Annotated in this window: 50 protein-coding genes (2 of these 50 cut by a window edge); 15 read left to right on the forward strand and 35 right to left on the reverse strand. The window is 53.6% G+C overall.

All coding sequences use genetic code 11. The annotated features are described in order from the left end of the window. Positions 1-397: the 3' portion of an AMP nucleosidase gene (locus ACFPMF_RS07850; RefSeq protein ID WP_379842852.1), read on the forward strand. Its footprint begins 374 nt before the window's first position; 397 of the gene's 771 nt are visible here — the last part of the coding sequence; its start codon lies beyond the left edge, outside the window; the stop codon is at positions 395-397. A 69-nt stretch (positions 398-466) separates the two neighbouring features. Here the strand turns inward: ACFPMF_RS07850 and ACFPMF_RS07855 are convergent, their stop codons facing one another. After that, the gene (locus tag ACFPMF_RS07855) at positions 467-1,810 is read right to left on the reverse strand and encodes a tetratricopeptide repeat protein (RefSeq protein ID WP_379842853.1); all 1,344 of its coding nucleotides are present in this window, start codon (positions 1,808-1,810) and stop codon (positions 467-469) included. A gap of 409 nt (positions 1,811-2,219) precedes the next feature. Between ACFPMF_RS07855 and ACFPMF_RS07860 the strand changes: the two genes are divergently transcribed. After that, the gene (locus tag ACFPMF_RS07860) at positions 2,220-2,642 is read left to right on the forward strand and encodes an Hsp20/alpha crystallin family protein (protein WP_379842854.1); all 423 of its coding nucleotides are present in this window, start codon (positions 2,220-2,222) and stop codon (positions 2,640-2,642) included. Positions 2,643-2,764: 122 nt separating this feature from the next. Here ACFPMF_RS07860 and ACFPMF_RS07865 read toward each other — a convergent pair whose 3' ends face one another. Next, entirely contained in the window at positions 2,765-3,412 is a 648-nt protein-coding gene (locus ACFPMF_RS07865) for a phosphoribosylanthranilate isomerase (RefSeq protein ID WP_379842855.1), read from the reverse strand. Between the two features lie 111 nt (positions 3,413-3,523). Between ACFPMF_RS07865 and ACFPMF_RS07870 the strand changes: the two genes are divergently transcribed. Beyond that, the gene (locus ACFPMF_RS07870) at positions 3,524-4,768 is read left to right on the forward strand and encodes an MFS transporter (RefSeq protein ID WP_379842856.1); all 1,245 of its coding nucleotides are present in this window, start codon (positions 3,524-3,526) and stop codon (positions 4,766-4,768) included. Positions 4,769-4,861: 93 nt separating this feature from the next. Then, a complete protein-coding gene (locus tag ACFPMF_RS07875) occupies positions 4,862-5,722 on the forward strand; it encodes an SMP-30/gluconolactonase/LRE family protein (RefSeq protein ID WP_379842857.1) in 861 nt (286 codons plus the stop codon). 70 nt (positions 5,723-5,792) lie between these two features. Here the strand turns inward: ACFPMF_RS07875 and argH are convergent, their stop codons facing one another. From argH to ACFPMF_RS07925, 10 genes are all read right to left on the reverse strand, one after another. Further along, on the reverse strand, positions 5,793-7,145 hold the full coding sequence (argH, locus tag ACFPMF_RS07880) for an argininosuccinate lyase (RefSeq protein ID WP_379842858.1): 1,353 nt from the start codon (positions 7,143-7,145) through the stop codon (positions 5,793-5,795). Between the two features lie 134 nt (positions 7,146-7,279). Continuing rightward, the gene (locus ACFPMF_RS07885; protein ID WP_379842859.1) at positions 7,280-7,756 is read right to left on the reverse strand and encodes a Dps family protein; all 477 of its coding nucleotides are present in this window, start codon (positions 7,754-7,756) and stop codon (positions 7,280-7,282) included. Positions 7,757-7,847: 91 nt separating this feature from the next. Continuing rightward, the gene (locus tag ACFPMF_RS07890) at positions 7,848-9,077 is read right to left on the reverse strand and encodes an MFS transporter (RefSeq protein WP_379842860.1); all 1,230 of its coding nucleotides are present in this window, start codon (positions 9,075-9,077) and stop codon (positions 7,848-7,850) included. 56 nt (positions 9,078-9,133) lie between these two features. Beyond that, entirely contained in the window at positions 9,134-9,778 is a 645-nt protein-coding gene (locus tag ACFPMF_RS07895; RefSeq protein WP_379842861.1) for a 3-keto-disaccharide hydrolase, read from the reverse strand. A 112-nt stretch (positions 9,779-9,890) separates the two neighbouring features. Next, positions 9,891-10,469 carry a PD-(D/E)XK nuclease family protein gene (locus ACFPMF_RS07900; protein WP_379842862.1) on the reverse strand — a complete coding sequence of 193 codons (579 nt, stop codon included), beginning with the start codon at positions 10,467-10,469 and terminating at the stop codon, positions 9,891-9,893. An 8-nt stretch (positions 10,470-10,477) separates the two neighbouring features. After that, positions 10,478-10,921: a DMT family transporter gene (locus tag ACFPMF_RS07905; RefSeq protein ID WP_379842863.1), complete on the reverse strand. Its 444-nt coding sequence runs from the start codon at positions 10,919-10,921 to the stop codon at positions 10,478-10,480. Between the two features lie 106 nt (positions 10,922-11,027). Then, entirely contained in the window at positions 11,028-12,005 is a 978-nt protein-coding gene (locus tag ACFPMF_RS07910; protein ID WP_379842864.1) for a type I phosphomannose isomerase catalytic subunit, read from the reverse strand. Between the two features lie 3 nt (positions 12,006-12,008). After that, a complete protein-coding gene (locus tag ACFPMF_RS07915; protein ID WP_379842865.1) occupies positions 12,009-13,091 on the reverse strand; it encodes a M20 family metallo-hydrolase in 1,083 nt (360 codons plus the stop codon). A 57-nt stretch (positions 13,092-13,148) separates the two neighbouring features. Beyond that, positions 13,149-14,033 (reverse strand): trypsin-like peptidase domain-containing protein, encoded by an 885-nt coding sequence (locus ACFPMF_RS07920; RefSeq protein WP_379842868.1) that lies wholly within the window; start codon positions 14,031-14,033, stop codon positions 13,149-13,151. A gap of 321 nt (positions 14,034-14,354) precedes the next feature. Further along, positions 14,355-15,068 carry a LytR/AlgR family response regulator transcription factor gene (locus ACFPMF_RS07925; RefSeq protein ID WP_379842870.1) on the reverse strand — a complete coding sequence of 238 codons (714 nt, stop codon included), beginning with the start codon at positions 15,066-15,068 and terminating at the stop codon, positions 14,355-14,357. Between the two features lie 499 nt (positions 15,069-15,567). On the opposite strand from ACFPMF_RS07925, the gene ACFPMF_RS07930 reads away from it, so the two are divergent. Continuing rightward, on the forward strand, positions 15,568-16,119 hold the full coding sequence (locus ACFPMF_RS07930; protein ID WP_379842873.1) for an RNA polymerase sigma factor: 552 nt from the start codon (positions 15,568-15,570) through the stop codon (positions 16,117-16,119). Positions 16,120-16,131: 12 nt separating this feature from the next. Here ACFPMF_RS07930 and ACFPMF_RS07935 read toward each other — a convergent pair whose 3' ends face one another. After that, entirely contained in the window at positions 16,132-17,547 is a 1,416-nt protein-coding gene (locus ACFPMF_RS07935; protein ID WP_379842875.1) for an RtcB family protein, read from the reverse strand. Positions 17,548-17,560: 13 nt separating this feature from the next. After that, entirely contained in the window at positions 17,561-19,042 is a 1,482-nt protein-coding gene (locus tag ACFPMF_RS07940; RefSeq protein WP_379842878.1) for a gluconokinase, read from the reverse strand. A 158-nt stretch (positions 19,043-19,200) separates the two neighbouring features. Here ACFPMF_RS07940 and ACFPMF_RS07945 point away from each other — a divergent pair, with 158 nt between their 5' ends. Further along, on the forward strand, positions 19,201-20,727 hold the full coding sequence (locus ACFPMF_RS07945; protein ID WP_379842880.1) for an FG-GAP repeat domain-containing protein: 1,527 nt from the start codon (positions 19,201-19,203) through the stop codon (positions 20,725-20,727). 88 nt (positions 20,728-20,815) lie between these two features. On the opposite strand, the gene ACFPMF_RS07950 is transcribed toward ACFPMF_RS07945, so the two are convergent. Continuing rightward, positions 20,816-21,358, reverse strand: coding sequence for an REP-associated tyrosine transposase (locus ACFPMF_RS07950; RefSeq protein ID WP_379842883.1), 543 nt, complete (start codon positions 21,356-21,358; stop codon positions 20,816-20,818). Positions 21,359-21,544: 186 nt separating this feature from the next. Beyond that, positions 21,545-22,096 carry a hypothetical protein gene (locus ACFPMF_RS07955; RefSeq protein WP_379842885.1) on the reverse strand — a complete coding sequence of 184 codons (552 nt, stop codon included), beginning with the start codon at positions 22,094-22,096 and terminating at the stop codon, positions 21,545-21,547. Positions 22,097-22,416: 320 nt separating this feature from the next. Here ACFPMF_RS07955 and ACFPMF_RS07960 point away from each other — a divergent pair, with 320 nt between their 5' ends. Continuing rightward, complete coding sequence (locus ACFPMF_RS07960) at positions 22,417-24,420, forward strand: FAD-dependent oxidoreductase (protein ID WP_379842887.1); 2,004 nt, start codon at positions 22,417-22,419, stop codon at positions 24,418-24,420. 137 nt (positions 24,421-24,557) lie between these two features. Here ACFPMF_RS07960 and ACFPMF_RS07965 read toward each other — a convergent pair whose 3' ends face one another. Continuing rightward, positions 24,558-25,436: a c-type cytochrome gene (locus tag ACFPMF_RS07965; protein ID WP_379842890.1), complete on the reverse strand. Its 879-nt coding sequence runs from the start codon at positions 25,434-25,436 to the stop codon at positions 24,558-24,560. A gap of 222 nt (positions 25,437-25,658) precedes the next feature. Here ACFPMF_RS07965 and ACFPMF_RS07970 point away from each other — a divergent pair, with 222 nt between their 5' ends. Both ACFPMF_RS07970 and ACFPMF_RS07975 read left to right on the forward strand, forming a co-directional pair. Further along, positions 25,659-26,432 carry an SDR family oxidoreductase gene (locus ACFPMF_RS07970; RefSeq protein ID WP_379842892.1) on the forward strand — a complete coding sequence of 258 codons (774 nt, stop codon included), beginning with the start codon at positions 25,659-25,661 and terminating at the stop codon, positions 26,430-26,432. Positions 26,433-26,610: 178 nt separating this feature from the next. After that, a complete protein-coding gene (locus tag ACFPMF_RS07975) occupies positions 26,611-27,111 on the forward strand; it encodes a hypothetical protein (RefSeq protein WP_379842895.1) in 501 nt (166 codons plus the stop codon). Positions 27,112-27,313: 202 nt separating this feature from the next. Here the strand turns inward: ACFPMF_RS07975 and ACFPMF_RS07980 are convergent, their stop codons facing one another. The 14 genes from ACFPMF_RS07980 to ACFPMF_RS08045 form a co-directional block, all read right to left on the reverse strand. After that, complete coding sequence (locus ACFPMF_RS07980; protein ID WP_379842897.1) at positions 27,314-27,661, reverse strand: hypothetical protein; 348 nt, start codon at positions 27,659-27,661, stop codon at positions 27,314-27,316. Positions 27,662-27,740: 79 nt separating this feature from the next. Further along, on the reverse strand, positions 27,741-28,613 hold the full coding sequence (locus ACFPMF_RS07985) for a hypothetical protein (protein WP_379842899.1): 873 nt from the start codon (positions 28,611-28,613) through the stop codon (positions 27,741-27,743). Continuing rightward, complete coding sequence (locus tag ACFPMF_RS07990; RefSeq protein WP_379842901.1) at positions 28,610-29,164, reverse strand: GNAT family N-acetyltransferase; 555 nt, start codon at positions 29,162-29,164, stop codon at positions 28,610-28,612. The genes ACFPMF_RS07985 and ACFPMF_RS07990 overlap by 4 nt, the downstream gene beginning before the upstream one ends. Positions 29,165-29,367: 203 nt before the next feature. Further along, positions 29,368-31,254, reverse strand: coding sequence for an alpha/beta hydrolase-fold protein (locus ACFPMF_RS07995; protein ID WP_379844549.1), 1,887 nt, complete (start codon positions 31,252-31,254; stop codon positions 29,368-29,370). Between the two features lie 89 nt (positions 31,255-31,343). Further along, a complete protein-coding gene (locus ACFPMF_RS08000) occupies positions 31,344-32,456 on the reverse strand; it encodes an alpha/beta hydrolase-fold protein (RefSeq protein WP_379842904.1) in 1,113 nt (370 codons plus the stop codon). A 58-nt stretch (positions 32,457-32,514) separates the two neighbouring features. Beyond that, on the reverse strand, positions 32,515-33,630 hold the full coding sequence (locus tag ACFPMF_RS08005) for an alpha/beta hydrolase-fold protein (RefSeq protein ID WP_379842907.1): 1,116 nt from the start codon (positions 33,628-33,630) through the stop codon (positions 32,515-32,517). Positions 33,631-33,664: 34 nt separating this feature from the next. Next, on the reverse strand, positions 33,665-34,744 hold the full coding sequence (locus ACFPMF_RS08010; protein WP_379842910.1) for an alpha/beta hydrolase: 1,080 nt from the start codon (positions 34,742-34,744) through the stop codon (positions 33,665-33,667). Between the two features lie 15 nt (positions 34,745-34,759). Further along, the gene (locus ACFPMF_RS08015) at positions 34,760-35,920 is read right to left on the reverse strand and encodes an alpha/beta hydrolase-fold protein (protein WP_379842912.1); all 1,161 of its coding nucleotides are present in this window, start codon (positions 35,918-35,920) and stop codon (positions 34,760-34,762) included. A gap of 52 nt (positions 35,921-35,972) precedes the next feature. Continuing rightward, positions 35,973-36,830, reverse strand: coding sequence for a sialate O-acetylesterase (locus ACFPMF_RS08020; protein WP_379842915.1), 858 nt, complete (start codon positions 36,828-36,830; stop codon positions 35,973-35,975). Positions 36,831-36,858: 28 nt separating this feature from the next. After that, the gene (locus tag ACFPMF_RS08025) at positions 36,859-38,454 is read right to left on the reverse strand and encodes a glycoside hydrolase family 43 protein (protein ID WP_379842918.1); all 1,596 of its coding nucleotides are present in this window, start codon (positions 38,452-38,454) and stop codon (positions 36,859-36,861) included. An 18-nt stretch (positions 38,455-38,472) separates the two neighbouring features. After that, positions 38,473-40,155 carry a glycoside hydrolase family 43 protein gene (locus tag ACFPMF_RS08030; RefSeq protein WP_379842920.1) on the reverse strand — a complete coding sequence of 561 codons (1,683 nt, stop codon included), beginning with the start codon at positions 40,153-40,155 and terminating at the stop codon, positions 38,473-38,475. Between the two features lie 30 nt (positions 40,156-40,185). Beyond that, complete coding sequence (locus ACFPMF_RS08035; protein WP_379842923.1) at positions 40,186-42,669, reverse strand: glycoside hydrolase family 95 protein; 2,484 nt, start codon at positions 42,667-42,669, stop codon at positions 40,186-40,188. A gap of 358 nt (positions 42,670-43,027) precedes the next feature. After that, positions 43,028-44,359, reverse strand: coding sequence for a xylose isomerase (gene xylA, locus ACFPMF_RS08040; RefSeq protein WP_379842925.1), 1,332 nt, complete (start codon positions 44,357-44,359; stop codon positions 43,028-43,030). Positions 44,360-44,633: 274 nt separating this feature from the next. Further along, positions 44,634-45,320: an NUDIX hydrolase gene (locus ACFPMF_RS08045; RefSeq protein WP_379842928.1), complete on the reverse strand. Its 687-nt coding sequence runs from the start codon at positions 45,318-45,320 to the stop codon at positions 44,634-44,636. Between the two features lie 58 nt (positions 45,321-45,378). On the opposite strand from ACFPMF_RS08045, the gene ACFPMF_RS08050 reads away from it, so the two are divergent. The 4 genes from ACFPMF_RS08050 to ACFPMF_RS08065 all read left to right on the forward strand — a co-directional run bounded on the left by ACFPMF_RS08050 (position 45,379) and on the right by ACFPMF_RS08065 (position 47,996). Beyond that, positions 45,379-45,615 (forward strand): hypothetical protein, encoded by a 237-nt coding sequence (locus ACFPMF_RS08050; RefSeq protein ID WP_379842930.1) that lies wholly within the window; start codon positions 45,379-45,381, stop codon positions 45,613-45,615. A 102-nt stretch (positions 45,616-45,717) separates the two neighbouring features. Beyond that, entirely contained in the window at positions 45,718-46,371 is a 654-nt protein-coding gene (locus tag ACFPMF_RS08055) for a 3-keto-disaccharide hydrolase (RefSeq protein WP_379844551.1), read from the forward strand. A 96-nt stretch (positions 46,372-46,467) separates the two neighbouring features. Next, on the forward strand, positions 46,468-47,349 hold the full coding sequence (locus tag ACFPMF_RS08060) for a hydroxypyruvate isomerase family protein (RefSeq protein WP_379842932.1): 882 nt from the start codon (positions 46,468-46,470) through the stop codon (positions 47,347-47,349). Between the two features lie 245 nt (positions 47,350-47,594). Continuing rightward, positions 47,595-47,996, forward strand: coding sequence for a T9SS type A sorting domain-containing protein (locus ACFPMF_RS08065; protein WP_379842934.1), 402 nt, complete (start codon positions 47,595-47,597; stop codon positions 47,994-47,996). 157 nt (positions 47,997-48,153) lie between these two features. Here ACFPMF_RS08065 and ACFPMF_RS08070 read toward each other — a convergent pair whose 3' ends face one another. Together ACFPMF_RS08070 and ACFPMF_RS08075 are read right to left on the reverse strand one after the other, a co-directional pair. Then, the gene (locus ACFPMF_RS08070; protein WP_379842937.1) at positions 48,154-49,026 is read right to left on the reverse strand and encodes a sugar phosphate isomerase/epimerase family protein; all 873 of its coding nucleotides are present in this window, start codon (positions 49,024-49,026) and stop codon (positions 48,154-48,156) included. Between the two features lie 202 nt (positions 49,027-49,228). Further along, complete coding sequence (locus tag ACFPMF_RS08075; protein WP_379842939.1) at positions 49,229-49,609, reverse strand: hypothetical protein; 381 nt, start codon at positions 49,607-49,609, stop codon at positions 49,229-49,231. 121 nt (positions 49,610-49,730) lie between these two features. Between ACFPMF_RS08075 and ACFPMF_RS08080 the strand changes: the two genes are divergently transcribed. Next, complete coding sequence (locus tag ACFPMF_RS08080; RefSeq protein ID WP_379842941.1) at positions 49,731-50,639, forward strand: LysR family transcriptional regulator; 909 nt, start codon at positions 49,731-49,733, stop codon at positions 50,637-50,639. A 53-nt stretch (positions 50,640-50,692) separates the two neighbouring features. Next, a complete protein-coding gene (locus ACFPMF_RS08085) occupies positions 50,693-52,069 on the forward strand; it encodes an APC family permease (RefSeq protein WP_379842944.1) in 1,377 nt (458 codons plus the stop codon). Between the two features lie 445 nt (positions 52,070-52,514). Here the strand turns inward: ACFPMF_RS08085 and ACFPMF_RS08090 are convergent, their stop codons facing one another. Both ACFPMF_RS08090 and ACFPMF_RS08095 read right to left on the reverse strand, forming a co-directional pair. Beyond that, positions 52,515-56,564 carry an AAA domain-containing protein gene (locus ACFPMF_RS08090; protein ID WP_379842946.1) on the reverse strand — a complete coding sequence of 1,350 codons (4,050 nt, stop codon included), beginning with the start codon at positions 56,562-56,564 and terminating at the stop codon, positions 52,515-52,517. Positions 56,565-56,672: 108 nt separating this feature from the next. Then, a protein-coding gene (locus ACFPMF_RS08095; protein WP_379842949.1) for a TerC/Alx family metal homeostasis membrane protein crosses the window boundary here: on the reverse strand, positions 56,673-57,671 show its 3' portion. The gene runs 75 nt beyond the window's last position; the window shows 999 of its 1,074 coding nt (coding positions 76-1,074); its start codon lies off the right edge, out of view — the gene reads right to left on this strand; its stop codon occupies positions 56,673-56,675.

A 57,671-nucleotide genomic window follows, 5' to 3' on the forward strand; every position in this document is an offset into this window, starting at 1 on the left:
CGAAATCCCGGCCCTGCCCTCGTTCCGGCTGCAACGGGCGGTTTCGTCCATGATCAAAAAGCACGAGATGGATTACTGGACCGGTACGGTTTATACGACCAACCGGCGCATTTGGGAGCACGACGAAGTCTTTAAGGAGTACCTGCGGGAAATCCGGGCGATGGCTATTGACATGGAAACCGCCACCATTTTTACCGTCGGTTTTGCCAACGCCATTCCGCACGGTGCGCTATTGCTGGTTTCGGATAACCCGATGGTACCGGAAGGCGTCAAAACCGAAGAAAGCGATAAGCGCGTTACGGGCCTGTTCGTCGAAAAACACCTCCAGATTGGCATCGACTCACTGCGCGAACTGGCCACCTCCGGCGAATCCGTCAAACACCTGCGGTTTGAATGAAGAGTTAAGAGTGGGCTCTGCCAGTTGACGGGTAACGGCGAAGCCAACTCATAACTCTTCACTCTTCACTCAATTACAGTAGTCGCTGATCGCTTTGTAGGACGGGGTGTAGCCAAGTTCGCCGGATTTGCTGAGGTCGAGGCAGCCGCCGTTTTCGTCACCGAGGCTGTGGCGGATCAGGCCGCGAACATAGTATACTTCGGCATACTTCGGATCGAGTTGCAGCGCACTGTTGCAGTCCAGAATGGCTCCTTTCTGGTCGCCCTGCTGCGATCGAAGCAGACCGCGCGTAAAGTAGGCTTCGGAATACGTCGGGTTCAGTTCGATGGCTTTGTTCAGATCGGCCGTAGCTCCCTTGATGTCATTGACTTTGCTCTTGCTGATGGCCCGGTTGAAAAAGGCTTCCGAGCGGTCGTTCGAGAGGGGAGCAATCACATTTCGTTGCTGGACGGCATTGCGCAAACCGTCGAGAACGTTTCGGGTAATCTTTCCATTATAAACTACCTTGGTTTCGGTAAGGTTGTCGTTGTTGATCTCAATGGCGGTAGTATAGTCCAGAATGGCTCCGCGCTGATCTCCGATTTTTCCCCGGCTGAAGCCTCGCCCGTAAAATGCCCGGTAATGGCTGGCTTCCAGGGCGATAGCGCGGTCGTAATCGCTCATCGACCCTTTGTAATCTTCCAGTTTACTCTTGGCAAATCCCCGGTTATAAAACGATTCGCCGTCTTCGGGGGCCAGTTCAAGGGCTTTATTCAGATCGTCGATGGCTTTCTGGTATTGGGCCAGCTGGACCAGCGACGCGCCCCGGCCCGCATACGCCTGGGCCCGTTTGGGATTCAGTTCGATCACTTTGGCGAAATCGGCCAGGCTCCCCGCAAAATCGTCTAGTTTCTGTTTGGTGATGCCCCGGGCATACAGCGCCTGAATGTGGTTGGGATCGATTTCAATCGTCTTGGAAAAATCCTGCAACGCACCCCGGTATTGTTCCAGTCTGCTCCGACTGACACCCCGGAAATAATACGCCTGGGCGTCGTCAGGAGCCAGCTCAATCGCCCGGCTGAAGTCCATCAGGGCGGCCCGGTGGTCGTCCTGTTTGCTTTTGCTGACGCCCCGGCTCAGGTACGCGAGTGCGTCTTTTGCGTTCAGTTCAATGGCCCGGTCATAATCCAGAATGGCCCCCCGGTGATCCTTCAAATTGGCTTTGGCCAACCCCCGGTTGTAATAACTAGGGGCATTTTCAGGATTGGCTCCAATGGCCATACTAAAAGCCTGCAACGCACCCATAAAATCCCCCGATTTGCTTTTGGTGATACCCGCTTCAAAAAAACTGGCCGCGGTTTGTTGCGCCCACAAACCGGTTGTACTCAAAAGGACGCATAAGAGGAAGGAAAGAGGACGGTAATAAGTAAACATAAGTAAAATTACGGTTGAAAGGAAGGCATTGGAAATGCTAAAAATAAGCCTTGATTGCCTATGCTTCAACTTCTGGTTACATTAAATTTTTTTTGTTATGCCCTGATCGATAGGATAGTTATCATTTTTCTTTTCGATTAACAGGTTTTTATAGATGTACAACCAATTAAAATTCTGATAATCAGATGGTTGTAAGGAATAGGGTATTTATTACTACTAAAGGCGCTATCGGTGATATGTCGCTGTCTGACAAAACAAAATTATTGTAGTGACAAAATGTCTTATTAATTCAGATTATTTTGATTTTTTGTGACAAAATGGCCGCATTGGAAGGGTTTTTGGGTTTGGTACATAAGTTGACTAAAAGGGAGTGTAACCAAGAAATTAAAAACATAATCAACATACAGCCATGAGAACTTTAGTCCAATACAACCAATTACCGTCTTTCTTTGATCACCTGGTATCGCGCGAATTCAACCGCCACTTCAACGCTCCGGCCAAAACCGCTCTGCCTGCGGTTAACATCAAAGAAGACGAAACCGCCTATCATCTTGAACTGGCAGCACCGGGTCTGAAGAAAGAAAATTTTGAGATTAGCTTGAATAACAGCCAATTGACAATCTCGGCCAAGCTGGAACAAGCCAGTGAAGAAAAAACGGAAAACTTTACCCGGAAAGAGTTTAGCTTCAATTCCTTCGAGCGGAGCTTCCGGTTACCGAAGAACATCAATAGTGAACAAATTCAGGCCGCCTATACCGACGGTATCCTGAAAGTGGATCTGCCGAAAGTTGAAAAACCGGTGGTTGAACCCAAACAAATTGCCGTAGCGTAAGATTAGTCACGCGTAGAAAGAAACCCCGGCCCGATTGGGCCGGGGTTTTTGTTTGCCAGTGCGTTAGTCTGTTAAATAGCCCGCGTTATGATCAAGTTGACGCCATTGGGTCCCGACGCTGACTAAGTTTCGCGGGTGTTGGACAGAAACGCTTCGAGCTTTTTGGGGTCCAGTTGGCCGTCGGTTCGAACCCCGCTGCAAACATCCAGGCCGAACGGCTGTACGGTTTCAATGGCTTCCCGAACGTTTTCCGGTTTTAGTCCCCCGGCCAGAAAAACCGGTACCCGGCTCTGTTCCACAATCCGCCGGCTGAGCGCCCAGTCGTGTCGTCGGCCGGTGCCGCCCAGTTCCTTCACCGCCAGTTTCGGATTGCCCGAATCGAGCAGCAATGCGTCCACTTCTTCCGCCGACGCCAGCGCTTCGTCGATGCTCAGTTCGTCCAGAACATGAATGACCTGCACCAGTTTGATGCCCGGCAAGGCCGTCCGTAGAAGCCGGTAACTCCCTTCCGGCAAGGCATCGACCAACTGGAGGGTATTGGTATACGCCCGACGGTGGTGCTCGATGATGGCTTCGGCGGTGGGTTCGCTCGTCAGCAGAAACGTGGCGACCGGGGGCGGAACGGTTTGCGCAATGGTGCGGATGAGTTCGTCGCCAATGACGCCCGGGCCGCTGGGCATTTTCCCGACTAAACCCAGTGCCGATGCGCCGGCTTCGACCGCCAGGCGGGCTTCTTCGACGCTGCTGATGCAGCAGATTTTAACGTGCATACCGAATCTATTCGACTAGTTGGATGGTTATTACTACAATTGACGGAACAAAGAAACCACGGCTGGCCTTACTATTCAGCAGAATCATGGTTGAACAGTTAATTTTGTAGTATGAATTCACCGACGGACCCCTACGCTTCACTTCGCTACCCCGAATTTCGGTTTTTTGCTGCCAATAGTTTTCTGATTACGGCCACGCTTCTGATTCAGGAGGTGATTCTGGGCTATGAATTGTACAAAATGACCCACGATCCGCTGGCGCTCGGCCTCGTCGGGCTGGCCGAAGCCCTGCCGTTTATTGCCTTGTCGCTGTTTGGCGGTCACCTGGCCGACCGGCGCGAGAAACGCTCCATTCTGCAAATCAGCCTGTCGGTGATCATTCTGGGATCAGTCATTCTTTACTTTGTTTTTCAACCCTCGGTGGTCGCGCACTTGTCCCAAACCGCCCAACTGGCCGTCATTTACGGTGTGCTGGTGCTGATCGGAACCGCCAAAGGGTTTTATTCACCCACCAGTTCATCGCTGAAACCGTTTCTGGTGCCCCGCGAACTCTACGCCAATTCCTCCACCTGGAGCGGCTCGTTCTGGCAGGCCGGGGCCATTGCCGGGCCGGGAATTGCCGGTTTTCTGTACGTTTGGCTGGGGCTCGATAATTCGTTGCTGGTCGTGATCGGGTTGCTGCTGGTGTGTCTGGTGCTGGTTTCGATGATCAGCAAAAAACCGGTCGTGAAAATGGAGGGGCACCAGGACAGCCTGTGGAACAGTCTGAAGGAGGGCATCCGGTTTGTTTTTAGAACCAAAATCATTCTGTATTCCATTTCGCTGGATTTGTTCTCCGTCCTGTTTGGGGGCGTGGTGGCCATGCTGCCCATTTTCGCCGAGGATATTCTGAAAGTGGGCGCCGAAGGGCTGGGCGTGCTGCGGGCAGCTCCAGCCGTCGGGGCCATCGGCACCATGCTGCTGCTGACCCGGTTTCCACCCACGCACAATGCCTGGCGGAATATGCTCATTGCGGTGCTCGGTTTTGGCATTTTTACCTTGGTGTTCGCGTTCTCGACCTCGTTCTGGCTGTCGGTAGTGGCACTGTTTGTGACCGGCGCGTTCGATAGCGTGAGTGTGGTGATCCGGAACACGGTTTTGCAGATTTTTCCGCCCGACCACATGCGGGGTCGGGTGGCAGCCGTCAACGGGATTTTCGTCAGTTCGTCGAACGAGATTGGCGCGTTTGAATCGGGCGTGGCGGCCCGGGCGCTGGGCGTGGTGCCGTCGGTGGCGCTGGGGGGCGTCGTGACGTTGTTGGTGGTACTCTACGTCTATTACAATTCCAAGGAACTCTTTGCGGTCCGGTTAAGCTAAGACGATTCGGTAACAAACCGGGGTATGGGTTGGAATAACGACCGGCATATCGTTAACTTACAGCCTGTAATCACAAACCATCCGCTCTTGAACATGCGTCTACTACACCTTCTGCTGGGCAGCAGCCTGTTGCTAACCGTTGCGCTATCGTCGTTTGAGTCCCCGAAAAAAGAAAAGAAACTGGTTAAAGTCTGGGAAACCGACTCCACCCTGAAAACGCCGGAATCGGTCCTGTATGATCCCAAAGGCAAGGTGCTGTACGTGGCCAATATTGTCGGGAAAGGCGACTCGCTGGACGGTGATGGTTTTATTTCGAAAGTATCGCTGGATGGCAAAATCGAAAACCTGAAATGGACCACCGGTTTGAACGCGCCCAAAGGCATGGGTATTCACAAAAACCGGCTGTATGTTACGGACGTTTACCGGCTGGTGGCCATCAATCTGTCGAACGGGCAGGCCGAAAAAACCTGGGATGCCGACGACAAAAAGGCCTTTCTGAACGATGTCACCATCGATAAAGCGGGGACGGTTTACGTTTCCGATAACCGGAACAATAAAATTTACCGCCTGAAAGACGACCAGTGGGAAACCTGGGTCGATGGGGGGGATATCAATAATCCGAACGGTTTACTGGCCGTGGGTACCAAAAAACTGATGGTGGGCAGCACCAAAATCGGGGCGTTGCAGGAAATGGACGTCGAAACCAAAAAGCTTACCAAGCTGGCCGATGGTATGGCCAATACCGACGGCATTGTGGCGGTGGGAAAGGATTTCATTGTTTCCGACTGGAACGGGCGGCTTTTCTACATCACGCCCGACGGCCAGAAACAGCAACTGATCGATACCCGGCCCGAAAAAGTCAATGCCGCCGATATCGACTACGTTCCCGGCAAAAAGCTGGTCGTTGTTCCGACGTTTTTCAGGAATAAACTCGTGGCGTATCGGGTGGAGTAAGCGTTAAGAAAAAAGGGGCAAAAAGGCCCCTTTATTATTTTTGTACGCGTATAGCCTTCCGGCGGGAACGTCAGGGCTGCAATAGCCGTTCCACGGCCTGCTGTACCCGGGCGACGCCAAAACCCTGAAAAACCGTATCCATGTAAGCCACAATCTGGTCGTTGCCCAGATTGCCGATGCTGCCTTCGTGGGTATGGTGCAAGTCGCGCGGGGCGGTGTAGGTGCCGCCTTCCACCTCGGTTTTCACGATTCGGTACGCTTCCCGGAAGGGGACGCCCTGCAACACCAGTTCATTGACCCGTTCGACGCTGAACAACAGATCGTATTTCGGATCGGCGAGCAGGTTAGGTTTCACCTGCACGTTTTCCAGCATGAAATCCGTGATCTGCAGACAGTCCAGGATTTCGTCAAAGGCGGGCATCAGAATTTCTTTGAGCAACTGCATGTCGCGGTGGTAACCCGACGGCAAGTTGCTCATCACCAGCGTTACTTCCATCGGCAGGGCTTTCAGGCGGTTGGTTTTAGCCCGCAGCAGTTCGGCTACGTCCGGATTTTTCTTGTGTGGCATGATGCTCGACCCCGTCGTCAGGGCGTCGGGCAGGGTCAGAAAACCGAAATTCTGGCTGTTGTAGAGGCAGATGTCCATTGCCATGCGCGAGAGCGTGGCGGCCACGGCGGCCAGGGCGGTCAGGGCGGTTTGTTCGGTTTTTCCGCGACTCATCTGCGCGTACACTACGTTGACGTGCAGGCCTTCAAAACCAAGTAACTCGGTGGTTAGCGTCCGGTTCAGCGGGAACGACGAACCGTAGCCCGCTCCCGAACCCAGGGGGTTGCGGTTGGCCAGGCGGTAGGCGGCTTGCAGCGTCAGCATATCGTCGGCCAGGGCTTCGGCATAGGCCCCAAACCACAGTCCGAACGACGATGGCATGGCAATCTGCAAGTGTGTATAACCAGGCAACAAATCGTTCCTGTGTTGCTCCGACCGGGCAATCAGCCGGTCGAACACCTGCCGGGCCGCTTCGGCCACCTGCCAGAGCCGGTCGCGGGTAAAGAGCTTCAGGTCGACCAGTACCTGGTCGTTCCGCGACCGACCGCTGTGAATCTTCTTGCCAATATCGCCCAGTTTCCGGGTCAGCAGCAGTTCGACCTGCGAATGAACATCTTCGACGCCATCTTCAATCGCAAACTGCCCTTCCTGAATTTGCCGGTAAATCGTTAATAACTCTGCACACAGCACGCTGAGCTCGTCATTCGTTAAAAGTCCGATGGTTTCGAGCATAGTCGCGTGGGCGAGGTTGCCGAGGACGTCGAACGGAGCGAGGTATACATCCATCTCGCGGTCGCGCCCGACCGTAAACCGTTCAATTTTGGCGGCTGCGGCCGAGGAGTTAGGGTCGGTATTGTCTTTTTGCCAGAGTTTCAAGAGTGTAGCGAATTCAGTGAATGCCGCAAAATTAAGCGGTATTTGGAAGATTTGGTAAAAAACAAAAACCGCCGAGCCCTTCCTGCGACAGAATGACTTGACGGATCGATGCGGAAAAGCGCCCTGGCGGAAACTTAGCGGTTCAGAAAGGCCGAATACATCCAGACCAGTTTTTCCTGCTCCCGGATGTAATCGCTCATCAGGGCGTTGGTGCCTTCGTCGTCGATTTCGGCCGAGAGCGCCAGCAAATGCCGTTCTTTCTGCAGCAGAATTTTGAAAGCCTCCAGGATTTCCCCGATGGCTTTCCGCCCGTCGGAAACTTCTTTGCTTTCGGCAATGCTGGATACTTTGGCGTAGTCCGAATAGTTGTGGGCGGGCGTGTGGCCCAACGTCAGAATCCGCTCGGCAATTTCGTCGATTTTCAGCAGGGAACTGGTATACAGCTCTTCAAATTTCAGGTGCAACTCGAAGAATTTGTCCCCTTTGATGTTCCAGTGGTACCCGCGCGTATTCTGGTAAAACACGGAATAGTTGGCCAGCAATTCGTTCAGCAAGGTAGCCAGTTCTTCACTTTTTTCGGTATTGAGTCCAATGCGGTTCAGTGTTTCCATATTGTGTGTGTTGGATAAATCATTTTTGTGGAGTGGGACAAACCTGCATTTCTGAGTAGAAAATCACCCCATTTATTAACACACGATTCACTCAGACGGTTTCCGAAATAACCGGTTTTACGCGCCCTGAAATCCACCAAAAACCGCCCGCCGACGTCAGGCACAACCCCAGCACCAGCACCCACAGCAGCGGGAAGCCGCCCCAGGCAACCACCTGCGAACCCAGGGCCGGGCCTGTGATCTGAGCCACCGCGTACGCCATCGAATACAGGGCCAGGTATTGCCCCCGGTTGTGGGAATTCGCCCGTTCGACCGTAAACGACTGCATGAACGGCATCGCCAGCATTTCGCCCAGTGTGTTGAAAAACACGCAGACTACCGCCAGTATGGGGGAAAAACCCAGATTGAGCAATACATACGAAAAACCGACCAGCGCCACACCCGAGGCAATGATCCGGGGTTTCAGGTGGGCATATCGTTTTTCAAGGTTGTAGATCAGCGGCATTTCGGTGAAGGCAATCATTAGCCCGTTCATGGTCATCAGCAGGCCAATCCGGGACTCGTTGAGTTGCAGAAATTGCTTGAGGTAAAGAGGAAATAGGCTGAACAACTGCCAGAAACCGATGGCAAACAAGGTCGTGGCCACGGTAAACAACAGGAACAGCGTGTCGCGGTAGGGCGACCCGGTTTTGGCATTGACGCCCTCCACTTCGGGCAGGGATGTGGTCGATTGCCCGGGAAGGGGCAAGTAAGCGCGTAAAACAAGGGCCGCCACAATGCAGGTGATCCCATCGACCCAGAACAGGAGCCGGTAGTCGATGGCGGCCAGGTAACCGCCCAAACCGCCCCCGAGCGACCAGCCGAGGTTGATAGCCAGCCGGTTGAGCGAATAGGCCCGGGTCCGGTTTTCGGGCGTGCTGTAGTAGGCCACCGCCGACGAAACCGCCGGGCGGAAGGCGTCGCCCAGCAGTGTGTAGACGAACACCACGGCACACATGGCGTAAAGCTGTTCCGCCACCTGGAGAAAAATCAGGAAAAAACCGGCAGTCAGCAGGCTGAGAAACTGGATCGGATAAAACCCGAACCGATCCGACAATTTACCACCCAGAAACGTCCCGGCCAGAGCCCCGGCCCCGTATACCGCCATTACCAGGCCTGCTTCCGTAACGCTGTAGTGCAGGTGCTGGGTCAGGTACAAGGTCAGGTAGGGCAGCACCATCGTACCGCTTCGGTTGATGAGCATGACCGCTCCCAACAGCCAGACCGGGGCCGGCAGGCCCCGGTAGGCATCCCGATACTGACGGAAAAAGCGGCTGATCATGCCGCAAAGGTTGTGGGTTGGCGGGGAATAAAAAAGCAGGATTTAGCGTAAGGACGTTATTTTCGCTTCAGTTCCTGCAGGCGAATATTGCGCCAGCGGACTTCCATCGGGCGCTCTACTTTGGTGCCGTGTACCTGCAGCGCGATGAATCCCTGCGTGGCCAGCGTGTCGGTATAATCCGTGGTTTTGACACCGTTCAGGTAGATTTTGACGGTTTTGCCAACGGCTTCGATCCGGTATTTATTCCAGTCAAACTTCTTGAAGGCCTGCCGGCCTTCGGGGTTGTTTTTCAGGTCGACCAGCCAGCCGCGCCGGGCTTCGTCGTATAAACCGCCACTCCAGGCCCGGGCCGCCGGGTCGATTTCGGCCTGGTAGCCGTGCACCCGTCCGTTCTTGAAATCCGGGCGGCTTTCGCTGCGGAACTGAATGCCGGAATTCATGCCGGTATCGACTTTGACCTCCAACTCCAGAATGAAGTCGTCGTAGTTTTTATCGGTACACAGAAACGTGTTCTGGGAGTTGGGTTTTGAAATGCCCACGATCTCGCCGTTTTCGATGCGGTAGTCGTTCTTCACCTTTTCTCCGCGAATGGTCCAGCCGGTAAAGTCTTTGCCGTTGAAAAGCTTGACCCATTTTTCTTTCTGAAAGGAATAGAAAAGGACGGTAATCGAGAGCACAAGAAGAAGGGCGGTTTTTTTCATGGATTTGGGAATTGTTGTTACACAGAGTTTATCAGAGACGATCAGAGTTAATCAGGGGTTCTCTGTGTACCTCCGATTTTCTCTGATAAACTCTGTGTGACAACAATTTTACTCACTCTGGCGTTACAAAAATCTTCGGATCGGAAATCAGTTCGCGGTGTTCTTCCAGAAATTGCTTGAAAAGCCGGATTTCTTCGAGCTGTTTATCAATCGGATGCGTGAGCGAATAACTTTCCACGTACACCTCCCTGAAATCGGTAATGAGGTATTCCATCAGCCGGATGCCGCGTTTTTTCAGCGCGTGGAGGTATAGGTTCTGATGGTTGAACGTATAACGGGGGTGCTGGTAGGAAGCCGTTGTCTTGATGTCTACGGCTTTGAACTTGCCGATCAGATCGACGTAACCGTAAAATAGTACATCGTCAATTTCGTACTGACAATACACCTGCGTTTCGACGATGGGTCGGGGCAGATACCGCCGGAATTTTTCGAGAATGTCGGGGTTAAACCGCTCTTCGTCCTCGCCTTTGACCACCGCATCTTCAAACCGGACCCCGCGTTCCTGAGCGGCCGTCGTGGGCGTTGGCACCCGGTTGATCGTGTCGAGCAGTTGCTGCATCGTGAAGTTCCCTCCGGCCAGGTAGCGGGAGAAGACATTCAGCAGGGTAGGATAGAAGCGGTATTTGATCATGGCTTTGGTTAATTTTTGACCACCAGCACCACACCGAGGACAATCAGCAGCACGCCCATCAGTCGCCACAGGGTGAGTCCGTGTTCTTTGAAGCCCAGCAAACCGTAATGATCGAGAATGACAGCCGCCAGCAATTGACCGGCTACACTCAGACTCAGTAAATTACCGGCGCCGATTCGGGGAACGGTAATGATCACGGTGGTGACGTAAACGGCACCGAGCAAACCGCCGGTCCATTTCCACCAGCTAATTTCCCGTACCGCTTCCCAGGTCGGAACCGGCGCGCGAAGAATCAGGCTAATCACCGTCAGGACCACAAAACCGGAACCGAACGAAATCAGAGCCGCCAGAATCGGGTGGGTTACCATCTGGCGCAGTTGGGAGTTGACTCCCGACTGCACGCTGGTAGCTACCCCAACCAGAAACGCAAAAAGGAAGTAGAGAAAGTTCATAAATTAGTTATGAGTGAAGAGTTATGAGTGAAGAGTTGGCTCTGCGGATTAGGGCTTTTGGCGGACCTTTTTAACTCTTAATTCTTCACTCACAACTCTTAATCCTTTACGGAACGTATGATTCCAGAACGGTCATGTCGCCGTCGGGCAGGAGCGTCACCTGCCGGGTTGACGCGGGCAGCAGTGCACACTGGCCCATTTTGAGCGGGAGCCGGTAGCCTTCGCCGGTTTCGATGGTGAGCGAACCGCCCACGCAGACCAGAATCACGAACGAATCCAGGTGCGTGTAATCGTGCATCACCTCCTGATCGAAATTCAGCACGTTGGTGACGAAGTAATCACTCGTTACGGCATTGACGCTGTGATTCGGCTGCGGGTCATACGGGGTTTTGTAGTGATCGTAATGGCGGTAATCGATCGCGTCGACGGCCAGTTCGGTGTGCAGTTCGCGTTTCTGGCCTTTGTCGTCGGTGCGGTCGAAGTCGTAAATCCGGTACGTGATGTCGGAGGTTTGCTGAATCTCGGCCAGTAGAATGCCTTTTCCAATAAAGTGAACCCGGCCCGCCGGTAAGAAGAAAACGTCGCCCGCATTCACCGGTTCGATGTTCAGCAGGTCCATCAGCGTGTTGTCGGCGACAGCTTTCACGTATTCGTCCTTCGTCACTTCGCGGGTAAAACCGGAGTTGAGGGTCGCGCCTTCGTCGGCTTTGATGATGTACCACATCTCGGTTTTGCCGAAACTGTTGTGCCGCTTTTTGGCCAGCTCGTCGTTCGGATGGACCTGGATCGAGAGGTCGTCGTTGGCGTCGATGAACTTGACCAGCAGCGGAAACTCGTTGCCAAACCGGTCGTAAACGTGTTGGCCGACCAACTCTTCTTTATAATGTTCCAGCAATTCCTGCAGGCTTTTGCCCTTCAACGGTCCTTCAGCTACTACGGAAATATTACCCGCAACGCCGGAGATTTCCCACGTTTCTCCACAGTTAGGCAGGGGCGCGAAGTCTTTGTCAAGTACGGTTTTTATTTTCTGACCGCCCCAGATTTTGTCTTTAAAAATCGTTTCAAACGTGAGTGGGTAAAGCATGGCTTACAGGATTTGTTCCAACATTCGAATATATAACTCAATTCCCTGCTCAACTTCCCGTAAATAAATAAATTCATCGGCGGTATGGGAGCGTTCGGAATGGCCGGGACCGCACTTGAGCGACGGGCAGTCGAGCAGCGCCTGATCGGAGGTGGTGGGTGAGCCGTAGGTTTCGCGGTGCAGGGCCAGACCGGCTTTTACAATGGGATGATCCAGCGGAATACTCGAAGGTTTTAGCCGGATCGAGCGCGGCTGAACGGTTGAGCGAATGTTTTTACGAATCGTCTCAATGATTTCCTCCAGCGTGTATTGCTCCGTCACGCGTACGTCGACGGTGAACGTGCAGGTATCCGGCACCACGTTATGCTGTGTTCCGGCGTTGATGATGGTCACGGAGACCTTTACCGGTCCAAGTGTCGGCGACACCTTCGGGAACGGATGGCTCCGGAGCCATTCGATGTCCTGGATGGCGTAGTAGATCGCGTTATCGCCTTCGTCGCGGGCCGCATGGCCGGATTTGCCTTTCGCCGTGCAGTCAAGTACGAGCAGTCCTTTTTCGGCCACGGCCAGGTGCATCTGCGTCGGCTCGCCCACAATGGCAAAATCGATGGATGGCAATTCGGGCAGAATCAGTTCCAGGCCGTCGCGACCGGACACTTCTTCCTCCGCCGTGGCTGCCAGGACGATGTTGTAGGCCAGGTCTTTCTTGTCGTAAAAATGACAGAATGTGGCAATGAGCGCCACCAGACAGCCTCCGGCATCGTTGCTGCCCAGACCGTAAAGCTTGCCGTCGCGCTCCAGGGGGTGAAACGGGTCGAGCGTCCACGAGGCATTGGGTTTGACCGTGTCGTGGTGGGAGTTGAGCAGCAGCGTCGGCTTCGACGGATCGAAGTGCCGGTTATGCGTCCAGATGTTGTTTTTGGTCCGTCTGAACGGAATATCCCGTTGCCGGAAAAACTGTTCAATTACCAGGGCTGTGCGGTCTTCTTCCCGGCTGAAGGAAGGCGTTGCGATCAGCCGTTTCAGGAGTTCGATCGCCGATTCGGTTTGTGTTTCCAACGAATACGCCGTTAGTTGTGAAATCATTCCTCTTTACATCGCTTAAGTTACGGTAGTAGCACTCAGGAACAGAACCGGGCGGTTCTATCCCTCATAAAATTTAATATTCAGATCCCGCAGGAATTTCTTGATAATGTCAACGTGCACACACTGCCCGACGTTCAGAAAGGGGTAGTTCGAAACCCGGGTCTGGCGGCCGTTCACAATCACTTCACGGTCTTCGATGTCGAAGCCGAGGTGCAGGTGGCGTGTCGAGCTTTGCATGCCGTAAATAATACCGCTGGTATCAAAAAGTGGGCCACCGCTTTGGCCGCGTAAACCGGGGGTGCTCATCTCGATGCCGATCACTTCGCCGTTTTCACCCCGCAGGCGCGTGATGATTCCGTCGATCGGAAAACGGGGCGTGTTGCTCCGGCCCTCGGTGGTCCACTCGATATCGTCGAGGTCCGGGTTAAACCGGTAATTCGTAAACTCCGGAAACGGGTAGCCGAGCCGGCATAAACTCCGACCCTGCCGGACTTTGCTGCTGTCGCGCAGGAAAACCGCACAGGAGTTGTATTTAAGCTGGTTATATCCTTTGAATTGAACAACGGCCAGGTCCTGCGTGGGATGAAAATGGTACGTGATCTCGGTGAACTGATCCACTGAATTCACAAACTGGTTGCGGATTCGGATGATACTTTCCTGCCGGAGGCCGTACCGCTTTTCGAGCTCTTCCAGCCGTTTGGGTTGGTTTTTGTCACGCGGAATCGAACGGCGCTCCCCTTGAAACCGCATGTAATTCTGGTGAATGGAATCCGAATTCACCAGTTGTTCAGCTACGTGCTTGCAGGTAATGGCACACGCCTGTTCGTTCACGAAAAACATGGTTGAACAGGCCGGAATTATCTCACTACTCCCATACCGCCGGACAATCGACAAAATAGGCCGCACAAAAGGGTCGACCCGCTCAATGGCTTCAACAAACATAAATCAGGAAAAAAGGGAACGCAAGTTAGCAAATCCCGGTCTGACCCACTAGGGTTTGGGTTCAATTAAACGCGGCAGAACGTATTCCGTAGCGATAGCCCCGTTGACGTTCTGGGCAAAATGGCACTGGTTTCTGACCCGTTGGAGACGGCCCCTAACCAGCGCGGTGAGGGGCGCGCAGAAACCGGGCCGGGATAGCGCGATTGCGCCTGCGGCCTACCCGGCGGATGCGGTTTTCGGCCGGTTTGCTGAAAAACGGGAGGGAAGGAGGCAGGGCAACGGATTCATAAAGAGCAGGGGGTATACGTTCGGCCGGATTGCCTAGGTAAGTTCGGTTTTTTTATCGAGCAAGCTGAGAAACCCTTCGAATTTCTCCCGATACGACGCACCCAGCGGAATTTTAGCCGAGCCAATGAACACGTTCCGGTAATTATAGCTGTTGATCTTGGCTAGGTTAGTCAGGTACGATTTATGAATCCGGAGAAATTTGTGGGCGGGTAATAGCTGTTCAAGCTGGGAAATGATCTCGTTAACCACAATGATTTTCTGGTTGACATAAACCTTGCAATACGTGCCAAAAGCCTGCACGTAATCAATGTCGCTGTAATCGAAACGCTGCATGGCGTGGCCGACTTTCAAAAAAATGAAATTATCTTCCGCCAGACTGTTTTGGGCCACCTGAACGCCCAGCGCCCGGCCGACGGCCTTCGTAAACCGAACGAACGAAAAGGGTTTAAGAAGGTAATCGGCTACATTCAGATCGTAACTGTCGACGGCGTATTCGGAATAGGCCGATGTAATAATTACGGATAGGGGATGCGGTATACTCCGGAGTAAATCCAAACCGGTTTGATCCGGGAGACTAATGTCCAGGAATACCAGATTGAAATGGTGCTGGTGCAGTAGTGCCATTGCCTCCCGGGCAGAACTACAAATCTGTGGAGGCATGAAAAATGGTAGTCTGGCAATATATTCCTGCAAAATAGCTACCGAAGAATCAGAATCGTCTACAATAAGACACTGACGGGATTTCATAGAAAAGGCTATGGTAAGTGGATTTTTCCTTCTGGTCGATGGTATGATCTGGTAAAAACGCAAACGAATTGTTTGCGCAAGGAACGTGTTGCAATCTAGTTACTAATTATGAAAAAGTTATTACATAGCTTGTGTTTGTACAGTAAAAAGTTGCATTTGACATATAAGGAACCTAATTCATAGTATTCTACCCAATTTGATATTTTTTTGGAGTTACTTAGGAAAATGATAAGTGTTTATACTCTATCTCATTCAGTTGATACTGTTAATCTAACCGTTGATGTAGTTATAAGTTCTGTTCAGGGTCTATGGCGGGGAAATTGTACTTAACACTGGTATAAAATCAGTAACATCGCTATTAATTCCAGTCTGGCAAAAGCAATCTCTTTATTGCTTCGAACCAGGTAACGTCTATAGGGTAACGTTAGGGAGGTAGTGATTGTATTTTTTGATTTTTCGTTCGTTTAAACCGTGACTCACAACTAGTAACCTTTTTCTTATGAAATGTAAACTAAAGGATGAAGAGCTTATCCGTTCCTATTTATCCACCCGTCGTGCCGATTGCCTGGATACCCTCTATAAACGTTATTTTCGGAAGGTTTACGGGAGTTGTCTGGCTTTTACCCGCGACCCGGTTAAAGCGCAGGACTACACGCACGACATTTTTCTGCAGGTTTTCATCAAGATTGACCAGTTTCAGGGACGTTCGGCCTTCTCGACCTGGTTGTTCTCCATTTCAAGAAATTATTGTCGCCAAAAAAGCCGGGTTGCCAGTCGAATGGATATGGTTGCGATGGATGAAGTAGATATCGAGAATTTTGCCGACTCGGAAGGGCACGAAACCACTCATTCCATGCTGAATCAACTGGCAATGGTCATGGAAAAGTTATCACCGGACCAACTGGCCCTGCTTCAGCTCAAATACATCGATAATATTGACGTTACCGAAATTGCCCGGCAGTACAACATCAACAACAGTGCGGTCAAAATGCGGCTAAAACGCACCCGTGATCACGTTCTTGACATTTATCAGAAGCACTTTATTGAATAACTCTACAGACATTCAGTCGTCCATCCGGACAATTCGGGGCTTGAACTGGCCTACAACCTCGACCAGGTCGTGTTGAAAACGCATGACTTGGTCAATATCTTTATACGCCATCGGTGCTTCGTCGAGCCCTCCGCCGATGAGTGTAATTCCGTTCTGGTTCAGCACATCCTGCACCTGCGACCAGGTCAGGCTGTTTTTCGCGGCCGTTCGTGAGAGCTTGCGCCCAGCCCCGTGCGAAGCCGAATGGAGGGAGTGGGTTTCGCCCCGACCGCGAACGATAAAACCGGGTTGTGTCATCGAGCCGGGAATAATACCCAGCACGCCCGCACCCGCCGGCGTAGCGCCCTTGCGGTGAACAATCAGTTCCTGCGGTTCTGCGCCCGGGCCGGCATGCCGTTCTTTCCAGGCAAAATTGTGGTGGTTTTCCACCCTCGCCAGCGGTTTTTCACCCAGGGCTCTGGCAATCTTGGCGTGAATCTGGTGATGGCAGGCCGAAGCATAATCGCCCGCCAGATTCATCGCGAGCCAGTATTCCTGCCCTTCCTCACTATCCAGCGACAGCCAGGCCAGGTGTTTGGCCTCCCGGGGCAGCGGTGTTTTTTCCATCGCCACTTTCGTGAAATGGTTGGCAATGGATGCCCCCAGCCCCCGCGACCCCGAATGTGACAGCAGTGCCAGGTAAGTTCCGGTCGGAACCTCAAATTCATTGTTCGGATCGGTGATGCTGGCCATGCCGAATTCCACAAAATGATTGCCCGAACCCGATGAGCCGATTTGCCGGACGGCTTTGTTATGCAGCCCGCGCAGTAGCGGAATCTGCCGGAATTCCGGGCGTTCCAGCACTTCATCGTCCAGCGGGTGGCTGAACTCCCGACCCGCTCCGAAAAGGGTTTCGCGTTGTAGAATATTTTTCAGCTTTCGGGTTTCACCGGTGAGCAGGCTTTCCGGTAAGTCGAAAATGCTGAGACACATCCGGCACCCAATATCAACGCCAACGCCGTACGGAATCACGGCATTTTGGGCGGCTAAAACGCCACCAATGGGCAAACCGTACCCTTGATGGGCATCGGGCATCAGGGCTCCGGCCACCGTAACCGGTAACCGCATGGCAATTTCCATCTGATTGATGGCCCCCGCTTCAATATGGTCGGCCCCGTAGATCGTATATTCTTTCCGGTCCGGGCTGAGCGGTATTTCGGTGGGTATTTCGGCCTTCGTTTTTTCCACCAACTCGGCAGCAATAGTGCCCAAAGTCTCGTTTTCGAGGTATTCCGTGGGGTTCTTCCGTATTTTTTCCAGAATCTCCAGTGCTTCGGCCTGGGCAGTATGCTTGAAAAACTGCTGCATCACGCTGATGGCGATGCTGATAACTTTTCCCTCCGGATACCCGATTTTCCGGAGATCCTTGCCGCTTAGTTTGAGTTTCATGGCAAAAAGTGAATTAGGGCAGTGCCTTTTCGAATCGTTCGTACACCTGTCGATACCGCCGGTGTCGGTCGGTATCCGGTTCGAAGGTCTGGCCAAAACCAACATGGCGCGTGGCATCGGTCAGACTGGAAACCCGTCCGGTGGCCTTCATGGTTAACAAAATCGCGCCAATGGCCCCACTTTCGTTGCTTTCGTTCAGCCGGACCGGGACCCCAAAAATGTCGGCCATCATCTGGACCCAGAACGCCGATTGGGCAAAACCGCCGTTGGCGTGGATCACTTTGGTCGGGCCGGTATGCCGCGACAGAAGGCGTTCGATCCGCAACAGATTGAACAGCACCCCCTCCAGCGCGGCCCGCACAAAATGCGCCCGTCCGTGCTGCCAGTCGACATTCAGGTAGGAGCCGCGTACCCCGGCATCCCATAAAGGGGCCCGTTCGCCCTGCAAGTAGGGCAGAAACAGCAACTCGTCGGAACCGGGGGGCACCGTGGCGGCTTCGGCCAAAACCGCATCCGTTTCCCGTTGGGTCAGTTTTTCGGCTACCCATTGCAGCACATTTGCCCCGTTATTGGTCGGCCCGCCCACGACATAATAGTTTTCGTCGGTGCGATCGCCCACATCCAGGATGTAACTGAACAAACGGCCTTGATCATCGCGCAGTGGCCGGTGAACCGTGCGTCGGATGGCCCCACTGGTTCCGATCGTAATGGTGGTAATACCGGCTTCGATTGCCCCCGCCCCCAGGTTGGCCAGACAGCCGTCCGACGCGCCGATGTATAATTTTGCCGTAGCCAGACCTTCCGTAACCGGGGAGGGGAGCGTCCGGTTTGTCAGACGGCTGGCGTAGGTCGTCGGGACCGGCTCCGATACCTGTTCGGGTCGCAAACCGGCAAAGTCGAGGGCCGGTGGATACCATTCTTTGCGCTGACTATCAAACAGGCCCGTCGCTGTCGCCATCGAATAATCGATCTGATACGCTCCGGTCAGCTGGTGCCAGATGTATTCCTTGATCGAAATCCAGCCGGTGGCCCGGCGCAGCAGCCGCAGGTCGTGTTCACGAAACCACGCCAGCTTGCACAGCGGAATCATCGGATGCAGTGGGGTGCCGGTTCGCTGGTAAATGTCTTTCCCCAGTTCGGCCTGTTCGTGCCGGAGGATAGCCGCCTGTTTTTCGGCGCGGTTGTCGGACCACAGAATCGCGTTGGTCAGCGGTTTACCGGCGGCATCGATCGCCAGACTGCTGTGCATGGCCGAACTGAACCCCACCGCTTCGATACGGGCCTGTTGCTGGCTGACTTCCCGGCACACTTCATCCAGCACGCCCACGAGTTTTTTCCAGATATCATCGGGATCCTGCTCGGCAAAACCGGGTTGGGGGTGGAGGGTCGTCAGGGGCGCCGATGCGTGCGCGATGATATCCCCGGTTTCCGGCTGGAAAGCGAGTGTTTTGACGTTGGTGGTACCGATATCGACGCCAAGAATGCAGTTGATCATAAGGAAGTACGGCCTGAATGTCGTGCAAAGAAATGCGAAAAAATGATGCGGTTTCCGGGCTTTCTTGAAAAACAGGCCGTTTTGTGATAAGTTTGTTGAATGCCTTTTATTATACAATGTCTTTCCATAGATCAATTTCGTTTTTAAGCGTTTTACTGTTGGCGGTCTGGATAACGGCCTGTAATCAGGGCCAGAAACCGGCTACACCTACCGAACCGTCCGGTTTGAGCGGATCGGAACTGGCCCGGATCTATTGCCGTTCGTGTCACGCTTTTCCGTCACCGGATTTGCTGGAAAAAGAGATTTGGAAAAAGAAGGTATTGCCCCAGATGGCGCTTCGAATGGGGTTTATGGCCGATTCACTGTCGCCCTTCCGGCAGATGAGCGAGCCGGAAGAGATTGAGCGGGTGTTGCATTCGACGGCTTTTGCCCAGGTGCCGATGGTCCATCCCGACGATTGGACGAAAATTGAGGAATATTACCTCCAGAACGCCCCGGATACAATGCTTCCGCAGGCTCCCAAACCGCCCGTTTCGTATGACCTGCCGCTCTTCAAGGTGCGTCAGCCAACCCAGCCCGTCGACAACCTGCTGACTTTGCTGACATACGAGCCCCAAAGCCGGCGAATTGCCGCCGGGAGCCGGCGCGGACGCTTGTTTTTCCTCAATTCCGATCTGCAAAAAGTCGATTCTCTGGTAACATTCAGTCCCCCGTCGCACCTGCGCGCCCGTCCCGATGGGAGTCTGGACGTGCTGACGATGGGCACCATGGACCCCAATGACCTGATGAACGGCGAATTGCTGCACATCGTCCGTCAGCCGATTACCCAGAAAATCGAACGAAGCACGTTGCTGAAAAAACTGCAACGCCCGGTCGAAGCGGTGTATGCGGATCTGAACGGCGACGGCAAAGAAGATATTCTGGTGTGCCAGTTTGGGTATTTTGTCGGGCAGCTCAGCTGGTACGAAAATACCGGATCGGGTTATGTGGAGCACATTCTGGAACCGCTGCCCGGCGCGGTGCGGGCGGTGGTGGCGGATATGAATGCCGATGGTCGGAAGGACATTGTTGTGCTGCTGTCGCAAAGCGACGAACAGGTGGCGGTTTTCAACAACGAAGGGGGGGGGCGGTTCTGGAAGAAAACCGTGTTGCGGTTTCCGCCGGTTTTCGGTTCCATTTACCTGGATGTCGTTGATTTTGATCGAGATGGTGATCTGGATTTACTTTACACGAACGGCGATAACGCCGATTATTCGAACTCCCTGAAGCGGTACCACGGCATCCGGTTGTTCCGCAACGAAGGCAACTTTCGGTTCCGGCAAGCCTGGTTTTATCCGATGCACGGCGCCATGAAAGCGCTGGCCCGGGATTTCGACGGCGACGGCGATCTGGACGTGGCGGCTATTGCGTTCTTTCCGGACCTGACGAAAAAGCGACTGGAGAACTTTGTCTACCTGGAAAACCGGGGCAATAACCGGTTTCGACCCAAATCGTTCCCTGAGTCCGACCGGGGTTCGTGGCTCGTCATGGATGCCGCCGATGTTGACCAGGACGGCGACGAGGACATTCTGCTGGGTTCGTTTGCCTTCCGGGTAACGCCTACACCGAAGGAACTGCTCAAGCGTTGGCAGCAGTCGAAAGCCGGGGTAATGCTGCTCGAAAATCAGACAAAAAACCGGAAGTGAGCCGGAAAGTGGAATCCTGCTGGTCCTGCTGGTCGGGATTTCTAAATCCCGACCCCACCTGCCGCGGATTTGCAATCCGCCGAGTCCGTCAAAGAATGATCACCTCTAACAGTCCCCGTTTTCCGGCATAATTCCGGGCTGAACTGTACAAATACTCCTCGGGGTATTCCACAATACCGGCCCGAACGGGATTATTATGCAGATACTGAAGTTTTTGCGCTAAAAATGAATCGCTGAAAATTTCCTTGGGCTCACTGCCGTCCTGCCAGAGTTTGTAATCCTTAATTTTGGGATTGTACCGGCCCGCAAACTCAAAGCGGTAGAGCATCCATTGCTGCCGACTTTCCGGGCCTTCTGTTACGGATTTGACCAACGCTTTGGAGGTGAATTTTTTCAAATCCCGCAGCAGGTCCGACATCGAGCATCCTGCTTTGGTCGACGCAATCAAATGTAAATGATTGGTCATTAGCACCCAGGCGTATAACTCAAGCCCTTTGTGGTGTTGGCAATACCGCAATGAGTCAACCACAATATTTTTGTAAACCGGTCGGGTGAAAACATCGACCCAATCCACCACGGTTAACGTCAGAAAGTAAGCGTATTCGTCGAAAATCGGATTGCGTAGGCCCATGATGTGCAAAGGGGTTGGTTTTCCTTGCTTTGACGGCCTGCGCACCTGGAAGTAACGCTATCGCTGATCAAGATTTGTAATCTTGATCTCCTCTGTCGCGGATTTTAAATCCGGGGCAGGTAGGGTCGGGATTGCAAATCCCGACCAGCAGTTTGAGTTGCAAATCCCGACCAGCGGTTCGAGCTTTTACCACGTCACGGCTTTCAGCCGGACGCCCTGCGGATTTTCGGCGTCGGACAATTTAAGAGCCGATTTACCGGTTTCCACCTGATAATTCATGGTTTCCGGCTTCAGCTCATCCTTACGGGCGTCGCGGTTGATGTTACTTTTGGGCGCACAGGCGTAGAAACCCCGGTAATTGCCGCTGCTGGGCGTAATGACCAACGTGCGGTCGGCTTCGTTGACTTTCACCGTTCCTTTGAAATAAGTATACGCTTCGGTCCGGCAGTTATAGCTGGTGGTTGAATTAACAATGTATTCTTCATACGTGCCGTTCGCGTGAAATTCGAACACGAGCGCCTGTTCGTAGGCGTTACCGGTGTACTTGCCGTTATAATCCCAGAAATTGGTGGGCGAGAAGGTGCCGTATGACCATTTGCCGACCAGTTCCGCCGGGATTTTACCGGCTCCTCCCGACGGTTTCTCTCCGGTATCCGGATCGATGTCAACATGACTCCCTTTTTTGCAGGCTACGGAAAGAAGGACCAGCGCCAGAAGCGCAATAAAACGCATTTTCATGGTTGTTCAGTAGTTTTTGTTGTTCGTCGTTCTGGTTGCCAGAATCGTTACAAAACAAAGGAAGATGACTTCTGAAGCCAAAAAACGAGCTTCCCAACAGATTAAACCGGTATCTGAATTGTTGAAAAGCGGGTCTAGACTGTGAACAGGCCTGGTGAATGAAGGCGGTCGGTCCGCGAAGGGACCACCGCCGGTAAGTAATTTTCCGGCCTTTCGGCCTTTGAAAAGAGCCAGGGACACTTTTATCGCCTGGAGCAGTGAATGGACTTTGTGAAAACCCGGTACCTTTTCATTAGCGCGGTATAATAACAGATAAACAAATGCGATACAGACCACTCCTTCTTTTCCTCAACCTGATGCTTGCGTATGCTGCCATGGCCCAGCAGCAGGTGGATATCTGCGTTTACGGCGGCACCTCCGCGGGCGTTATGGCCGCTTATACGGCCCGGAAAGCTGGAAAAACCGTGTTGCTGATTGAGCCCGGGAAACACCTCGGCGGAATGACCTCCGGCGGGCTGGGCCTGACCGATATCGGCAACAAATACGCCATTACGGGCATTGCCCGCGATTATTACCGGCGCATTGGGCAACATTACGGCAAGTTTGAACAATGGATTTTTGAACCCCATGTGGCCGAAAACCTCTTCAACGACTACGTCAAACGCGGCAAGGTCGATGTATTGTTTTCGCACCGACTGGCGAGCGTGAAGAAAACCGGGGGGCAGATTCAGGAGATTGTTCTGGAAAACGCCGGCAACCCGGCGGCCAGACGCACGGTTCGGGCGAAGATGTTTATCGATTGTTCGTACGAAGGGGATCTGATGGCCAAAGCCGGGGTTTCGTACTTCGTCGGGCGCGAAGACAACTCGACGTATAACGAAACGTTGAGCGGGGTACAATTGATGACGGGCCACCAACTGCCCGACGGGATTGATCCCTATAAACTACCCGGCCAGCCGGAATCGGGGCTGGTGTGGGGTGTCAGTCCGGCGAAACTGGAGCCCAACGGCACCGGCGACTCGAAGGTACAGGCCTATAATTACCGCATCTGTCTGACGTCCGATCCGGCCAATCAGGTGCCGATCACGCGTCCGGAAGGCTACGATTCGACGCACTACGAACTGCTCGCCCGGCTCATCAACGCCCAGCCGCAGAAACGCACGCTCAACGACTATTTCATCTGGAGCGGTATGCCCAACAAAAAAACCGATATCAACAACCGCAACGGTTTTTCGACCGATATGATCGGGATGAACTACGAATACCCGGATGGCAGCTACGAAAAACGGGCGCAGATCATCCGCAATCATGAGCGGTATACCAAAGGATTGCTGTATTTCTTTGGACATGATTCGCGGGTGCCGCAGGAGCTTCGGCAGGAAATGCTGAAATGGGGCTATCCGAAAGATGAATACACCGATAACGGTCACTGGTCACCGCAGCTCTACATCCGGGAAGCGCGTCGGATGGTGGGAAGCTACGTCATGACGCAGGCCAATTGCCAGGGCAAAGAAGTGGTTCAGGATGGGGTCGGTATGGCGGCCTACACGATGGATTCGCACAACATTCAACGCATCGTGATCGAGAAAAACGGGAAGAAAATGGCGAAAAACGAGGGTAATGTCGAGGTGGGCGGTTTTGGGCCGTATCCGATTTCGTACCGAGCCCTGATTCCGAAAGAAACCGAATGCCAGAATCTGCTGGTGCCGGTTTGCCTGTCGGCCTCGCACATTGCCTACGGGTCGATTCGGATGGAGCCGGTTTTCATGGTGCTGGGCCAATCGACGGCCTTGGCGGCCTCAATGGCGATCGATGCGAAAACCAGTGTGCAGAAAATTGATGTGGTCAAACTCCAGCAACGACTGAAAACCGATCCGCTGGGCGACGGCAGCACGCCCGAAATTCTGGTCGATAATGAGAATACCACGTTTATAACCACCACTGGTCCCTGGCGGCTGGAGAACAAGAGCAAAGCGGGGTACGGACCGTCGTACCTGATGCATGATGGGACGAGCACGGAAGCTGCGTCGGTGCGGTTTACGCCAGAGATTGTTAAACCGGGTAAATACCGGCTCTATACCTATTACCCCCGGTTGACCAAAAGCACTTCCGAGCTGAGGGTTACGGTTTCGGACGGCAAGAATAGCAAAGTGGTTCCGATTAAACCGGCTGATATTGTGGTGGTGGGGCAGACCGCCGGGGAGTGGGTTTCGCTGGGCGAATATACCTTACCGAAAGGCAAAACCGCATCGGTGGAAATTGCCGTTAAGCAGCCCGACGGCCCGACGGTGGCCGACGCCGTCTTGTTCGTGCCGGCTTTGTAATAGAGGTCATGAAATGCCAACAGTGCCGGCGGTTGTCCGGCACTGTTGGGTCTACGAGCGCTTTCTGGGCCGTACGCCGTTTCGGTTGGCACCGAACGGCCTGCTCTAATCCTGTTTCGATCATTGCGGAATGGCTGTTACTGGAGCGATTGGAAAAATTCGTAGAGTGACGCCAGTTCCTTGTCGGTATACTGCGCCGTCATTTTCCAGGGCATGTTTTCGTTGTCGATCTGCCGTCCGTCAGGCCGTCTGCCGGTGCGGAGGGTGGTGATGAATTGCCCCTTCGTCCATTTTCCGGCCTGGCCAGTGCGGGTAAGGTCGGGTACAGGCGGAAGACCGGGGGCCATGGGCTCACCGCCTTTGAACGTGGGCTGATGGCAGCCGCTGCACGAAATGGCCAGATACTTCCCCTGCGCAATGCCTTCGGTGGTATCGGCCTGGGCGAGCATGGGCCGGTTGTGATCAATTTTCTCCACCGCCAGCAGCGGCATTTTGTCGAAGTAGGCCATGATTTTGACCACCGGGCCAAGGTCGTTGGCAGGCAGCGAATGATCCACCGCCGGGAGACTTTGACAATACGCAATAACGGCGGCCATGTCCTGGGCCGAAAGTAGCGTCGTTTCGTGCGAGGGCATGAACAAGAGCGGTTTTCCGCTGCGGTTCACCCCGTGCCGCAGTGCCCGGAGCCAGTCGGCGGTTTGGTAATCGGCGGGCAAACCGCCTTTACCTTTGGTCAGATTAGACGATACCAGTTGTCCCAAAGCCGCATCGTCGAGCATGATTTTGCCGCTCAAATCGCTGCCGTGGCAGTCGGTACACCCTTTAATGACGGCCAGGTGCTGCCCCCGGTTCAGTGCCTGCGTGTCGGCCGGGATGGTGAGGTTTTCCGCCGGGAACGGGTACGGTTTTTCGGCGCGGCTACCGATGTTGTGGGCGATAAACCCGTAGCCGATCAGCAGCAGGGCGATCAGCGCGACCAGCCCGAGGCCGGTCCATTTCAGAATTTTCAGGAACATGATTCAGCGTATTTGTTGTGTTGATTGTTGGCCGGTGCATCCGGCTTCCGGTGCAGCAAAAGTGCCAAAAACCGGGCGGGTCAACCTACGCAAACCGGATCAATCCCTACGCCCGCCGGATTTTATTTTTCGAAACCGCTCCGGGGCATTAGCGAAAGGGAACGGGGTAAAACCGGCCGTCTTTTTCCTTTCTCTTTCCGGTAACTATTCAATGATTCGGACATGATTCTTGATCTTTTTTCCCTTCAGGGTAAGACGGCGCTCGTCACCGGGGCCAAACGTGGGATTGGCAAAGCAATGGCCATTGCCCTGGCCGAAGCCGGGGCCGACATCATCGGGGTGTCGGCAACGCTCGAACCGGGCAGTGACGTCGAACAGGCCGTCACGGCCCTGGGTCGTAACTTTTACCCGTTTCCCGTCGACTTTACAGATCGGGCGGCTTTGTATACGTTCCTGGAAACCCTGCGCGACGAATGTCCGCCGGTTGATATTCTGGTCAACAATGCCGGAAACATTCGCCGAAAACCGGCCGCCGAACACCCCGACGAGTACTGGGACGAAATCATCGACATCAACCTGAATGCACAGTTTATCCTGAGCCGGGAAATTGGCCGGGACATGCTGGCGCGGGATGTTGATTTTAACCGGAAAATTATTTTTACGGCCTCCCTGCTGACGTTTCAGGGCGGGGTAACGGTGCCCGGTTATGCCGCCAGCAAAGGGGCCATCGGGTCGCTGACCAAAGCACTCGCCAACGAATGGGCCTCGAAAGGAATCAACGTTAACGCCATCGCGCCGGGGTATATTGCTACCGACAACACCGACGCCCTGCGCGCCGATGCCGACCGCAATTCCGCCATTCTGTCCCGGATTCCGGCCGGGCGGTGGGGCGAAGCCGACGATCTGAAAGGAGCGGTTGTGTACCTGGCGTCGCAGGCTTCCAACTACGTGCAGGGTACCATCCTGACCGTCGATGGCGGCTGGATGGGGCGGTAAGTTTGCCGGTTTTACGGTTTTCAGTATTCGGTTTTCAGCTGCTGGCGAGAATGGATCTGGCAAGTCACTGCTCGATCCCTAATCATTAGGTCATTCACCAAATCCTGAAACCATAAACCGAATACCGTAAACACTATCCCCCGTTTCGTAGTTATGAATGGAAACAACCCTCACCATCATGGATACGAACGAACCAAATGAAAATCGGGAAACATTCGACCCGCAGGCGCGGGATGATACATATTATTCCACCAATCCTTACCAGCACGGAACGTCCGATTACGGAAAACCGAGTGAAGGGGTTGGGACCGGAGAAGGACGGGTAACGGCAAACGATCAGAGCGAAACGACCCACGAACTGGTCGGAAACGCGGAGGAATTCCGGGGGAGCCATCAGCATGAAACCCGCCCGGATAGCCACGGATCATTCCAGGAATGGGACGTTGACCCGCACGTCATTGCTCAAAACCGGCATGATGCGGCAACGGCACCGGATAGCGTCGAGAGCGGGTTGCCCAGCAGCCTTGAAGGACTACCCGACAATCCGTCGGATGAAGCATTGTTTGTCCGGAAAGGCGCAACGATGCTCGAAGAAGGTGACGATCCGTCGGAAAGCTACGACCCACACCATATGGGCTATGGAAACGGAGACGAGGAGGAGAAAAAGGACAAGTCGTAAGTTGGTTGAACCTGAATGAAAATGGCCTGCTGGGAACGGCAGGCCATTTTTTGTTAGTTTATAAGTCCGAAGGCGGCCGTTGCGTGAGTTGGCGGGCGTCTTTTACAAGGTGCGAAAAATCGGTATAACCCAGTTCCTCAAACGGATACCGGCTACCGTACCGTTTGTATAGGTGCAGGGCTTTTTTGAAGCGAATCAGTTTCTAGCAATACTTGGGCGAATAACCGAGCATTTCGCTAAAGTACCGGTGTAAGGACGGATACGAAACCCCTAGTTTGAGGCAAATCTGGTCCAGGTGAACCGCTGGCGGGTTACTGAATTGACCAAAACGGGTCAGCGTTGCCTGCACCACCTGAAACCGGTGATCCGGTTCGAACGGCTGGATACGTTTCCACAAAACCGATTCGACCCAACGAACCCGGTCGCGAAAGGCTCCGGCCGCCTGCAACCGTTGTAGCCGGCTGGTGGACTTCAAAATAATACTCGACAAAAACCGCCAGAGCCGGGCCGGGATAGGCCAGCCGGAAATGCGGCTCCGCTTCGTCTTCATAAATGACCCGTCCCTGATTCATGCCAGTAAGCGGAACAACCATTCGACCCCCAGACCGGTGATCAGAAACCGTTCCTTTTTATTCTGTAACAACGTGCTGGGTCCAATCGACAAAACCGCCGTCGCCAATTTCGTGCTCCTGGCCCCGAACGGTAATGATCGCCTTGTACTGCAGGCCCTGGTAGTATTGATTCGCCCGGTTGGGGGCGGTTTCGGTTTCTAGCAACCAATCGTTTCGCAACGACTGAATGTGATTTTTTACCTGCTCCAGTAGTCGCCCGTCCTTATCCCGCTGAATCAGTTTGAATCGCAGGGTGTTAATTTGCAGCGTGTCGCGCAAAATCGCCGTTACGACAGCCAGGTGTTCGGCCAGGCTGTTGCACTCGAACTGAAAACCGCCAGTATCACGTCCCGACGACACCAGACACCCAATTTTGAAGTGCTGGGTATGGCCCGCGACGGCCACCAGTGGGGTGCGAACGTGCCGGTGAATGGCGCTAAACCGGAGCTGATCCGTAGGCAAAACCGCCTGCCATTGGCCGTTTTTTTTCAGGTCGGCCGCGTGTAGCGCCAGCGCGTTGGTGGCATCGGCGAGCACTTCGGTGCCCCGCAAGGCCGACAGGGTTTTTTTCTGATCGGCCGTGGCCACTACCGAACACGAACCCAGTGGCGCTACGGGTGATAGCTCAACGGGTTGAAAATGAAAGGCTTCGAAAATATTCAATAACTGTGTTTCCAGGTCACGCAGGGCCAAAAAATCGATATTTGCCGGTTTGACAAAGCGGTTTTTCTGGTAGTGCCCCAACAAGGCTGTCGGCGAAAGACGGCCCGTCTGCCGGTCGAACACCTCCAGCAGCAGCGAGTTCAACTCCGAGGGTGTCAGTTCATCCGATAAAATTCGGACCAGATCCGGCCGGTTGATGCGGTGCAGGATTTTTTCAACAATTGTCATGCAGACAGCGCGGCTAACTTTTCTTCATGGATAAGACTGTAGCGGTATTCATCCACAATTTTCCCATTCTTATAAACAGCAGCTCGCTGAATGAGGTCCAGCACAAACCCATTTTTCTCCAAAACCCGCATCGAGGGTTTGTTATACGCAAAAATGCCCGCAAAGAGCCGGATCAAATCTGTATGGACAAATGTATACTGAATCAAATACCGGACGACCGTGGTGGCGATACCCCGGCCCCAGTACGGTTCGCCCAGCCAGTAGCCGATTTCACCCGAAAGCCGGTGAATGTCCGTTTGTGGCACCACACCGGCCACCCCCGCAAATTTTTGATCCACATAAATCCCAAAAACGATCCCTAAATCACCTTTCAGGGCGGTTTCGATAAACCAGACGGCATCGGCCAGCGTGTACGGATGGGGCATCCGGTCGCGCAGATTGAGCCAGAGGGCGCGGTTGTTGGCCAACTGGGCGATGGTCTCGGCATCGGCAGCTTTCAGTGTTTCCAGCGTAATGCCGTTCCCGCAGGCAATCTCGATTCGCGTGTTCATATTGGCAAAGGTGCGGGAAAAGGAAATGGATTCCGGTGTAAAATTCTATCAATTTGGTCAAAAACCTGTTTTGATGTCAGGTCTTGACCAACTTCGTCCCGTTTGTCCGATCGTTCAAACGGGATGGTGCCTAATTCGGATGCCGCATCGACTCCCTGCTGTTTCAGCCCCTGAACCGTCCGTTCAGGGGCGCTTTTCGCGTTTTATTTGAACAGCAGCTGCGCAAACCCAAACAGGTCGTGCCGCCAGACCGGCCAGGTGTGTCCGCCCGCGTATTCGCTGTACTGGTACTTAACGCCCAGGTCGTCAAACTTTTTCATCATCACCTGACAGTTCTGGTGTGCAATGTCTTCCTTGCCACCCATTGAAATCCAGAACGTTTTCAGATTGCGGTTAATGGTGCTGGCATTGGCTTTCATGAATTCGTACTGCGGGTCAGAGAGCTTGGGGTTGTTGGCAAACCAGCCGGAGCTGAAAACGCCCAGGTGGGAAAACAGATCGGTATTCTTGATGCCCGCATAGAGCGTCTGTAAACCGCCCATCGACAGCCCCGCCAGCGCCCGGTTTCTGGCGTCGGTCTGCACGCGAAAGCTGCCTTCGACGAAGGGAATGGCCGCTTGTTTCAGTTCATTCTCGAACATCCGCAGCACATTTTCGTTGAAACCGGCCAGACCACCCGCGTTGGGCATGTTGCCATCCAGCATCACCACCACCATCGGCTGGGCTTTCTTTTCGGCGATCAGGTTGTCCAGAATCAGGTCCGTTCGGCCCTGGGTGGCCCAGCCGCGCTGGTCTTCACCACCCCCGTGCAGCAGGTACAAAACCGGGTATTTTTCACCCGACTGATCGTAGCCCGGTGGCGTATACACGTACATTTCCCGCCAGGTATTCAACGCTTTCGACCAGTAGCGTTTAATCCGAATATCGCCATGCGGCACGTCTTTCAGGGCGTAATAACCGCCGTCCCGATCCGGAATTTCAATACCGCTGGCCATCCGGCCCATGCCGTAAAAGGTTTCGCTGGCCGGATCGACCACCGCGACGCCATCAATCAGCAGGGAATAATAATGAAAACCCCGGCTGATGGAATCGGTCGTGACGGTCCAGAAACCGCTGGTGTCTTTCACCATCTCGTACTTTTTGCCCAGATCAATCTGCACCCGCTGCGCATTGGGAGCCTTGACCCGGAACAGAACCCGTTTGTCCGGCAAAATCTGCGGATATTTGGCCGAACGAACGTTGGTGGCGGCTGGTGTGCCCAGAACCGTGTACTTCGGCAAAGACGCCACATCAACCGGTTTGAAGAGAAATTGGGAGAACATGTACAGACCGTTTTTCCAGACTTTGAAGTCGTGCCCTCCCGGTTCGATGTAATAAACGTGCGGCACATTTTTCTCGTACAAGTAATCGTGGGTCCGCTTGCTGAAGGTGATCAATCCATCGTTATCCCCGCACGAAATCCAGAGCAGTTTCAACTGCTTTTTAGCTTCATCCGGATCGGGCACCAACTCTTCCGGTTTTTTCGTGTTGGGAGCCGACGAAAAACCGCCCACCCAGGCAAATTTATCCAGATTGCCCAGCCCAAAGTTCAACGACTGCCCTCCGCCCATCGACAGTCCGGCAATGGCCCGGTGCTCCCGGTCGTTCAGAACGGGGTACTTTTTCTCCACAAACGGAATCAGGTCGTTCAGCAAATCCTTTTCAAACGTAGCGAAGGCTTCGACCTTGTCTTTGTCAAACACATTGCCCACGGCGCGGTCGTCTTTCATGGCCCGGCCGTTGGGCATGACCACGATCATCGGCTCCAGTTTCTTTTCTGCATACAGATTATCCAGAATCACCTGCGGAGAGCCGCCCCGGAGCCACTCCTTTTCATCGCCCCCGATGCCGTGCAGTAGATAGAAAACCGGGTATTTTTTCTTTTTCGAATAACCGGGTGGGGTATAAATCAGGGCTTTTCGTTTGTTGCCTACGGTTTTTGAGTCGTACAGCACCGTGTCAAGTTTGCCCGTAGCAATACCCGTGCGAATCTGGTCAAACCCTTTGGGAGCTTCTTTTTCGATGGTTTGTGCTTGGGCCGTTGCCGCCATCAACAGGGTAATGGCTAGCGTAACGGCTAGATACGCCCTTTTCGGGGAGAAATCGTTTCTCATGGTTTAGAGAATGTTTGAGCCAACGTTTAATTTTTGAACAGCAACGGTGCCAGGTCGCGCAGGCTGCGACGCCAGGTCTGGAATTCGTGGGCAGTATTTTCAGAAACATGCGAAACCGCGGGATAACCGGCGGCTTTCAGATCGGCGACCGCCTTCTGAATCCGATCCGGATATTCCTTACTGCCGCAGCTCAGGAAAATCAGCTTCGGCTTGGGTTTCCCTTTTAGATCGTCCGCCGAATAGACGCCCCCGCTCAGCAGGCCGTAAGACCCGAACACCTCCGGTTTGTTGAGGGTAATCAGGCGGGTTTCCATGCCGCCCATCGACAGCCCCGCCATCGCCCGGTTTGCCCGGTCGGTCAGGGTACGGAAGTGGGCGTCCACGTAGGGAATCAATTCATCGACCAGCACCGTTTGAAATGGAGCAATGTTGAAATCGTTGATCCGACCCGTGACCTCGTTGGTCATGCCGTAGGTCATCACAATAATAAATGGCTTGATTTTGCCTTCCGCAATCAGGTTATCCATAATCAGGTTAGCCCGTCCCTGATTGCTCCAGCTCGTTTCATTTTCCCCTCTTCCGTGTTGCAGATACAACACGGGATACTTTTTCGCTGTCTCTTTCTCGTAACCCGGTGGGGTGTAGACAAAAGCGCGTCGGGAGGTCTGGGTGCTTTTGGAAGGGAACAGAATCTGCTGTACGTGGCCGTGGGGAACGTCCTTCAGGGCGTAAAAGTCCTGATCATGGGCCGGAGTTTCAAGGCCGCTTTCCCAGCGCGCCCATCCAAAGAAGCTTAAAGCACCGGGATCATTAAACCGGCCACCGTCAATGGCTAGGTGGTAATAATGGAATCCTTCGTCCAGCGGTTTTTCGGTCATGCCCGTCCAGAAACCGTCGGCTCCTTTGGTGAGGTAAGGTCCGCCCTGTCCGCCCAGATTTACCTTAACCGTATCCGCGTAGGGCGCCTTGACCCGGAACCGGGCGTAGCCCTGGGAGTTTACCTGCGGGTATTCCTGCCCCGGCTGGTTTAACGCGGACGGTTTAAAATCTTCCACCACCGCTGGCTGGGTGGCCTGCGAAAAACCGGGAAGCGCGGTTCCACTCAGAAAGAAGAAAACCGCTAACATCGTGTGTTTCATGGCTGAGATTGGTTAAGGGTAAAATCCTTAGGACATAAAACGCTGCTGCCCTGTACTTCTACTTAAACAGCAACGGGGCCAGCTCGTGCAGGCTTCGACGCCAGGTCTGGAATTCGTGGGCGGTTTTATCGGAGACGTACGAAACCGCTGGGTAACCGGCGGCTTTCAAATCGGCGACGGCGGTCTTCACCCGATCCGGATTTTCTTTGCTGCCGCAACTCAGGAAAATCAGTTTGGCCTGGGGTTTCCCTTTCAGATCGTCGGGCGTATAAACACCACCACTGAGTAGAGCGTAGGCGCCGAAAACCTCCGGTTTGTTGAGTGTAATCTGACGGGTTTCCATACCGCCCATCGACAGCCCCGCCATCGCCCGATTCGAGCGGTCGGCCAGGGTGCGGAAATTCGCATCCACGTAGGGAATCAATTCGTCGACCAGCACCGTTTGAAAGGGTTCAATCTTGAAATCCCGGATGCGGCCCCATTTCACTTCGTTGGTCATGCCGTAGGTCATCACAATGATGAAGGGCTTGATTTTGCCCTCGGCAATCAGGTTGTCCATAATCAGATTGGCGCGGCCCTGATTACTCCAGGCGGTTTCGTCTTCGCCCCAGCCGTGTTGCAGGTATAAAACCGGGTACTTTTTCGCTGTCTCTTTCTCGTAACCCGGTGGGGTGTAGACAAAAGCGCGTCGGGAGGTCTGGGTGCTTTTGGAAGGGAACAGAATCTGCTGCACGTGGCCGTGGGGAACGTCTTTCAGGGCGTAAAAGTCCTGATCGTGAGCGGGGATTTCAATACCGCTTTCCCACCGGACCGAGCCGTAGTAGTTTAACGTGCCGGGATCGTTGAAGGTGCCGCCGTCAACCGTGAGGTGGTAATAATGGAAACCTTCGTCCATTGGCCCTTCGGTGGTGCCCGTCCAGAAACCGTCGGCTCCTTTTACAAGCTTGGTTCCTCCCCGTCCGCCCAATCCCAGGCTGACCTTCACACTATCGGCCTGGGGTGCTTTGATCCGGAACCGGGCGTAGCCCTGGGAGTTCACCTGTGGGTATTCCTGCCCCGGCTGGTTTAACGTGGACGGCTTAAAATCTTCCGCCACCGTCTGACTCCCCTGCGCCAAACAGGTTGCGCTCGTTACTGCGGCTGCAAACCATACCGCTATCGTCTTATTCATCATCTGGTTAGTAATTTAGGGTAGAAAAAGCTGCGTATTAGTTGAAAAGCTGCGGCAAGGTCGTGGCCAGGTAGAGCTTGCAATTCATCCAGGTATGCCCGCCCGGCACAATCTGCGTATCCAGCTTCAGGCCTTTTTCCTTAAACTGGGCAATGTTTTGTTTCACCGGCTCGTACAAAAAGTCTTCGGTACCGACGCTGATGGTAAAGAGTTTCAGTTGTTTGTTCAGTTGATCCGCGTTCGGCGACCAATCGCTGAAGTTCTTTTTAAATTCCTCCGTGGCGGTATACGGTGCGTACGAACACACGTACGCGAACTTGTCGGGATTGGTCAGTCCGATGTTCAGCGTTTGGCCTCCGCCCACCGAAAAACCGGCCACCGCCCGGCTTTTGCTCTCCTTCAGAACCGGGTAATTTGCTTCGATAAAGGGCACAATGTCATTCACCATATCTTTGGTAAAATCAGCCATTGGAGCGGGGCGCACATTCCCGTAGGGCATGACAATGAGCATCGGTTTGGCCTTACCCTGCGCAATCAAATTGTCGGCAATCAGGTTGGCGCGGCCCACTTTGGTCCAGGTTTCTTCCGTATCCGAACCGCCGTGAATTAGATACAGCACGGGATACTTCGTTTTGCCGTTGGGATTAAAACCGGGTGGGGTGTAGACCAGTAACTGACGGGTTGTCCCCAGCGTACCCGACTTGTAATAGCGGTAGCTGATTTTGCCGTGCGGTACGTTCTGGAGCGAATGAATCAGTGGCTGGTCGCCCGGCACCTCGACAATGCTGCGTTTAAAGCGCTCATTGGCAAAGATGTACGTATTGCTCGGATCGGCAAGCTGAACGCTGTCCACCGTAAAGCTGTAGGGATAAATATCCGGTTTGACAGGCGGCACCGTGACGCTCCAGATCCCGGACGTATCTTTCGTCAGGGCAACCGGTGACTTCAGAAATTCACCGTTCAGGGTCACTTTCTGGGCTCTCTTCGAAAAATACCGGAACGTGATGCTGTGGTCGGGATGCACGTCGGGCGAGCTGATGGCGGGCGGGCGTTGCTGGGCCAAAACCGTCATTGCCGACAGAAGAACGACCTGGAGGGGATAGAGAATACGTTTCATGCGATGGAGCTAGGCTTATTGGAAAAGTAAGGGAGCGGTTTCGGCCACGTATTTTTTGACATTCATCCAGGTGTGACCACCATCCGTGATCAGGCTTTTGAAGTTCACTTTTTTCGCCTTCAGGTAGTCCATAAATTCGACGGTACCCTGGTACAGAAAGTCGTCACTGCCGACACTCACCCAGAACAGTTTCAGTTGCTTATTCGTGTTGGCGGGACTGCTGGTGATGTGCGGAAAGCTTTTGTCCATTTCGGTGGGCGACAGGTACGAACTGTAGCTGCACACCCAGGCAAATTTGTCCATGTGATTAAACGCCGTGCGGAGCGTTTGCCCACCCCCGCGCGAAAAACCGCCGATGGCCCGGTTTTCGCGATTGGCGATTGTCCGGTAGGTTTTCTCCACATACGGAATGACGTTGTTCACCAGATCGGTCGTAAAATCGTTGGCCCGTTTGACCGCATCGACCCCATCCCGAACCGTCGGATCGGCGGGTTTGGTGCCCCCTTTCTGCTCCGCTATTCGGGCGGCTATATTGCCGTACGGCATGACAATGATCATGGGTCTGGCCTTGCCTTCCGCAATCAGGTTATCCAGAATCAGGTTGGTTTTACCCACCTTGAAAAAGGTTTCTTCCGTGTCGGTGGTGCCGCTGATGAGGTAGAAAACCGGGTACTTTTTAGCGGTATTCTGGTCGTAGCCCGGTGGCGTGTACACCACCAGCGAACCGGTTGTTCCTTCCAGCGACGGGTAATATTCATAGTTGATGGAGCCGTGGGGAACGTCGCGCAGGGCATGAATCAGGGGCGTATCGCCGGGCACGTCCACCAAACTGGCTTTAAACCGCTCGTTCGGAAAAAAAGCGACATTGGCAGGATCCATCACCGTAACGCCATTTACCTGAAAACTATAGGGATAAATATCGGGCTTGACCGGCCCCACCGTGACGCTCCAGATGCCCTGCTCATCTTTGGTCATTTCGATCGGCGCTTTTAAAAACTGGCCGCTTAACTTAACCTCCCGGGCCGCCGGAGACAGATAGCGGAACGTGACGGTTTTGTCGGCGTTGACCTGGGGCGATACCACCAATGGGCCGCGGGGCGGCTGGGCCAGAACCGTGCCCGCAACGCAAAGAAAGACCCATAGGGGCCAGATACGGTTTTTTAAGCGTTTTCGCATGGTTAAAAGGTTTAAGAGATTGGTAACACTTGAAAGAACTCAAACGGTTTATTTAGTCGGTTTTTGGGTCCGGATAGCCTAGCAGCGCGAGCATCTGGGCCGCGTAACGTTTCCCCAACTCCCGGTATCCGGCGGCATCAAAGTGCAGGTTATCAGTCGCATCGGTACAGCCCGCCGATGAAATGACATGCGCGTTTTTGATGGTTTGCGGAAGGGTCGCAATGATCCTGTTCATACTCGCGCAAATGCCGCCCTGATCGGCATGTACGGTTTCTCCGGCCAGCAGCGGCACCTTTTTCGGTTTCAGGTTCAGGTCGTGCATCAGGTTAGTGTACACCAGCGCGACCTTTTGGGTCCAGAGAGTATCGTTGGTATTCGACTCGCCCTGATGCAGCAGAATGCCCTTGATGACCCCGTCTTTCTGGGCCAGCTTGGCCATCTCGACCAGCCGGGCGTACGGATTTTCGTCATACGCGTTGAGCATATTTTTCATCCAGCCCGGTGCAGTAGCCGTGTACGACTCATAATGGTCTTTATCGAACAGCTCAATTTTACAGCCCCCCACGGCCACATTGATGATGCCGATCCGGACCTTTTCGGGAAGATGAGCGACCAGTTCACGCCCAAAATAATCGGCGGGGGTCAGGCCGGTCCGGCACCGGCACAAGGGCGGGACCGCCGTATACCATTGCCCCATTTTCCGGCCCAGGTTGGGGCAGTCTACGGCTTCCATGACCCGAAACCGGCTGCTCACCTTAACCGTATCCTGCGGCTCGATTCTGGCGTTGCCCTCCATGTTGGATTGCCCGAAACACAGGAAAATATAAAAGTTTTTGTCCTGTGCCGAAGCGGTCAGGCTCCAAAGCAGGAAACCAAGCAGAAGCGTGGCGGCTGAAAGATTCTTTTTCATAACGGGTGCCTCATCGCGGGTTGAAAATTTAATCCGGGCGTTCATTTTCAGTGGATTGCGAAGTTTTGGTAGTAATCCGAAAATAATCAAAATCCACAAAACCGCCCGTCTGTCGGGTGGCGTAATGGAACAAACCGAACCGGTAGCCCATAAAATGCGGAATGGTATACGGCATTTTCAACGGTTCGCCAATGGGTTGCCACGATCTACCATCCAGACTATAAAAGAAATGGGCGAGATCGGTCCGATGCTTAAAATGGCATTCGGCCTTTAGATAGACCGTTTTTTGCGCAAGCGGAAGTCGTTGGATGTCAAGCGGTTTTCCGGAAGCCGCACTCACCATGACGATGAAACGCTGACCGTTCTCCCGTTTGACGCCCACCAGCCCGTAGTTTTTCTGCAATAGACTTAGCCCGGCGAAATCCCCATCCTTCAGGCTTGACACATCCAGCAGGGTAGAACCCGAACATTCCGGACTAAGGGTGCGTTGGGTCAGCGTATTCCGGGCCAGTACAAAAGACGTATCAACGCGGCCGGTTTTCAGCCGTAAAAAGCCTTTTCGTTCCGTAACCGACCAAAGTTTGTTGTCGGGGTTGTGGTTCCATTGCCAGACCAGCGGCAGCGCCGGTTCGCCTTTCTTCCGCGTGAATTCGTCGGACGCCACAATGCCCGGAATGAGGCCTTTGCTGGCGGGCAGATCAAGTGTTTCGGGCACTTTCCCATTGACGCCCAGTATCGGCCAGCCCTCTTCCCATTTCACCGGGACCAGGTACGGAATCCGCCCGACCCCGCCAAAATCCCGGAAAAGATACGCATACCAATGACCATCCGGGGTATCGATCAGTCCCCCCTGCGCGACCCCCAGATCCTGCAAGCCGATGCGGCCCTCCCACGGCCCTGTAAGCTGGTCGGCCCGGTGAATCACCACCGTACGCATTCCCCCGCGCGGCCAGGTGATGTTGAACAGATAATACTTGCCGTTCACCTTGAACAGTTGTGACCCTTCGGCGGGCAAACCGCCGTTCGTGCCCGAGGGCCTGCTGGCATTTTCGATGATGACCTGTTGGGTCGTACCCGGTTTGATGCCGGAGGCATCGGCCGTCAGTTCAACCAGACGGATCTGGCCCGCGCCGTAAATTAGATAGACCCGCCCGTCATCGTCAAAAAACAGGCTGTGGTCGTGGTAGGATGGTTTGAACGAGGCTTCTTTCCAGGGGCCTTTTTCAATGTCTCTGGTGGTATAGACGTACGTTTTACCGGTGGTCTGGGCAAAGGTGGTTACGTAATACGTGCCCTGGTGATACCGCAGACTGCTCGCCCACGAACCCCGGCCATAGGTGCTTTTTCCGTTGGTCAGGTTCAGGGCATCCACATTAGCCAGCGTATCGTAGGCGTAGCCAATCAGCTGCCAGTTAACCAGATCGTTCGACTTCATGAGGGGAAGCCCCGGACTCAGGTGCATGGTCGTACTGCTCATGTAGTAGGTCTTACCCACGCGAATCAGGGCCATATCCGGCACGTCGGCGAAAAGGATCGGGTTCCGGGCGGTTTGGGCGTTCAGCGCGAAAACCGTACAAAACAGGTAAGCCGCTACTAGAAACGTTTGAAAAAGCTTCCTTTTCATCTGAACCAATTCCTCCGATTACTTGAACATCGGGTCGTCGCCCGCGTATTTCAGGTACTGGAACGAAGCCGAATTCGTGCTGGGATCCCCCGACGAGGTCGCATACATTCCGTACAGACAGCCAATAAAGCTCCCCGCTACTTTGGAACTCAGGAATTTGGCGTCCACCTGGTCTTTCAGAAGCAGCCAGTTTTTCGCATCGGTGGAATACTGGAAACGATACGTATCGCCCAGGGAACTGATGCGAAGCCCTACCTTCCCGGTTTTTCCGGTTAACGGTACTTCCGTCAGCAATTCCATCTCGTTTGATCGGGGCTTGCTTTTGTAGAGTTGGAGAACGTCTTTCGCTTGCGATTTGGATTTACACACCCAGTAGAAATGGCCCTCATCCTGAAGAATGATCAGCCCCGCTTTTTCTTTTTCCGAGGTTGGCGCAAACTCCAGCGCGGTTTCAGCCGTACTGAACAGGTGCTGCTGGCGTTTCCCGATGAACGACGGGTTGCCCAGTTCCATGACGGTTTCGGGCTTGAGTTTCAGCGTCAGTCCCTGTTTCTTCGAAAGCGAATACCAGCTTTTATCGAGGGTGCGCATGAACAGGAACGATGGGTCCAGCTCCTTGTCGAAGGTCAGCGTGTAGGCGAAATTTCCCGACTGGGGCAACGCTCCTTTTTGTTTGATTTCCTTATAATTAACCGGGTATTGGTACGCAATAGCCTTCTCCCCATGCTCGACCATGGGCCAGTCGTCTTTCCAGGTAACAGGCGCAATGAACGTTTCACGACCGGTATTGTAATAATCGCCTTCGTAGGGCCGAACGGCCAGAAAAATGCAATACATCTGGCCGTCGGGCCCATCCACAAACTGCGCATGACCCGCCGACGTGATGGCGTCTTTCCGGTCGGCCGGCAGTTCCCGCTGCGTCAGGATCGGATTGCCTTCAAACGGTACATAAGGCCCCCAGACATCCCGGCTGCGCAAGACCACCTCCGAATGATTGACCGACGTCCCTCCCTCGGCCGCGTAGAGGTAATACCAGCCGTTTCGTTTCAGGATATGGGGGGCTTCAATCCAAACCGGTTTTTTGCTGAGATCGACCCCACCGTTCACCAGTTGCTTTTCTTCTCCGACTACTTTTAACTGCTGGTAATCAAATTCATACATGCGGATGGTCCGGTGCCCTGAGTACAATGGTTTGTGGTTGGGGGCATCGCTATTGTACAGAATGTAGGCTTTGTCAGTTGCTTCGTCAAAGTAGATGGAGGGATCAATGCCTCGCACCTGCGGAATTTTTACCGGATCGCTCCACGGACCGGCGGGATTTTTGGCCGTTACCACAAAGTTGCCGTCGTGGTCAATGTCGGTGCAGGTGAGGTAGTACGTGCCTTTGTAATAACTGATGGCCGGCGCAAATAAGCCCCGGGTCAGCCGTTCGCCCATGAAATCCATCTGGGAAGGACGGTCTATGACATTGCCGATCTGTTTCCAGTTTTTCAAATCCTGGCTGTGAAAAACCGGAATGCCGGGGAAGTAGGAAAACGTCGAATGAACGAGGTAGTAGTCCGGCCCCACCTTCACGACGCTCGGATCGGGGTAAAAACCGGTCAGAATCGGGTTGACCAGCGTGGTTGTCTGGGCCAGGAGGCTCGTACTCAGAATAAACCAAAATGCCGTTAAAACAGTCGAAAATGCTTTTTTTTTCATTTTAGTAAGCGATTAAAAGCAATCGGTCAACTACTCACTCACCAGCGTATATACGTTTCCGGCCTGAGTCGAAATATCGTAAAGCCGGGTTTCTTTCGGTGTCGGAGTGGTTTGATTCCCCGGCGATGCCATCACGGGCGCGGGCGTCTCCTCGGTCTGGTAAAACGGATTAGGGTTCGGACCGGAAGCGGCTTTCAGAACCAATCCATTGCTTCCTTTCAGCGCATTGGGAACCCGCAGGCGCAGGTTACCCCCCAGATTGGAGCGGATTTGAACCTGGGTCAATTTACCGTCTTTCCACTGCATACTCACCACCTCAAAACCGCCGATGGCCCGCAAACCGCTGATCTGGCCCGCCGGCCAGACATCCGGCAGGGCAGGCAACAAGTGAATCGCTCCGTCGGCGCTTTGCATCAGCATTTCCGTAATACCGGACGTACAGCCAAAGTTGCCGTCAATCTGGAAAGGCGGGTGCGCGTCGAACAGGTTGTTGTAGGTTCCTCCACCCTCCGGGTTGGCACCCAGGGGTGAAAGTTGGTTCTGAATCAGGGTATACGCGTGGTTGCCGTCCTGCAACCTTGCCCACCAGTTGACTTTCCAGCCCATGCTCCAGCCCGTCGACACATCTCCGCGGTGGAGCAGCGTGGTGCGCGATGCGTTAAACAGCTCCGGCGTCCGATAGGCAGAAATCTGGGTAGACGGAAACAAACCGTACAGGTGCGACACGTGCCGGTGGTGATCGTTGGGATCGTCGACGTCGTCCAGCCACTCCTGCAACTGGCCGAATTTTCCCACGTGCATGGGCGCCAGCCGACTGCGTTTTTGCTTGAGTGTGTCCACAAAAGCCGCGTCCTTTTTCAGCAATTCCGCAGCCCGGATTGCCGTACTGAAGGCGTCGAAAACAATCTGGTTGTCCATTGTCGTACCGGCATCCAGCGACGAACCGGCGTGGGCCTTCGGCGCATTCTCGGGTGAACTGCCGGGGTTAACCACCAGCCAGTGGTATTTCGGATGCTCAATCAGGAAATCGGCGTAAAACTGCGCAGCTCCTTTTAAAACCGGGTAGATGGTGGCCAGGTAGGTTTTATCGCCATTGTACAGGTAATGTTCCCAGAGGTGCTGACTGAGCCAGCCGCCCCCGCCGATCCACATGCCCCAGAAAGCGCCATCGATAGCCCCGGTTGCCCGCCAGATGTCGGTATTGTGGTGGGCCATCCAGCCCCGGGCACCGTACATGACCCGGGCGGTTTCCTGACCGGTTTCCGACAGTTCCTGCACCATGTTGAGGAAAGGTTCGTGCAGGTCGGCCAGGTTGGTTTTTTCGGCGGGCCAGTAGTTCATCTGGGCGTTGATGTTGATGGTGTATTTGCTGTCCCAGGGTGGCCGCATCCGGTGGTTCCAGATGCCTTGCAGGTTGGCCGGTTGTCCTGCTTCGCCGTTGCGGGCGGGTTGGGAGGATGAAATCAGCAGATAACGCCCATACTGGTAATACAAGACGACAAACGAAGGGTCGTTCGTCGTGCGAAAATTTTTAAGCCGTTCGTCGGTTGGGAGTTTGGCGGCCTCTGCCGAACCCGTACCGCCCAGATCGAGCTTCACCCGGTTGAAATATTTTTGGTAGGCCGCAATATGCGGTTTTAAAAGGGCCGCGTACGATTTGGGATAGGCTTTATTGAGGTACGCCGACGCGCGGGCGTTTTCGTCTCCGCTCAGGTCTTTGTAGTTGTTGAAATTGGTGGCGATGGAAACGTAAATCGTGGCGGTATTGGCCCCATTTACCGTGAGGGTCGAGTCGTTGGCCGACAGGCTGCCCCCCTGGGTTTTAATGCGTGCTATTCCTTTAAATTTCACTTGCCCCTTGACGCCCTCATGGTCTGAGGTCGTTCCGGCCAGGGTCAGTTCCCGCGCGGGGGTGGTTTTGATGGTCGCATTCGTCTGCGGAGTCGCAAAAGAGGCCGTAAACGAAAGTTGTCCCGGCTTGCTCGCGGTCAAGTGCATGACGATGACCCGGTCGGGAAAGGACGCGACTAGTTCGCGGGTATACGTCACGCTATCTACTGTGTAAGTAGTTTTGGCAACGGCCTTTTCAAGATCGAGTTCCCGGTAATAGTTGGAATAGTTTTCGTGACCCTCGAAGGTGAGGTGGAGGTTGCCCACAGGTTGAAACATTTGCCCGTGCGACTTTTTGGTAATAATGGCTTTGTTGGCCAGGTTCTCGGCGTCTTTCTGCTTCCCATCAAAAATGAGTTGCCGGATTTCGGGCAGAGCGGCCAGGGCATCCGGGTTGTCGTTCCGGTTGGGGCCACCAGACCAAACCGTATGTTCGTTCAACTGAACGGTTTCCTTTGGCACATTGCCGTAGATCATGGCCCCCAGTCGGCCGTTTCCGATGGGCAGGGCATTTTCCCAGGTTTTGCCGGCGGGCTGGTTATACCAAAGTTTTAGTGCTGGCTTTTGCTGCGAAATGCCAACCGTTGAAATACTGATAAAAAACAAAAAGAAAAACCGGCGCATGAGTTGGGTAGGTAATGGTAAATCACAGGTTCAATTAATAAGCTTCATCATCTTCTCAAGTAAACCGTTACTCTTTTTGCTATTGATTTAAGACATTGGCAACTCCTTTTTTCTTCTACGCAGTTTGTGACCCTTACAAAGCAGCAGGTAAAATCAAAAAAATGTAAGGGGAGCGCTAGCTATTCCCCTACATTTTGCACTACTATTTCACCTATTAATAACCGGGTTTTGAGGGAATCCAGGCCCGGGAAGGGCCTGGAAATTAATAGAGATAGGTAATTGTATACGGATAAAAATTATTCTCCGGTTTTCCTTCTGCCTGGCTTCGGCAGAAGGAAAACCGGAACACTCTGTTCGATCAGATATATTGATTGATCAGACTTTCCAGCCATTCCTGCTTACCGCTCCGGAGGGGCGGCTCGCCGTTTTCGAGGGTATACTTCCGCAAATCTTCCAGCGTCAACTGGCCTTCCCGAAAAGCCTTTCCTTGCCCTTCGTCAAAGGAAGCATACCGCTCCGCCCGGAATTTGAGGTAGTCGGAATCGCGCAGGATGGCATCCGCCACGATGTAGGCCCGGGCAAACGCATCCATGCCGCTGATGTGCGCAATAAACAGATCCTCCGGATCCGTGGAGGTCCGCCGGACTTTGGCGTCGAAGTTAATCCCGCCGGGTTTGATACCACCAGCCTGCAAAATAACCAGGGCCGCTTCCGTCAATTCGTACAGATTGATAGGGAATTGGTCGGTATCCCAGCCATTCTGGTAATCGCCCCGGTTGGCGTCGATGCTGCCCAGCATGCCGGCATCGGCGGCCACCTGCAACTCGTGTTCGAAGGTATGTCCGGCCAGCGTCGCGTGGTTGACTTCAACATTCAGTTTGAAATCCTGGTCCAGACCGTATTGCCGCAGAAAACCGATAACCGTGGCCGCATCGTAATCATACTGGTGCTTGGTGGGCTCCATCGGTTTGGGTTCGATGAAGAATGTCCCCTTAAAGCCCTGTTTCCGGGCATAATCCCGGGCCATGGTCAGAAACCGGGCCAGGTTCTCGATTTCCCGTTTCATGTTGGTGTTCAGTAGGGACATATACCCTTCGCGGCCACCCCAGAAAACGTAGTTTTCACCATCCAGCGCGATGGTGGCATCAATGGCGTTTTTAACCTGCGTTCCGGCGTAGGCCAGCACCGCAAAGTCCGGGTTCGTCGCGGCTCCATTCATGTAACGCGGGTTCGAGAAGACATTGGCTGTGCCCCACAGGAGTTTCACTCCGCTTTGTTTCTGCTTTTGTCGGGCGTAGTCAACAATGGCCTGCATACGGTTTTCGTATTCCAGTACCGTGGGAGCATCCTCCACCAGGTCAATGTCGTGGAAGCAGTAGTACGGTACGCCGAGTTTGGTAATAAACTCAAACGCCGCGTCCATCCGCATCTGCGCCCGCACATTGGCATCCTCGTGCTGATCCCACTCAAAAACCCGGGTGCCGGGGCCGAATGGATCACCACCCGCGCCCGTGAAGGTGTGCCAGTAGCTGACCGCAAACCGCAACTGCTCCCGCAGCGTTTTGCCGCCGAGAACCAGGTCGGGATTGTACCATTTGAACGCCAGCGGATTTTTCGATTTGGGGCCTTCGTACGAAATCGTATCGATTCCCTTGAAGTATGTTTTTTCTCCCAGTGCGACGGTTGTCATACGTTATAAGTTAGTAAGCGATGATAAATTAAGTGTACCCCATTGGGGAAGGCCCTTCCGCGGAGTCGTCTTTGAGCGGGCGTAGTAAACGCCACTCCGCAGCACTCCTAAAACAGACCTTTTCCTGTTGTGTCAATCTGACACTTATAATAATTGTAAAGTTGACATTTATTTTTTAATTGTCAATACGACAACTAATGTTTTTTCGATAAAAATTTTCTTATTCGGACGAAGAATAGAATTATACCCGGAAGAACTTCAGGAAAAGCTTCTATTAACCGGGGATAAAGTTCAAAAAAGAATCAGCAACCAGGTGGTACTTTTCGGTATCGACTTTATAGTAGAAGGCGCCCCGTTTCGAAAACCCTTTCTGTTTTTCCGCCAGTTTGATCAGCAGGTTGGTCGACAGGATTTTGCGGCTGAAGTTGCGTTTGTCGAACTCGGTGTTGTAGATGGCGTCGTAGAGCTTCTTGAGTTGTGGAATGGTAAATTTTTCGTTCAGGAGTTCAAAACCGATCGGGTGCTGGGCGGCTTTGTAGCGCAACCGCTTGATGGCCAGATCGACCATATCACCGTGGTCGAAAAGCAGCGGGGGCAAATCATAGATTGAAAACCACTGTGCCTGAAAGGTTCCCGAGATTTTTGACTCGTAATCGGCAATCTTCACGAGCGAAAAGTAGGCTACCGAAACCGTCCGCACGATCGGGTCCCGATCCGGATTCCCGAACGCGTGTAATTGCTCCAGATACACGTTGGTCAGGCCCGTCAGATCAAACAGAATCCGGCTGGCGGCCTGCTCCAGGCTTTCGTCGGGTTGTAACCAGCCTCCCATCAGCGACCAGGTTTTTTCTTCCACCCCCCGTTTCACCAGTAAAACTTTCAGGCTTTCGCCATCAAATCCGAAAATAATGGAATCCAGGGCTACCAGGTACGGGTGTTGCTGTTTGTACTGATCTAACATAATGTAAAGGGGAAGCTCCCCGGCTCATTCGGTTTTGCGAATGTACTAATAAAGCCGAATGATTAGCCCTGGACCTGATGAGAGCATCCAAAGCAAAGCTATCGAAAATAAACACCGTTGTCAGGGCTGGCTGTTCGATCTGTCGAGTAGGAATTCAGCTATCGAAACGGTCCGCCTGATTTCGACGGATCCCGGCGCTGGCGAAGTATCAAGACTTCCGTTGATTTTGATGGGATGTTTTTTGCCAAAAAAGTTGCCGCAACCGAACCGGTTTTCTAATATTGTTCCGCTGTAATTGTGCAGTAAGAAATTGACCTCAAATTCATCATTTATGAAAATTTTGCTCAGCATGGCGACCCGTGTGGTCTTGTTGGCTCTGGTTATCAATGTTGCGAATATGGCTCAGGCTCAGGCCACTGGCCCCAAAAAAGGCAAGTGGGTAAAACTCTTTGATGGCAAGACATTGGCGGGCTGGCATAATTACCTGAAACAGGGCCAGCCGGTTTCGGATAAATGGCAGGTGGAAGACGGCGCGATTACCCTGGTGAGCCGGGGCGGGGGGGATCTTGTAACCGACAAGGAATACACCAATTACGAGCTGGAACTGGAATGGAAAATTTCGGAAAAAGGCAATAGCGGCATCATTTACCGGGTGCACGAAGATCCGAAATTCAAAAGCTCGTACAATACCGGTCCGGAAATGCAGGTGCTGGATAACGAGCGCCACCCGGATGCCAAAGCGGGTAAGAACGGAAACCGTACTTCCGGAGCGCTCTATGACCTGCTGCCGCCCTCGGATTTCTCCGCTCAGAAAGTGGCGGGCGAATGGAATAAAGTGCGGTTAGTCGTGAATAATGGCACCGTGCAGCATTACCTGAACGGCAAGAAAGTGGTTGAATACAAAACCAGCGGCCCGGAATGGGACAAAATGGTCAGCGAAAGCAAATTCAAAGGCTGGGAAGGATTCAATAAATTCGATACGGGCCGCATCGCCCTGCAGGATCACGGCGACAAAGTATGGTACCGGAATATCCGGATCCGAGAACTCTAATGGCGAAAGCGTGAAAGTGTGAATGAGTGAGTCGCTGTTGCGCATTATTCGGTATCGCTCTTTCACTCTTTCGTTCTTTCACTCTTTCAAATCGCTATGAAATCTCCTTCCCGCCGTTCGGCCATCAAGACACTCGCCGGAACCGCCCTGACCTTTTCTGTTATTGACTCATTCGCTGCTCAGATGGAAGCTACCGAAAAAACCGTGTATCCTCCCCTGAAGGGCCGGATCAACCATTCGGCCTGTAAATGGTGCTACGGTAAAATACCGCTGGAGGACTTTGCCAAAGCCGCTAAAGAAATCGGCCTGACCGGCATCGACCTGCTGGGCCCGAACGAGTGGCCGGTCGTCAAAAAATACGGGCTGACCTGTTCGATGGCCCAGGGCGCCGGCAAAGGGATCAACGACGGTTTTAATGATCCGAAGTGGCACGACGAACTGGTGGCCAGCTACGAAGCCATTTTCCCCAAGTTGAAAGAAGCCGGGCTGAAGAACGTGATCTGTTTCTCGGGAAACCGCCGGGGCATGGATGACGAGAAAGGGCTGGAAAACTGCGCCGTGGGGTTGAAACGTTTGATGAGCAGCGCCGAAAAACACGGCGTGACGATGATCATGGAACTGCTTAACAGCAAAGTGGATCACAAGGATTATATGTGCGATCATTCGGCCTGGGGCGTTGAACTCTGCAAGCGGGTCGGTTCCGAAAATTTCAAGCTGCTGTACGATATCTACCACATGCAGATCATGGAGGGCGACATCATCCGCACGATCCGGCGCGATCACCAGTATTTCGGTCACTACCACACGGGCGGCAATCCGGGCCGTAACGAGATCGATAACGGGCAGGAGTTGTATTACCCGGCGATTATGCAGGCCATCGTCGATACCGGTTATAAAGGATTCGTTGCGCAGGAATTTATTCCCAAACGCGATCCGCTGACGTCACTCCGGGAAAGCATCCAGATTTGTGATGTATAACGTACCCAAGGACTTTAGTCCGTGGATGTGCCGTCCTGAAATAAGTTGACGGTTTTTAGATACAATGATTAGCCTTGGAGATTTTCTCTGAGGCTTTTTTTTTGCGTAGCCGGATGCGGTTTTCCCCGATTTAGGCTCCTTTTCCCAAAAGTGACAGGGATTGACTCATTTGTGACAGTCGTTTCGTGGCCGGATGCGGACCTTTGTATCATCCAAACGGACAACAACTCTAAACACATAAAGCCATGAAAACGCTCGTCAAATCCCTGCTCGTTGCCTTTACCCTGACTTTCGTCGGCTTCACGGCTGCTCAGGCCGAAATCAATAACCCGGCTGGCCGTCCGAAAAAAGCGGCCGCTTTTCAGAGTGGTATGTTCACCACTGCCGAAGGTAAACTGCAAATTGCCGTCAATAAAGAAGTTGGGGGCTGGGTCACGGTTCGGTTGACCAATGCCACCGGGAAAACATTCTTCGTTCAGGAAATTACCAAAAAACGCTCCACCGCCCGGATGCGGCTGGATGTGAGTAATCTGCCCGACGGAGTCTACCAGGTGGAGGTCAGCAACGGCCAGGAAACTACCACGCAAACCCTGACCCTGAATACGCAGCAACCCAGCACACCGGCCCGGTTTATGGCCATCCACTAATTCCGAACGCTATTCAATCGGATCTCTTGTCGTCAGAAAGGCCGCCCCGGGTTGGGACGGCCTTTCGTTCGAACCGGTTTTTACCCAGGGCGCTTGTCAGAATTGGTGGCGCTGACGCTTCCCGGAAGGCGGTTTTAACCGTTTTTGAAAACCGGCTTTACCGAACCGGTTTCATACCAATTGTTTCGCGGTAGTACCGGACCGTTTGAATGACCGACGGCAAATTGCTGGGCTTTTCCTGCGTGTCCCGTTCGATGATGATATGACCGGTAAAGCCCTGGCGTTGCAATTCCCTGAAAACTGCCGGGAAATCGATCACGCCCGTACCGACCCGAACATCTTTCAGTTTGGGGTCGTTGTAGGCCGCAATATCTTTCAGATGGAGCGCAATCAGATGGCCTTCGAGTTTTCGGAGCCCCTCGACCGGATTGATACCGCTCTTGGGCCAGTGACCCAGGTCGGCGCAAACCCGGAAATTCGGGTGGTTTTTGAGGGCTGCCAGCACCGAATCGGGGTGCCAGTAGGCACTCACCCCTTGCCAGTGATTGTGCAGGGCGACCTTCATTCCGTAGGCCCCGGCCAGGCTGTCCACGGCATCCCAGAGATCGACGGGCGGTTCGGCGGTAACGTATTTGACGTTCAGTTGCTTCGCAATTTTGAATTCACTGACCCATTTGTCGATCGTTTTGCCGCCAGTCAGGTAAATGGATTCCATCAGCAAGCCTTTGTCGCGGACATATCCAGTAAGTTTTTTAATACCAGAAGGGGACAGGTTCATAATCAGCGAGTCCCGCAGTTCGGCCCCGGCTTTTCCGAAGGTGTAGCCTTCGACAAATTTCAAACCGGCGCTGTCGGCCTTGGCCAGTTGTTCGGGAAACGGAAATGGGTTGAAGGTATACAGCGCAACGCCTAGCTTCCAGGTTTTAGGATCGGCGGCTTTTCGCTTTGGCTGAGCCAGCAGGCTGGCCGGAATCAACACCCACAGGCAGAAAAAAAGCAGTCCGGGCAGGTGATAGCGGTTGGTTTTCATAGGAATAGGGTTGGGATTAGTCACGTTTTTTATGGCCGGCGGGAGGCCCGGCGCGGCCCTCGTCGTGCAAAATAGAAAACCCGCCCGGTTTTCCCTAGTTACGGGATGTTTCCGATAACGATTTCGAACGGGCCAGGGGGCTAAACCAAGAGAGCTTTCCTGCGCGCAGGAAAGCTCTCTTGGTCATCGGTTCGGTGCGGACTTACTTCGCCGGAACGTAGCTGATAAACCGCTGGGGCTGGGTGGCCGGCAGCAAACCTACCTCAATCTGGCGGACCATCACCTGCTGACCGCTGCTGATCTCCAGGTAGTACGTGCCGGTTTTCATGCCTTCAAAATTGAATTTGCGCCAGTGATTGGCCGGCGCTTTGCGCAGCGACTCCCGGTAGAGCACGGCATGGCGGGCGTCTTTCAGCCGGATCGTTACGCGTTTGGGCTGACGAACTGCCAGCATCAGGTTGACTTTTTCCCGCTGCCCCAGGAACATGTTGGCTTCAAAGGTGCTTTTTTCGGGGGAGGTTTCACCCGAATTCGTGGGCTGTGCATTCGCGATCAAAACGACGAAACCGAAAAATAGGGTCATTAGTACTTGTTGGGGGATCGTTTTCATTCTGTGTTGTTGTTTCGTTTCGGAACAAAGGTGCGGAGTTTTGGAATATGAGCAAAACGAATTATTTTTGTCGAAATCATGAATTTTATTCATCATGGAAATCCGGCACCTTCAGATGGTTAAAGAGGTAGCTGCGAGCGGCAACCTGACCAAAGCCGCCGACCGGCTGTACCTGACCCAATCGGCCCTGAGTCATCAATTGAAAGAAATTGAAGGCTTTTTCAACACCCAGCTCTTCATTCGTGACAAGAAGCAGATGCTCCTGACGGATGCCGGGGCCGTGGTGCTGGAAGCCGCCGAGAAGATTTTGCAGGAAGTGGCCGAAACCCGAGCAAAGGTCAAATGTCTGACCGATAAGGAGGCCGGTGAAGTCCGGCTCTGTACGGAATGTTACACCTCGTATCACTGGCTATCCGGTTTTTTGCGGGCCTACCGGGAGGTATATCCGAAAGTGGAGGTGAAAATTGACATTGAGGCCACGCATTTTGCCGAGCGGCACCTGCTCGAAAACAAGATTGACGTGGCCATTCTGGAGGATGGCCAAAATCCCAAACTGGACTATACCCCGCTTTTTCAGGATGAGTTTGTCGTGATTGTGGCACCAGATCACGAATGGGCGCGTCGTGGCTGGGTCGAAATCGATGAGTTTGCCGGTCAGAATTACGTCATGTACAACATTCCGGAGGAGGAAAGCTCCAATTTTCGGATGCTTTTTAAAAACAACCGCCCGCAGCGGGTGTATAAAATGACGTTGACGGAAGGAATTCTGGAAATGGTCAAAGCCGGGATGGGCGTCGCGATGTTACCCAACTGGGTGATTCGTCCTTACCTGAAATCCGGCGAGCTGACGGCGGTTTCGCTGACGGAAAAGCGCCTGCTGCGTACCTGGTACGCAGCGACCCTGAAAAACAAACAACTGCCGCCCTATACCGATGCGTTCGTCGAAAAGCTGGCGTGTTACATGAAAGAGCTGGACGGCTATGCGGTGATGTGCGCTGCCTGACCCCTTCGGTTTTCCGGATAGAGTGCCTTTTTGCTTCTTAATCAACCTGACTAGTGTCTTCTTCTACGGATTCTGCGCCTTTGCCCCGGCGGCTGGGCTTGTTACAGGCCACGGCTTTGAACATGATCGATATGGTCGGTATCGGGCCGTTTGTGGTCTTACCGCTGGTGATTCAACTCATGGGCGGGCCGCATTTTTTATGGGCGTGGATTCTGGGAGCGGTTATTTCGCTCATCGATGCGCTGGTGTGGTCGGAGCTGGGGGCGGCTTATCCGCAGGCGGGCGGGAGTTATAATTTCCTGAAAATAGCCTACGGCGAAAAACGCTGGGGCAAACTATTCTCCTTCCTGTATGTCTGGCAAACCATGATTCAGGCCCCGCTGGTGGTGGCGTCGGGAGCCATCGGTTTTGCGCAGTATGCTTCATACCTGATCCCACTGGAAGGCTGGGAACGCAAAGCCGTTTCCGGGGGCGTCGTCATTCTGATTACCCTGTTGTTATACCGCAAAATTGAGTCCATTGGCCGTATTAGCGTGCTGTTATGGGGGTGCGTGCTGGCGACGCTGGGCTGGATCATCTGGGGCGGGCTGACGGGCGGACAGCAGCCGGTTTCGCTGGCCCTGCCGTCGGGCGAGTCGCTGACCGGCTTATTCGGGGCCGGTTTGGGCATTGCTTCCGTCAAAACCATTTATTGTTACCTGGGCTATTACAATGTCTGCCACCTCGGCGGTGAAATCCGCAACCCATCCCGGATTATTCCCATCAGCATGCTGATTTCGGTGCTCGGTATTGCGGCCCTGTACCTGGCCATGAACTGGAGCGTGGTGCGGGTGATCCCGTGGCAGGAAGCGCAGCATAGCGAATTCATCATCAGCGCGGTCGTCGAGCGGCTGTATGGGTCGCGGGCGGGCTCCATCGCCACCTTCATGGTGCTGGTTGTGGCTTTTTCCTCCCTGTTTGCGGTTTTGCTGGGCTATTCACGGGTTCCGTACGCGGCAGCCACCGACGGGCAGTTTTTCCGGATTTTTGCCAAACTGCATCCCACCCGGCATTTTCCCTACATATCGCTGCTGTTTCTGGGCGGTTTGGGCTTCGGTTTCAGTTTACTGTTCCGCTTATCCGACGTGATTACGGCCATTCTGGCGATGCGGATCGTCGTGCAGTTTATCGGGCAGGCCATCGGGTTGCTGCTGTTGCACCGGCGCAAACCGGCTACATCGTTCCCCTTCAAAATGCCGCTTTATCCGTTACCGGTTCTGGTGGTTATTGTCATCTGGGCGTTCATTTTCGTTTCAACGGGCTGGACGTTTATGCTGTCCGGTCTGACGGTGATCGGTCTGGGCATCGTCGTGTTTCTGATGACCGCCAAAATCCGGAAGCAATGGCCATTTGACGCGGTCGATGAAACCGTCCGGTACAAGAGCGAGTAAGGCGGTTTTGTCATTTTATACAGCACCGCAATCCAACCTTTTTGAGGAATGAAGTGTCCTGAATGAAATGATTTCTATAATGCTTAGACCAATGAACTTCCATGATGAGACAAGTATACGGAATACTGATACTGTTGATTTCACTGGCAGCCTGCAAGGGGGGTGAAAAGGAGCCCGGTGAAGTAGCCGCTTTAACCAAAGGGTACCTTGAAATTGATAACTGGGGTAAGCGTTGCGGAATAGGTGGAGTTGATGTTAGTATAAACGATCAATCCTATCTGATAATCAACTTAATACCGACTTACTGTGAAGGCAAGCCAGAAAGTCCGGTTTCGGTTTGGATCCGTTACCAAATCGAAAGTCCCGACAGTTGTGCCCCATCTATCAATCGAATCAAAGTGCTGTCGATCCGGAAGAGAGATTAATGGACAGCTAATTCCCTCGTTCACGACGCCGACGGCGGGTTATCCGCCGGGTCCACGCGCCCCCGCCAGTACTCGCGGCTATACACCCGCTGGAAGGGCCAGTTTTTGAGCCGGAGCGCAAAAGGCGTGTAGGCGTGGGCATCTTTGGGGCTGCTTTCGAAGTACAGATTATCGTCGGTGAGCAGCAGTCCGGTATACTGCCCGGCGGTTTTGCGGGTCAGGTCGGCAAAGGGCAATTCTTCGACCAGGCCTTTCTGCGCATCTTCCAGTTCGTCTTTGAGCAAACGGGCACCCGCAACCCGGTCGGTTTGGCGCGGTTGGGGCGTGTAGGCCCCTTCGGCCACCGACAGAGCGTATTCCAGGTATTGCTTCAGAATTTTCGGCCCTTCGTTGGCGGTATTTTCGACAGACAATTGCTGTGGGTAAATACTTGTCACAATGTACACCCGTTCGCGGGCGCGGGTTACGGCCACATTCAGGCGGTTTTCGCCCCCCCGGGCATTCAGACTCCCGAACTGGGCCGACAGACGTCCGCGTGCATCCGGGGCATACCCAATGGAAAAAATGATCACATCCCGCTCGTCGCCCTGCACGTTTTCGATGTTTTTGACAAAGGTGGTTTCGGTAGACCGGGGTGCCGCTGCTGCGGATTTAAAATCCGCAGCCTTGTCGGATTCAGATTTTAAATCTGAAACCGCCCCTTCCGTCATTCCGGCCAGCGCGTGTTCTTCCAGCAATTCCTGAATCAGTTGTTGCTGCTGAAAGTTGAACGTCACGACGCCAACGGAACGCCCTGGCAGTTCCTCCGCCAGTTGATCGATCAGCTCCACCACGGCGCGGGCTTCGGTTTCGTTCGTGTTATTTTCCCAGCTTCCTTTGACATTGAGGTACCGAATGGCGGGCTCCCGGCGGTTGAGCTGGTGAAAGTCGGGGAGGAGGTGCAGCGAATTTTTGTAAAAAAGCCGGTTTGAAAAATCAATCAGGTCAATCGAACGACTGCGGTAGTGGCCACGCAACTGCGTCTGCGGAAAATAATGCGTCGCCAGATCGAGCAGCGATTCTACCTCCAGCTCGACGGGCGTTTCCTCGTGGGGAGCGGTTTCGAACCGGATGCGGTACAAATCGCTCGGTTGCAGTTGCTTGCTGTCGCCGGTAATGACCACCTGTCTGGCGCGGTACATCGCCGGAATGCCGTTTTCGGCAAAGCACTGGGAAGCCTCATCAAAAATAACCAGATCGAACAAGTCCGGTTTCATCGGGAAAATGGCCGAAACCGACTCCGGCGACGCCATCCAGCAGGGAACCAGCTGAAACACTTCGTCCGAAAACTGTTCCATCAACTTCCGAACCGGCCAGATCGTGCGTTTTTTGGTCACCTGATGGTTCAGGTCGCGGTACGTCACGAGGTTGTTCAGGCGGTTAAACGCCAGATTCTGATAGGTTTGTTCGCGGAGTTTGACGCCCAGGATCTGCCGGCTTAGCGTTTGTTTTTTTAGAACACTTTCCTGTAAGGTATTTTCTAACTGGTTGACTTTTAGCGACGACACGCCCCGCAGGATTGGGTTGCGGTTTTCAAGGTGTTCGATCCAGGCCAGATGCAGGCTGTTTAAAAACCGGTCGACGGATAGGGGTTCCCCCAGGCGGTCTATAATTTCCCGTTCGGCGCTGGTAAACTGTTCTTTCAGACGATCCGCTTCAATCAGCAGATCAATATCGCGTTCCAGGGAACGAATCCATTCGTCGGTTTGAGACGGAGCCAGCCAGAGCCGCCGGATTTGGGTGTCGCTCAGAAAGATCTGCCACTGGCCCAGCCGGGTGGCCAGGTCGCGGGCGGTTTGGAGGAGTTCCCGGGCGGTTTGGGTGAAAACCGTAACGGTTTCCAGCCGGGATGCGGGCAGGTTTGCCAACCAGGAAATGGTGTTCAACCGGCGAATGGCTTCGAGGGCTTGTCGGGCCGTTCGCCCGGTTTGCAGGGCATTTTCGGGCGTAACGGCTTCCTCGGTTTTCAGCTCCAGCTGCTGCCGGAGGATTTCAAACCGGATGCGGCGCTGTACTTTTTCCAGCAAAACCGGCAAGGTTTCGTCGTTGAGTGCCAGGCCATTGGCCGCTGCGAGCTGCTGTAAACCGGTTTTGTCTTTGCTGAATAATCCCCAAACTGTTCGCCCGACAAACGAGGACCGGCTTTCAATGGCTTCCTGCAGCCGCTGCGCGGTATTTGGCAAGTCGCTGACTGACAGGCTTTGTTCGATCCCGTTTCCGTTTAAACTTTCCTGTACGTCCTGTTCAAGGCGTTCCAGGTCTTCCGGTTCCGCCTGCCCGAGCGGGTGACCGGGCTGGTGTTGCAGACGCCGAATCCACTGCCAGCGGAGTGCTGCCGGTTCGGCGTTCAGGAACGTCAGCAAAGCAGTCGTTTCCCATTCCTCTTCCTGGACGGTTTGCCAGTCGGCCAGCGAAAACGTGCGGTTTGTCAGCTGTTGCGCCCGATCGGTAACTGATTGTACAATGTCCGGTAATGCCTGCAGTTGCTGCTTCAGAACCGGTAGCTGGTGGAATGAAAAATGGGCCAACGAAATCCGGTCGGCCCACGGATGGTGGGGGCCAAGGCGGTCGATGTAGGCGCTGTATTCCCGGAGTTTTTCGACAAAACCGGCGACGGAATCGGGCCGGAACTGGGTGTATAAATCGGCCATCGGAATGGCCGCGCCCGTTGGATTGCTGCTCAGGTAGAGCTGCTTGGCGGAAATACCCGCTTCCGATTCGTCGAAGAGCGCATCCTTGAACGTTTGCAGTTCGGCCAGCGTTTGATCAATCCGGCGGCATTCCTGATCGAAGTTCCGTTCCAGCAGAATGGCGTCGAGCCCGTAATTCTGTTTGCGGTACTCTTCCACGCGCTCGATTTGTCCGGCAATCTGGTCATAGAGCGCTTTGCGATCGTTTTTGAAATCGTGGATGAGGGCCGAAAAAGGCTGCATGCCAACTTGCCGAAGTCGTTCGTAGACTACGTCCAGCGCGGCCCGCTTCTGGCAAACCAGTAAAACCCGCTTGCCCTGTGCGGCAAAATCGGCCATCAGGTTGCCGATCAACTGCGATTTTCCCGTGCCCGGCGGTCCCTGCACCACCATTGACTCCCCCGCTTTGATCCGCCGAATCGCTTCTTCCTGTGATGCGTCGATGGGCAACGGCGTGTGCAGATTTTCTTCGCGGATGGAAGAGAGAGAAGCCGTGGCGGCAAGCAGAAAAGGCGAAAAGGAAGGAGCGGGCAGGGGGCTATTTTCTTCCTCTCTTTCCAGCACTTCTCCTTCCAGTAACGTTTCATAATCCGGCACAAGGTACGAACCCGCCTGCGGGAATATGCCCAAAACCGCTTCGGGGTAGAGCTTGAGTTCCCCGTTTCGTTCGAGTTTCTCCAGGTCCGATTTTTTCAGGGTATTGAACCACTGAAGCTGATCGGTAAAAAGATCCTGGTTAAAATTGATTTCCAACGGACTGGTTTTCAGCCATTCGTAGAGTTGGGTGCGAAAAACCGTGCTATCCTTGTCGTATTCATCCAGAGTATGTTCCAAAACCGCATCCGGCAGAATATACTGGTTGTAATAGGCATAGGCCATCAGAAAGCTGCGGTTGAGCGTGATGGGCCCGTCGGGTCGTCGAACCAGCAGCCACTTGTTGCCCTGTTGCTCGAGATGAACCGGAAAAAAGATCAGCGGAGCGTGGATCACCGTGCCATCGGCGAGCTTTCCCCGGATAAACGGGTAACCTACGTACAAGTCCTCCGATCCCCGTTCTTCTTCAATAAACCGGTCGGTGCGGGCAATTTTTCGCAGCTTTTTACTGACTTCATTGCCCTTTTCCCGCCGACTATCGAGCACATCGCAGAGCGGAATGGTCGGGCGACGGGCGATCAGGTGCCGGATGAGATCAAACGATGGTTTATTGTCCAGAAAATCCGTCTCGTGCAGGTCCAGAAACTGCTCGGCGGGCAAGCTCGTCAGTAGCAGGGACCGGTTACGACTGCTGAGGTTGGTCAGGCGTTTGAGATAGGCTTTGAGAACGGTCGGGGATAACTGCATAAAGTACCCACGGGCTAAAGCCCGGCGCCGATTTATATTCGTGATACGTAGCTGCCAACTTGGCCTTTACGGGCCGGTTCTCAGGCTGAGAACCGGCCCGTAAAGGCGTTAAATCTGCACTTCTTCGGGTTCCTTCTTCTTTTCTGGAATCAGCCAGGACGCTACAATACTAACGCCCAGAATGGTCAGAATGACATACAGGGAGTAAACCGTTTCAAACCCAACGGATTCCAGCCAGCTATGGAAGATCATTTTTAAACCGATGAACGTCAGCAGGACCGCCAGACCGGTTTTGAGGAATCGGAACTTGCTCATAATGCTCGACAGGAAGAAGAACATCGACCGCAGCCCCATGATGGCAAATACGTTCGAGAAAAAGACAATATAGGGGTCTTTGGTGATCGAGAAAATGGCCGGAATCGAGTCGACGGCGAACACCAGGTCGGTGAAGGCCACAACGATGACGACGATGAACAATGGGGTCACGAACAGTTTGCGGTCGGTTTTCCGGCGGACGAAAAAGTGGTCGATCACATTCCGGCGGTACACGTTCAGGTATTTCGCCGAGAGTTTTACCACGGGATGGTTTTTGGGTTCCATCTGCTGGTCTTCGTCTTTCTCAAAGAACAGTTTGAAACCGGTATAGACCAGAAAAGCACCGAAAATATAGATAATCCACTCGAACCGTTGCAGGAGCGCCGAACCGACGAAAATGAAGATAAACCGCAGGATAATCGCGCCCAGAATTCCCCAGACCAGAATCTTTTTGTAGAACCGCTCCCGCACGCCAAACGACGCGAAAATCATGATGAATACAAAGATATTGTCGGCGGATAGTGAATACTCGACCAGATACCCGGTGATGTACTCCAGGGCCATGTTGCTCTGGAAAATGGCCAGACTTTGCTCAAAATCGCCCGGAATCAGCGTGAGGTGATCGGCATAGCGGTTCCCGATTTCTTCCAGCCGGGCCATGTCGGTAATACCGTGGATGAGGTAGCCGTAATTTTTAATGAAAAAGTAAAACCCGATCGACAGGGCCACCCAGATGGCGCTCCAGGTACCGGCTTCCTTAAAACTGACCACGTGACTTTTCCGTTTCGAAAA

Origin of the sequence: Larkinella bovis, assembly GCF_042655385.1 — a bacterium.
In the GTDB taxonomy this organism is placed as follows: Bacteria; Bacteroidota; Bacteroidia; order Cytophagales; family Spirosomataceae; genus Larkinella; species Larkinella bovis.

What these genes read in the sequence shown, in the direction of transcription:
- ACFPMF_RS07855 (WP_379842853.1), bottom strand. Translation starts at nt 1,810, where the DNA reads ATGTTTACTTATTACCGTCCTCTTTCCTTCCTCTTATGCGTCCTTTTG.
- ACFPMF_RS07860 (WP_379842854.1), top strand. Translation starts at nt 2,220, where the DNA reads ATGAGAACTTTAGTCCAATACAACCAATTACCGTCTTTCTTTGATCAC.
- ACFPMF_RS07865 (WP_379842855.1), bottom strand. Translation starts at nt 3,412, where the DNA reads ATGCACGTTAAAATCTGCTGCATCAGCAGCGTCGAAGAAGCCCGCCTG.
- ACFPMF_RS07870 (WP_379842856.1), top strand. Translation starts at nt 3,524, where the DNA reads ATGAATTCACCGACGGACCCCTACGCTTCACTTCGCTACCCCGAATTT.
- ACFPMF_RS07875 (WP_379842857.1), top strand. Translation starts at nt 4,862, where the DNA reads ATGCGTCTACTACACCTTCTGCTGGGCAGCAGCCTGTTGCTAACCGTT.
- ACFPMF_RS07885 (WP_379842859.1), bottom strand. Translation starts at nt 7,756, where the DNA reads ATGGAAACACTGAACCGCATTGGACTCAATACCGAAAAAAGTGAAGAA.
- ACFPMF_RS07890 (WP_379842860.1), bottom strand. Translation starts at nt 9,077, where the DNA reads ATGATCAGCCGCTTTTTCCGTCAGTATCGGGATGCCTACCGGGGCCTG.
- ACFPMF_RS07895 (WP_379842861.1), bottom strand. Translation starts at nt 9,778, where the DNA reads ATGAAAAAAACCGCCCTTCTTCTTGTGCTCTCGATTACCGTCCTTTTC.
- ACFPMF_RS07900 (WP_379842862.1), bottom strand. Translation starts at nt 10,469, where the DNA reads ATGATCAAATACCGCTTCTATCCTACCCTGCTGAATGTCTTCTCCCGC.
- ACFPMF_RS07905 (WP_379842863.1), bottom strand. Translation starts at nt 10,921, where the DNA reads ATGAACTTTCTCTACTTCCTTTTTGCGTTTCTGGTTGGGGTAGCTACC.
- ACFPMF_RS07910 (WP_379842864.1), bottom strand. Translation starts at nt 12,005, where the DNA reads ATGCTTTACCCACTCACGTTTGAAACGATTTTTAAAGACAAAATCTGG.
- ACFPMF_RS07915 (WP_379842865.1), bottom strand. Translation starts at nt 13,091, where the DNA reads ATGATTTCACAACTAACGGCGTATTCGTTGGAAACACAAACCGAATCG.
- ACFPMF_RS07920 (WP_379842868.1), bottom strand. Translation starts at nt 14,033, where the DNA reads ATGTTTGTTGAAGCCATTGAGCGGGTCGACCCTTTTGTGCGGCCTATT.
- ACFPMF_RS07925 (WP_379842870.1), bottom strand. Translation starts at nt 15,068, where the DNA reads ATGAAATCCCGTCAGTGTCTTATTGTAGACGATTCTGATTCTTCGGTA.
- ACFPMF_RS07930 (WP_379842873.1), top strand. Translation starts at nt 15,568, where the DNA reads ATGAAATGTAAACTAAAGGATGAAGAGCTTATCCGTTCCTATTTATCC.
- ACFPMF_RS07935 (WP_379842875.1), bottom strand. Translation starts at nt 17,547, where the DNA reads ATGAAACTCAAACTAAGCGGCAAGGATCTCCGGAAAATCGGGTATCCG.
- ACFPMF_RS07940 (WP_379842878.1), bottom strand. Translation starts at nt 19,042, where the DNA reads ATGATCAACTGCATTCTTGGCGTCGATATCGGTACCACCAACGTCAAA.
- ACFPMF_RS07950 (WP_379842883.1), bottom strand. Translation starts at nt 21,358, where the DNA reads ATGGGCCTACGCAATCCGATTTTCGACGAATACGCTTACTTTCTGACG.
- ACFPMF_RS07955 (WP_379842885.1), bottom strand. Translation starts at nt 22,096, where the DNA reads ATGAAAATGCGTTTTATTGCGCTTCTGGCGCTGGTCCTTCTTTCCGTA.
- ACFPMF_RS07960 (WP_379842887.1), top strand. Translation starts at nt 22,417, where the DNA reads ATGCGATACAGACCACTCCTTCTTTTCCTCAACCTGATGCTTGCGTAT.
- ACFPMF_RS07965 (WP_379842890.1), bottom strand. Translation starts at nt 25,436, where the DNA reads ATGTTCCTGAAAATTCTGAAATGGACCGGCCTCGGGCTGGTCGCGCTG.
- ACFPMF_RS07970 (WP_379842892.1), top strand. Translation starts at nt 25,659, where the DNA reads ATGATTCTTGATCTTTTTTCCCTTCAGGGTAAGACGGCGCTCGTCACC.
- ACFPMF_RS07975 (WP_379842895.1), top strand. Translation starts at nt 26,611, where the DNA reads ATGGATACGAACGAACCAAATGAAAATCGGGAAACATTCGACCCGCAG.
- ACFPMF_RS07980 (WP_379842897.1), bottom strand. Translation starts at nt 27,661, where the DNA reads ATGAAGACGAAGCGGAGCCGCATTTCCGGCTGGCCTATCCCGGCCCGG.
- ACFPMF_RS07985 (WP_379842899.1), bottom strand. Translation starts at nt 28,613, where the DNA reads ATGACAATTGTTGAAAAAATCCTGCACCGCATCAACCGGCCGGATCTG.
- ACFPMF_RS07990 (WP_379842901.1), bottom strand. Translation starts at nt 29,164, where the DNA reads ATGAACACGCGAATCGAGATTGCCTGCGGGAACGGCATTACGCTGGAA.
- ACFPMF_RS07995 (WP_379844549.1), bottom strand. Translation starts at nt 31,254, where the DNA reads ATGGCGGCAACGGCCCAAGCACAAACCATCGAAAAAGAAGCTCCCAAA.
- ACFPMF_RS08000 (WP_379842904.1), bottom strand. Translation starts at nt 32,456, where the DNA reads ATGAAACACACGATGTTAGCGGTTTTCTTCTTTCTGAGTGGAACCGCG.
- ACFPMF_RS08005 (WP_379842907.1), bottom strand. Translation starts at nt 33,630, where the DNA reads ATGATGAATAAGACGATAGCGGTATGGTTTGCAGCCGCAGTAACGAGC.
- ACFPMF_RS08010 (WP_379842910.1), bottom strand. Translation starts at nt 34,744, where the DNA reads ATGAAACGTATTCTCTATCCCCTCCAGGTCGTTCTTCTGTCGGCAATG.
- ACFPMF_RS08015 (WP_379842912.1), bottom strand. Translation starts at nt 35,920, where the DNA reads ATGCGAAAACGCTTAAAAAACCGTATCTGGCCCCTATGGGTCTTTCTT.
- ACFPMF_RS08020 (WP_379842915.1), bottom strand. Translation starts at nt 36,830, where the DNA reads ATGAAAAAGAATCTTTCAGCCGCCACGCTTCTGCTTGGTTTCCTGCTT.
- ACFPMF_RS08025 (WP_379842918.1), bottom strand. Translation starts at nt 38,454, where the DNA reads ATGAAAAGGAAGCTTTTTCAAACGTTTCTAGTAGCGGCTTACCTGTTT.
- ACFPMF_RS08030 (WP_379842920.1), bottom strand. Translation starts at nt 40,155, where the DNA reads ATGAAAAAAAAAGCATTTTCGACTGTTTTAACGGCATTTTGGTTTATT.
- ACFPMF_RS08035 (WP_379842923.1), bottom strand. Translation starts at nt 42,669, where the DNA reads ATGCGCCGGTTTTTCTTTTTGTTTTTTATCAGTATTTCAACGGTTGGC.
- xylA (WP_379842925.1), bottom strand. Translation starts at nt 44,359, where the DNA reads ATGACAACCGTCGCACTGGGAGAAAAAACATACTTCAAGGGAATCGAT.
- ACFPMF_RS08045 (WP_379842928.1), bottom strand. Translation starts at nt 45,320, where the DNA reads ATGTTAGATCAGTACAAACAGCAACACCCGTACCTGGTAGCCCTGGAT.
- ACFPMF_RS08050 (WP_379842930.1), top strand. Translation starts at nt 45,379, where the DNA reads ATGATTAGCCCTGGACCTGATGAGAGCATCCAAAGCAAAGCTATCGAA.
- ACFPMF_RS08055 (WP_379844551.1), top strand. Translation starts at nt 45,718, where the DNA reads ATGGCTCAGGCTCAGGCCACTGGCCCCAAAAAAGGCAAGTGGGTAAAA.
- ACFPMF_RS08060 (WP_379842932.1), top strand. Translation starts at nt 46,468, where the DNA reads ATGAAATCTCCTTCCCGCCGTTCGGCCATCAAGACACTCGCCGGAACC.
- ACFPMF_RS08065 (WP_379842934.1), top strand. Translation starts at nt 47,595, where the DNA reads ATGAAAACGCTCGTCAAATCCCTGCTCGTTGCCTTTACCCTGACTTTC.
- ACFPMF_RS08070 (WP_379842937.1), bottom strand. Translation starts at nt 49,026, where the DNA reads ATGAAAACCAACCGCTATCACCTGCCCGGACTGCTTTTTTTCTGCCTG.
- ACFPMF_RS08075 (WP_379842939.1), bottom strand. Translation starts at nt 49,609, where the DNA reads ATGACCCTATTTTTCGGTTTCGTCGTTTTGATCGCGAATGCACAGCCC.
- ACFPMF_RS08080 (WP_379842941.1), top strand. Translation starts at nt 49,731, where the DNA reads ATGGAAATCCGGCACCTTCAGATGGTTAAAGAGGTAGCTGCGAGCGGC.
- ACFPMF_RS08090 (WP_379842946.1), bottom strand. Translation starts at nt 56,564, where the DNA reads ATGCAGTTATCCCCGACCGTTCTCAAAGCCTATCTCAAACGCCTGACC.